The 57671-nt window shown below is 41.4% G+C and carries 56 protein-coding genes and 1 riboswitch (2 of these 57 cut by a window edge); of the genes, 21 read left to right on the top strand and 35 right to left on the bottom strand.

Annotated elements, in window-relative coordinates:
• Positions 1-472: the beginning of an exopolysaccharide biosynthesis polyprenyl glycosylphosphotransferase gene (locus E4S40_RS04765; protein ID WP_135071723.1), read on the bottom strand. The gene continues 899 nt to the left of window position 1, outside the view; 472 of the gene's 1371 nt are visible here — the first part of the coding sequence; the start codon lies at positions 470-472; its stop codon lies beyond the left edge, outside the window.
• Positions 473-587: 115 nt separating this feature from the next.
• Between E4S40_RS04765 and E4S40_RS04770 the strand changes: the two genes are divergently transcribed.
• Entirely contained in the window at positions 588-1298 is a 711-nt protein-coding gene (locus E4S40_RS04770) for a class I SAM-dependent methyltransferase (RefSeq protein ID WP_237563133.1), read from the top strand.
• Here E4S40_RS04770 and E4S40_RS04775 read toward each other — a convergent pair.
• The 4 genes from E4S40_RS04775 to E4S40_RS04790 all read right to left on the bottom strand — a co-directional run bounded on the left by E4S40_RS04775 (position 1295) and on the right by E4S40_RS04790 (position 5767).
• The gene (locus E4S40_RS04775) at positions 1295-2083 is read right to left on the bottom strand and encodes a DUF3050 domain-containing protein (protein WP_135071725.1); all 789 of its coding nucleotides are present in this window, start codon (positions 2081-2083) and stop codon (positions 1295-1297) included. The genes E4S40_RS04770 and E4S40_RS04775 overlap by 4 nt on opposite strands.
• A gap of 84 nt (positions 2084-2167) precedes the next feature.
• Positions 2168-3958, bottom strand: a complete 1791-nt coding sequence (locus tag E4S40_RS04780) for an ABC transporter ATP-binding protein (RefSeq protein ID WP_135071727.1) — start codon at positions 3956-3958, stop codon at positions 2168-2170.
• 81 nt (positions 3959-4039) lie between these two features.
• The gene (solA, locus tag E4S40_RS04785; protein WP_135071729.1) at positions 4040-5155 is read right to left on the bottom strand and encodes an N-methyl-L-tryptophan oxidase; all 1116 of its coding nucleotides are present in this window, start codon (positions 5153-5155) and stop codon (positions 4040-4042) included.
• Positions 5156-5170: 15 nt separating this feature from the next.
• Positions 5171-5767, bottom strand: coding sequence for a hypothetical protein (locus tag E4S40_RS04790; protein ID WP_135071731.1), 597 nt, complete (start codon positions 5765-5767; stop codon positions 5171-5173).
• A gap of 311 nt (positions 5768-6078) precedes the next feature.
• Between E4S40_RS04790 and E4S40_RS04795 the strand changes: the two genes are divergently transcribed.
• On the top strand, positions 6079-7290 hold the full coding sequence (locus E4S40_RS04795; RefSeq protein WP_135071733.1) for a tetratricopeptide repeat protein: 1212 nt from the start codon (positions 6079-6081) through the stop codon (positions 7288-7290).
• Here E4S40_RS04795 and E4S40_RS04800 read toward each other — a convergent pair.
• Together E4S40_RS04800 and rbfA are read right to left on the bottom strand one after the other, a co-directional pair.
• Positions 7287-8513, bottom strand: coding sequence for an FtsX-like permease family protein (locus E4S40_RS04800; protein ID WP_202615338.1), 1227 nt, complete (start codon positions 8511-8513; stop codon positions 7287-7289). The genes E4S40_RS04795 and E4S40_RS04800 overlap by 4 nt on opposite strands.
• A gap of 11 nt (positions 8514-8524) precedes the next feature.
• Positions 8525-8908: a 30S ribosome-binding factor RbfA gene (gene rbfA / locus E4S40_RS04805; protein ID WP_135071735.1), complete on the bottom strand. Its 384-nt coding sequence runs from the start codon at positions 8906-8908 to the stop codon at positions 8525-8527.
• A gap of 82 nt (positions 8909-8990) precedes the next feature.
• Here rbfA and E4S40_RS04810 point away from each other — a divergent pair, with 82 nt between their 5' ends.
• The 3 genes from E4S40_RS04810 (at position 8991) to E4S40_RS04820 (ending at position 12496) form a co-directional block, all read left to right on the top strand.
• Positions 8991-10379, top strand: coding sequence for a hypothetical protein (locus E4S40_RS04810; RefSeq protein WP_135071737.1), 1389 nt, complete (start codon positions 8991-8993; stop codon positions 10377-10379).
• A gap of 119 nt (positions 10380-10498) precedes the next feature.
• Positions 10499-12214 (top strand): type VI secretion system tip protein VgrG, encoded by a 1716-nt coding sequence (vgrG, locus tag E4S40_RS04815; protein ID WP_135071739.1) that lies wholly within the window; start codon positions 10499-10501, stop codon positions 12212-12214.
• Positions 12215-12217: 3 nt separating this feature from the next.
• Positions 12218-12496: a PAAR domain-containing protein gene (locus tag E4S40_RS04820; RefSeq protein ID WP_135071741.1), complete on the top strand. Its 279-nt coding sequence runs from the start codon at positions 12218-12220 to the stop codon at positions 12494-12496.
• Positions 12497-12572: 76 nt separating this feature from the next.
• Here E4S40_RS04820 and secDF read toward each other — a convergent pair whose 3' ends face one another.
• The 4 genes from secDF to E4S40_RS04840 form a co-directional block, all read right to left on the bottom strand.
• Positions 12573-15536: a protein translocase subunit SecDF gene (secDF, locus tag E4S40_RS04825; protein ID WP_135071743.1), complete on the bottom strand. Its 2964-nt coding sequence runs from the start codon at positions 15534-15536 to the stop codon at positions 12573-12575.
• Between the two features lie 94 nt (positions 15537-15630).
• On the bottom strand, positions 15631-15978 hold the full coding sequence (locus E4S40_RS04830) for a hypothetical protein (protein ID WP_135071745.1): 348 nt from the start codon (positions 15976-15978) through the stop codon (positions 15631-15633).
• A gap of 43 nt (positions 15979-16021) precedes the next feature.
• Complete coding sequence (gene udk, locus E4S40_RS04835; protein ID WP_135073065.1) at positions 16022-16648, bottom strand: uridine kinase; 627 nt, start codon at positions 16646-16648, stop codon at positions 16022-16024.
• 22 nt (positions 16649-16670) lie between these two features.
• Positions 16671-17252, bottom strand: coding sequence for a non-canonical purine NTP diphosphatase (locus tag E4S40_RS04840; protein WP_135073067.1), 582 nt, complete (start codon positions 17250-17252; stop codon positions 16671-16673).
• Positions 17253-17360: 108 nt separating this feature from the next.
• On the opposite strand from E4S40_RS04840, the gene E4S40_RS04845 reads away from it, so the two are divergent.
• From E4S40_RS04845 to E4S40_RS04870, 6 genes are all read left to right on the top strand, one after another.
• A complete protein-coding gene (locus E4S40_RS04845) occupies positions 17361-17924 on the top strand; it encodes an LOG family protein (protein WP_135071747.1) in 564 nt (187 codons plus the stop codon).
• Positions 17925-18026: 102 nt separating this feature from the next.
• The gene (locus tag E4S40_RS04850) at positions 18027-18530 is read left to right on the top strand and encodes a hypothetical protein (protein ID WP_135071749.1); all 504 of its coding nucleotides are present in this window, start codon (positions 18027-18029) and stop codon (positions 18528-18530) included.
• A gap of 83 nt (positions 18531-18613) precedes the next feature.
• Positions 18614-19738, top strand: a complete 1125-nt coding sequence (locus E4S40_RS04855) for a glycosyltransferase family 4 protein (protein ID WP_135071751.1) — start codon at positions 18614-18616, stop codon at positions 19736-19738.
• Between the two features lie 3 nt (positions 19739-19741).
• Positions 19742-20638: a class I SAM-dependent methyltransferase gene (locus tag E4S40_RS04860; RefSeq protein ID WP_135071753.1), complete on the top strand. Its 897-nt coding sequence runs from the start codon at positions 19742-19744 to the stop codon at positions 20636-20638.
• Positions 20631-21791, top strand: coding sequence for a glycosyltransferase family 4 protein (locus E4S40_RS04865; RefSeq protein ID WP_135071755.1), 1161 nt, complete (start codon positions 20631-20633; stop codon positions 21789-21791). Before E4S40_RS04860 ends, E4S40_RS04865 begins: the two co-directional genes overlap by 8 nt.
• The gene (locus E4S40_RS04870; RefSeq protein ID WP_135071757.1) at positions 21767-22891 is read left to right on the top strand and encodes a glycosyltransferase; all 1125 of its coding nucleotides are present in this window, start codon (positions 21767-21769) and stop codon (positions 22889-22891) included. Before E4S40_RS04865 ends, E4S40_RS04870 begins: the two co-directional genes overlap by 25 nt.
• Before the next feature lie 19 nt (positions 22892-22910).
• Here E4S40_RS04870 and E4S40_RS04875 read toward each other — a convergent pair whose 3' ends face one another.
• The 11 genes from E4S40_RS04875 to E4S40_RS04925 form a co-directional block, all read right to left on the bottom strand.
• Positions 22911-23462, bottom strand: coding sequence for a dihydrofolate reductase family protein (locus E4S40_RS04875; RefSeq protein WP_135071759.1), 552 nt, complete (start codon positions 23460-23462; stop codon positions 22911-22913).
• Positions 23463-23495: 33 nt separating this feature from the next.
• Entirely contained in the window at positions 23496-23864 is a 369-nt protein-coding gene (locus E4S40_RS04880) for a TfoX/Sxy family protein (protein WP_135071761.1), read from the bottom strand.
• Positions 23865-23954: 90 nt separating this feature from the next.
• A complete protein-coding gene (locus tag E4S40_RS04885; RefSeq protein ID WP_135071763.1) occupies positions 23955-24155 on the bottom strand; it encodes a hypothetical protein in 201 nt (66 codons plus the stop codon).
• A gap of 15 nt (positions 24156-24170) precedes the next feature.
• Positions 24171-24887 carry a hypothetical protein gene (locus E4S40_RS04890; RefSeq protein ID WP_135071765.1) on the bottom strand — a complete coding sequence of 239 codons (717 nt, stop codon included), beginning with the start codon at positions 24885-24887 and terminating at the stop codon, positions 24171-24173.
• Position 24888: 1 nt separating this feature from the next.
• Complete coding sequence (locus tag E4S40_RS04895) at positions 24889-25386, bottom strand: RNA polymerase sigma factor (RefSeq protein ID WP_135071767.1); 498 nt, start codon at positions 25384-25386, stop codon at positions 24889-24891.
• A gap of 27 nt (positions 25387-25413) precedes the next feature.
• The gene (locus E4S40_RS04900) at positions 25414-25692 is read right to left on the bottom strand and encodes a hypothetical protein (protein WP_135071769.1); all 279 of its coding nucleotides are present in this window, start codon (positions 25690-25692) and stop codon (positions 25414-25416) included.
• Between the two features lie 112 nt (positions 25693-25804).
• Complete coding sequence (locus E4S40_RS04905; RefSeq protein ID WP_135071771.1) at positions 25805-27568, bottom strand: APC family permease; 1764 nt, start codon at positions 27566-27568, stop codon at positions 25805-25807.
• 118 nt (positions 27569-27686) lie between these two features.
• Entirely contained in the window at positions 27687-28175 is a 489-nt protein-coding gene (locus tag E4S40_RS04910; protein WP_135071773.1) for a YybH family protein, read from the bottom strand.
• A 112-nt stretch (positions 28176-28287) separates the two neighbouring features.
• Entirely contained in the window at positions 28288-29658 is a 1371-nt protein-coding gene (radA, locus tag E4S40_RS04915; RefSeq protein ID WP_135071775.1) for a DNA repair protein RadA, read from the bottom strand.
• Between the two features lie 2 nt (positions 29659-29660).
• The gene (polA, locus tag E4S40_RS04920; RefSeq protein ID WP_135071777.1) at positions 29661-32474 is read right to left on the bottom strand and encodes a DNA polymerase I; all 2814 of its coding nucleotides are present in this window, start codon (positions 32472-32474) and stop codon (positions 29661-29663) included.
• Positions 32475-32587: 113 nt separating this feature from the next.
• Positions 32588-33025 (bottom strand): hypothetical protein, encoded by a 438-nt coding sequence (locus tag E4S40_RS04925; RefSeq protein WP_135071779.1) that lies wholly within the window; start codon positions 33023-33025, stop codon positions 32588-32590.
• Between the two features lie 75 nt (positions 33026-33100).
• Here E4S40_RS04925 and E4S40_RS04930 point away from each other — a divergent pair, with 75 nt between their 5' ends.
• Positions 33101-34777, top strand: a complete 1677-nt coding sequence (locus E4S40_RS04930; RefSeq protein WP_135071780.1) for an amidase family protein — start codon at positions 33101-33103, stop codon at positions 34775-34777.
• Between the two features lie 52 nt (positions 34778-34829).
• On the opposite strand, the gene E4S40_RS04935 is transcribed toward E4S40_RS04930, so the two are convergent.
• The gene (locus tag E4S40_RS04935) at positions 34830-35399 is read right to left on the bottom strand and encodes a hypothetical protein (RefSeq protein ID WP_135071782.1); all 570 of its coding nucleotides are present in this window, start codon (positions 35397-35399) and stop codon (positions 34830-34832) included.
• Entirely contained in the window at positions 35399-36922 is a 1524-nt protein-coding gene (gene gpmI / locus E4S40_RS04940; protein WP_135071784.1) for a 2,3-bisphosphoglycerate-independent phosphoglycerate mutase, read from the bottom strand. Before gpmI ends, E4S40_RS04935 begins: the two co-directional genes overlap by 1 nt.
• 137 nt (positions 36923-37059) lie before the next feature.
• Here gpmI and E4S40_RS04945 point away from each other — a divergent pair, with 137 nt between their 5' ends.
• Positions 37060-37455: a DUF4783 domain-containing protein gene (locus tag E4S40_RS04945; protein ID WP_135071786.1), complete on the top strand. Its 396-nt coding sequence runs from the start codon at positions 37060-37062 to the stop codon at positions 37453-37455.
• A 54-nt stretch (positions 37456-37509) separates the two neighbouring features.
• Complete coding sequence (gene nadC / locus E4S40_RS04950; RefSeq protein ID WP_135071788.1) at positions 37510-38367, top strand: carboxylating nicotinate-nucleotide diphosphorylase; 858 nt, start codon at positions 37510-37512, stop codon at positions 38365-38367.
• Here nadC and corA read toward each other — a convergent pair.
• Genes corA through E4S40_RS04965 form a run of 3 tightly spaced genes read right to left on the bottom strand, consistent with a single transcriptional unit; the run spans position 38364 to position 40662 of the window.
• A complete protein-coding gene (corA, locus tag E4S40_RS04955) occupies positions 38364-39470 on the bottom strand; it encodes a magnesium/cobalt transporter CorA (RefSeq protein ID WP_135071790.1) in 1107 nt (368 codons plus the stop codon). The genes nadC and corA overlap by 4 nt on opposite strands.
• Positions 39471-39474: 4 nt before the next feature.
• Positions 39475-40416, bottom strand: coding sequence for a tRNA epoxyqueuosine(34) reductase QueG (gene queG / locus E4S40_RS04960; RefSeq protein WP_135071792.1), 942 nt, complete (start codon positions 40414-40416; stop codon positions 39475-39477).
• Between the two features lie 18 nt (positions 40417-40434).
• On the bottom strand, positions 40435-40662 hold the full coding sequence (locus E4S40_RS04965; protein WP_135071794.1) for a hypothetical protein: 228 nt from the start codon (positions 40660-40662) through the stop codon (positions 40435-40437).
• 60 nt (positions 40663-40722) lie between these two features.
• On the opposite strand from E4S40_RS04965, the gene E4S40_RS04970 reads away from it, so the two are divergent.
• From E4S40_RS04970 to E4S40_RS05000, 7 genes are all read left to right on the top strand, one after another.
• Positions 40723-41823, top strand: a complete 1101-nt coding sequence (locus E4S40_RS04970; RefSeq protein ID WP_135071796.1) for a vWA domain-containing protein — start codon at positions 40723-40725, stop codon at positions 41821-41823.
• 6 nt (positions 41824-41829) lie between these two features.
• Positions 41830-43353 carry a P-loop NTPase family protein gene (locus E4S40_RS04975; protein ID WP_135071797.1) on the top strand — a complete coding sequence of 508 codons (1524 nt, stop codon included), beginning with the start codon at positions 41830-41832 and terminating at the stop codon, positions 43351-43353.
• 118 nt (positions 43354-43471) lie between these two features.
• Entirely contained in the window at positions 43472-43720 is a 249-nt protein-coding gene (locus E4S40_RS04980; protein WP_135071799.1) for a hypothetical protein, read from the top strand.
• The gene (locus E4S40_RS04985; RefSeq protein ID WP_135071804.1) at positions 43717-44022 is read left to right on the top strand and encodes a type II toxin-antitoxin system RelE/ParE family toxin; all 306 of its coding nucleotides are present in this window, start codon (positions 43717-43719) and stop codon (positions 44020-44022) included. The genes E4S40_RS04980 and E4S40_RS04985 overlap by 4 nt, the downstream gene beginning before the upstream one ends.
• A gap of 101 nt (positions 44023-44123) precedes the next feature.
• A riboswitch (TPP riboswitch) is annotated at positions 44124-44220 on the top strand.
• 134 nt (positions 44221-44354) lie between these two features.
• A complete protein-coding gene (locus E4S40_RS04990; RefSeq protein WP_135071806.1) occupies positions 44355-46742 on the top strand; it encodes a TonB-dependent receptor in 2388 nt (795 codons plus the stop codon).
• Positions 46743-46877: 135 nt separating this feature from the next.
• Complete coding sequence (locus tag E4S40_RS04995) at positions 46878-49859, top strand: PAS domain S-box protein (protein ID WP_161971773.1); 2982 nt, start codon at positions 46878-46880, stop codon at positions 49857-49859.
• 11 nt (positions 49860-49870) lie between these two features.
• Positions 49871-50593 carry a LytR/AlgR family response regulator transcription factor gene (locus E4S40_RS05000; protein WP_135071810.1) on the top strand — a complete coding sequence of 241 codons (723 nt, stop codon included), beginning with the start codon at positions 49871-49873 and terminating at the stop codon, positions 50591-50593.
• On the opposite strand, the gene E4S40_RS05005 is transcribed toward E4S40_RS05000, so the two are convergent.
• From E4S40_RS05005 to E4S40_RS05035, 8 genes are all read right to left on the bottom strand, one after another.
• The gene (locus tag E4S40_RS05005) at positions 50585-51769 is read right to left on the bottom strand and encodes a glycosyltransferase family 2 protein (RefSeq protein ID WP_135071812.1); all 1185 of its coding nucleotides are present in this window, start codon (positions 51767-51769) and stop codon (positions 50585-50587) included. The genes E4S40_RS05000 and E4S40_RS05005 overlap by 9 nt on opposite strands.
• Before the next feature lie 87 nt (positions 51770-51856).
• On the bottom strand, positions 51857-52744 hold the full coding sequence (locus tag E4S40_RS05010; RefSeq protein WP_161971774.1) for a glycosyltransferase family 2 protein: 888 nt from the start codon (positions 52742-52744) through the stop codon (positions 51857-51859).
• Positions 52744-53547, bottom strand: a complete 804-nt coding sequence (locus tag E4S40_RS05015) for a class I SAM-dependent methyltransferase (protein ID WP_135071816.1) — start codon at positions 53545-53547, stop codon at positions 52744-52746. The genes E4S40_RS05010 and E4S40_RS05015 overlap by 1 nt, the downstream gene beginning before the upstream one ends.
• Positions 53528-54844 carry an oligosaccharide flippase family protein gene (locus E4S40_RS05020; RefSeq protein ID WP_135071818.1) on the bottom strand — a complete coding sequence of 439 codons (1317 nt, stop codon included), beginning with the start codon at positions 54842-54844 and terminating at the stop codon, positions 53528-53530. The genes E4S40_RS05015 and E4S40_RS05020 overlap by 20 nt, the downstream gene beginning before the upstream one ends.
• A 1-nt stretch (position 54845) precedes the next feature.
• Positions 54846-55991, bottom strand: coding sequence for a glycosyltransferase family 4 protein (locus E4S40_RS05025; RefSeq protein ID WP_135071820.1), 1146 nt, complete (start codon positions 55989-55991; stop codon positions 54846-54848).
• Between the two features lie 88 nt (positions 55992-56079).
• Positions 56080-56220 carry a hypothetical protein gene (locus tag E4S40_RS17070; protein WP_161971775.1) on the bottom strand — a complete coding sequence of 47 codons (141 nt, stop codon included), beginning with the start codon at positions 56218-56220 and terminating at the stop codon, positions 56080-56082.
• Positions 56217-57389 carry a glycosyltransferase gene (locus E4S40_RS05030; RefSeq protein ID WP_135071822.1) on the bottom strand — a complete coding sequence of 391 codons (1173 nt, stop codon included), beginning with the start codon at positions 57387-57389 and terminating at the stop codon, positions 56217-56219. The genes E4S40_RS17070 and E4S40_RS05030 overlap by 4 nt, the downstream gene beginning before the upstream one ends.
• 2 nt (positions 57390-57391) lie before the next feature.
• Positions 57392-57671, bottom strand: the final stretch of a protein-coding gene (locus tag E4S40_RS05035) for an O-antigen ligase family protein (RefSeq protein ID WP_135071824.1). The gene runs 1163 nt beyond the window's last position; only the last 280 of its 1443 coding nucleotides appear in the window; its start codon lies beyond the right edge, outside the window — the gene reads right to left on this strand; its stop codon occupies positions 57392-57394.

Raw genomic sequence — 57671 nt, forward strand, 5'->3', positions numbered from 1 at the left:
GAAATACATCAGCAAGTTTTGGACTAGTCCCTCCCTTACCAACGATCACCGCATTTCGGTAATTGTTTCCTTTGGAACGGTAAGACCGAAGAAGCATATGCACGCCAACTCGATAGCTTCCCATCAAAACCAACATTCCCAAGCCCAAAGCCAAGACTGGAATTACCTGAAGATTGGGGGTATTGAAAGGGATCCACAAGACTGCAGTGGCTCCTACAAACCAAAAAACGGTCCCCAACAGATGTCTGAGGGTTTGGCTGTATTCGTCAGTACGGCCGATTTTGTAGTCTTTTCGAAGAAGCACTATGAATAGCCACAGGATGGAAAGCGGAAAAAACGCCTCCAATCCGACTCCGGCAAAAATTCCAAATTCTTGGAGTAGCAGGTTGCAAATCAACAAAGCAACCCATGAAGCAAGAATATCACTGACTGTAAAAAGCCAAGGAAAATATTTATCAAATCTGCGCTTCATAAAAATCGGATCAAACAATTCGTTCTGAACAAAAATCAGGCTAAGCTATTCATTCAAAGGCTTATCTCGATTTCAAATCCAAAATTAAGAAAAGAATCGTCAAGCATGCTTACTTTTGACACTAAATTCTGAATCACTGGTATTTTTGGCAATGACGAGTTTTCTCTCAAAGATTTTCGCTTCTTCCGATAACCCCGACTCTTTGGGCGCAAGTTTTCGTAAAAAAAGACTGGCCTATTTTGAGTCTCTATTTTTCAAGATTTTTGATCCCGAGCAAGCTATCCGGATTCTCGATGTGGGTGGTACCGCATATTTCTGGGAATCAAGCAAATTGATAGAATATCCTACCATTGAGATTACTTTGCTGAATCTTCACTTAGAAAAAAGCGAGCTACCAAACATAAAAGGAGAAAAAGGAGACGCTACTGCTATGCCCGAATTTGGTGAAGGTGAATTCGATCTGGTATTTTCCAATTCGGTGATAGAGCACCTTTATACTTGGGAAAATCAACAAAAAATGGCTCAGGAAATCCAGCGGGTAGGAAAAAAATATTATGTCCAAACTCCCAATCGCTATTTTCCGATTGAAGCGCATTATGCACTTCCCTTTGCGCAGTATTGGCCAAAAAACTTACTTTTTCAAACTTTGACCAAAACTCCTTTTAGCCGATTCCAAAAGTGGGATTCCCAAGATGCCCGTCAATACATCGAAGAAATCAGACTATTGGACGAAAAGGAAATGAAGCAGTTATTTCCAGGTGGGAAGGTCTATCGAGAAAAATTGGGAGGGATGACGAAATCCATCACCCTCCACAATCTGGATTAATTTGCAAAAGCTTCCTTTTGAGTTAAAATCTCCTGATTGATTCCGTCCCAAAGGATTTTTCTTGCCTCTAATGCTTCTCTTGCAGCTACGATTGCCTCCTCTAGATGAGTCTCGGATTCCAATAGCATTCCCACCATTCTCCAAGCCAAAGGACCATGCTCTTCCTCATCCAAATGAATATGACGGTCAAAATAATAAGCCAAGGTCTTGAGTTCCTCAGGTTGATCTTTTACCAATTCATCTACGAGCTTTCTGAATAAATCAGGGATCAAATCTTCTCTTCCCAAAGTAAAGGATGAGGCGATTTCATGAGGCTCACCGAAAAGCGCAGTCTGGTAATTTACCCGAAGAAATTTTCGTACAAAATCGGGGAGATTGCATTGATTCATAGACTCCTCCAAGCTGTACCCAGAGGAAAGCAATTTGGTCAATCGATTAATAGGCTCCAAAGAAGCACCTGCTTCTTGCATCGCTCGAAGGTATAATTCAAAATGACTGCAAAAGCCACCCAGACCATCTTCATCACTTTCTTCTGCTAAGACGATATCATTAATCAACCTGGCCACCATCGGGTCGGATGCCGGCAACCATGGTAAAGACATGCCTGTCAATCGATGCTGAAGAGCTTTTAGAAGACTCATAAAATCCCAAACAGCAAAAACGTGATATTCCATAAAAACCCGAAAATCCTCCAGGCTTTGAAGATTATGATAAAGCGGGTGATTCAATAATTCCTCTCTCTCCTTCTTTACAGAAGTGATTAAGCTATCTAATAAATGATCCATTTTTCAGTAATTTTTTACAGGAACAGGAGATTCAACCACTTTGTTGGAAATTATTTATTGAAAAAAAATAATGGTTGATTTTAATTAATGATCGGCAAATTGGAGGCGAACCAAATTTGAATAGAATCCATCTTCTTTTTCTGCCAGTTCATAATGGCTTCCCTCCTCCACAATTTTTCCTTCGCTGAGAACGTAAATCCGATCTACTTTGCGAATCGTAGCCAATCGGTGCGCAATAATAATGGTAGTTCTTCCCTTCATCAGCTCATCCAAAGCTTCTTGAACCAAAGCTTCTGATTCCGCATCCAGGGAGGAAGTGGCCTCATCAAGAACGAGTAAACTTGGATCTTTTAGAATCGCTCGAGCTATGGCTACACGCTGACGTTGTCCTCCGGAAAGCTTCACGCCACGCTCCCCAACCAAGGTGTCCAAGCCTTCCGGGAATTGGGAAATAAACTGCCAAGCATTCGCTTTTTGGGCAGCTAAAATGATTTCTTCCTCAGAAGCATTTGGCTTTGCATAGGCAATATTTTCACGGATACTTCCTCCAAATAACAAGACCTCTTGAGGAACTATGCCTATATGCTTTCGCAATTCCTCCAAATCCCAATCGGTGAGAGACAAACCATTTACAAGGATTTCACCCTTTTCAATATCATAGAATCGGAGAAGCAATTGAATAATCGTGGATTTTCCGGCACCCGAATGTCCCACTAGCGCCACTTTTTCCCCAGGTTTGATTTGTAAGGAAAGGGACTTAAGCACTTCCACTTCAGGTCGAGTTGGATAATGAAAACTCACCCCAGAGAAAACAATGGCTCCTAAACCGTCTGATACAGTACTACCACTAGATTTTTCCTCTTTTTCATCCAAAATCTCCAAAACTCGCTCAGAGCTTCCGATGGCTTTTTGAATTTGACTGTAAATATCCCCCAAACCTGCTATGGAGCCTCCGATAAACGTGGTATAAAGAACAAAGGAAACCAATTCTCCTACGCTCATCTCTCCCGATGATACTAAGCTGGCGCCATACCACATGACCGCTACGATTCCACCGAAAAGAGCGAAAATGATAAAGGAAATAAATGCTCCGCGGAATTTTGCTGTTCGAAGGGCTACCTTCACCACATTTCCCAATCCACTTGAATAGCGAGAGGATTCATATTTTTCTCCCACAAAAGACTTTACAGTAGTAATGGACTGCAACGTCTCTTCTACAATGACGTTGGCATGAGCTAATTCATCTTGAGTTTTCTTGCTCAGCTGACGAATAAAGCGACCAAAAACCATGGCTAACAGAACCAAGACCGGAAAAGTCCCCAGCATAAATAGGGTCAACTTCGGAGTCGTAAAAACCAAAAAGCCAATTCCAGCTAGAAGTGTGACCACCTGACGGAACAACTCCGCCAACGTTACTGAAAAAGCATCCTGCAACAAGCTCACATCCGAAGTAATTCTTGAAATAAGCTCACCAGTCCGACGCTTATCAAAAAACGCCATGGGCAAATGCAACATGCGGTCATAAAGAGCCATTCGGATGTCTCGCATGGATCGCTCAGAAACTTGAGCAAAAAGCCAAACCCGGAAAAATGAAAAAATACTTTGAACTGCCAGAATCCCAATTAAAATCAGAGCAATTCCATTAATGTCATTGACAATCCATTCCGAACCTTGAGCAGTATCGATTAATTTTCCAGCAACGTAAGGGAAAGTCAAAAGGGTAAGTGAGGAAAAAAGCAAAAAGACCAAACCCAAGAAGAAGTACCCCTTGTAGGGAAGCATAAAACGGAATATCCCGCTTAGCTTTTGGAAGTTCTTTTTATTCAACTTTCGTTTTTCGTGCTCTTCCAGTGCTCCTCCGCGTTTCTTTGCCATTCTTTAGGTTTAATCTAGCGGCAAAAATAGCCTTTTAAATTTAAAATTGGGATTACTCGGTACAAGAGGATTACTACAAAATCAACCTTCCTCTAACTTTGAGGCTAAATGCTCACCCAAAGCACTGGCATGTTTAAACCCATGTCCTGAACAGGCAGAAACCAACAATACCTGATTCATCTCCGGATGTGATTTCACTACAAATTTGGCATCCTCTGTTACTGTGTAAAAACAAACCTCGCTCCGTTCTATTTCCGGAAGCAAACCATGGAATTTTCCATTAATTTTTGCCGATAAAAATCGTTGTTGCTCCTCCTTACTAATCGTCCGATCGAGAAAACTCGGATGAGGAATTTCATCAAACTGCTCTGTAGCAACCTTGATTGTTTCTCCATCTAAGCTTGGAAAGCCATATAAAAAATCGGTAGGCTCCTGTCCATATCCCCACATAAATACCGACTTGATAGATTCCATCGGGCCTCCCTTTTCAAGTTTTACCCAATGCAGAACTTGACGGCATATTTTAAATTTTGGCTTTTCATTTTCATCTAAAAAATCCTTGACCCAGCCTCCTGCTGAAATCAGGACTTTTTTTGCTCGAATGCTTTCTTCTCGAAGTTGGATTTCTACCCAGCCTTCTCGCTGTCGAATAGCTTGTACAGGCTGATGAACCCGAATCTTAGCTCCATTTTTTGCAGCTAAATCCAATTGCGATCGGATAATTTTTTCTGGAAAAACATATCCTGCGCTAGGCTCGAAATAGGCTCTTGCTTTCGACCCGGTTTCAAAGGCTGGAAACCTTTTGGTTAGGTCTCCTTGGCGAAGTATTTCGTGGGGAATGGACTCTGAATCCGCATAAGTACAAGTCTTATCGAAAAAGCTCGAGCCCCCGTATTTGACCCAAGGCTGCTCACCTGATTCGATTAAAATTCCGCCGACTTGACGAAAAAGGTCTTCTTGGGTAAGCTGCTCTAATTCCCTCCAAATTTGCTGCGAACGTTTGGCAAATTGCACATATTCTTGCCCTTCTCCTACGGCCAAGCGAGTGATGCGAGTCTCACCATGAGAAGAACCCATGGAATGGGGCGGATCAAATCGATCTATTCCAAGGACATTCGATCCATTTTTTGACAAAAAATAAAGTGCTGCAGAACCTACAGCACCAAGTCCAATTACTGCATAATCTACTTCGATCATGACTTTATTTGATTCTTAAGACTTGCCCATTTGAGCATCGATCAACTCTCGCTTCAGCTTTCTCTCCCGCTCTAAAGTATTCTTTCGATGCTGCTCAAACTCTTCCTGCAAATCCATCAAGTCTTTTTCAGCTCGCTTGATTTTGGTGAAGCTTCGGAAATATTTGAAGGAGAAAAATGCAAGCGCTACAGCTAGAGCTGCCACCAAAATCCACATGAACGTGGAGTAAACAGCCTTATGAATTCCCATTCCTAAGAAGGAAAAATTGTCTTTGGCTTCTATTGCTTCTTGCTTTTCGGCCTCTGTCTGATTCAATAAAGCCTGAATGGATTGTATGGAGTCTTGACGTGCCTGGACCTCACCCTTCATTTCCAGAACCTCCCCTCGCATGGTTCGAATGGAGTCCATCACATTAGATTTGAGTTGATCCAAGTAGCTTCTGCGAACTACCTTGTATTCCTGATAATTATTCGAAATACTATATAGATAATCAAATTGGGAATCGATGGTACCAGACTGAAGCGATCCCTGCTGTTCGTTGGCAGACTGTGCGAAAAGGGTACCTGTCAACAATAAAAAGCAGACTAGCAGACTACCTTTAAGACTTCTCATTTTTAAGTTAGTTTTTGGGGTTGGACTGCAGCATTCAATAAATATGCCTAAGGGCAAATTTAACCCGATTTTTTAAGGATTTTATTCAAAGCTTTTTCCAATCTCCCTCGAAGGCCTGATTTGACAATACTGCCCGTTTCATTAATTCTTTGCATTCTTTGACCATAAATCTGAATCGAAACATTGCATAATCTGATAATAAATCCAGAACTGAACCTGAATATTTATTTTTTTAGTAGACCTTTTTGAAACTCGCATTCAAAAACTTTAACTTTCGTCATCATAAATTGATTACTCACAAGTATCCAACTATGAAAGTCACTCTTTCGACAATTTTAACAGCCTCATTTTTTATTTCTCTGCCCTTTTTAGGGATTTGTCAATCCCAAAATGACTATGATTTGGGGATAGAAGCCTTTGATCGGGAAGACTGGGAGACCGCATACCTACATTTCGAAAGTTGGACTCAACAAAACCCAGCAGATCCCATGGGCTATTGGTATTTAGGACAAGTATTTGAACAATTTGATGGAATAGAGAGTCCCCAATTAGCCTTGGAAAATTATCAAAAAGCTATTTCTCTAAATCCAGAAATGGCTCCTGTTTATTTCAGCAGAGGAAGGCTATTTCTCAGTTTGGGTCGATATGAGGCAGCAGAAAAAGACTTTTTAACATACCGCTATTTACCCAAAGGGGAAACTACCCAGGTTATTTACCGCCGATCTTCAACAGATCAAGGCTTTTCTTCGATCACAACAGCCCAAACGGAAAATCCATCAGACGTTTTATACTATTTAGGATTGGTTAAGCTAAGCCAAAAAGACCCAGAAACGGCTCTTTCCTATTTGGACTCCGCCATCACTTTCAATTCCAATGAAGCAGATTTTTTTTCTGAAAAGGGAAATGCACTGATGGATTTGGGAAGAAATGAAGAGGCTAAACTTTCCCTTAAAAAGGCACTCGAACTGAAGCCTAATCACTATTTGGCAAAGCAAAGACTTCTTATTTTGGAAAATGGAGGAGATCGGGCCCAATTAGAAAACTTAACTCAGGCAATTTCTCAAGATCCCGAAAATCCTCAAGCTTGGAAGCTTAGGGGGTTTTATAAGTTTTCACAAGAAGATTGGCAAGGAGCTTTAGATGATTTTTCAGCAGCAATTGAAATTCATCCTGAGGATAGCGAAAACTGGTTTTACCGAGCTAAGACCCACGCCAAACTCAAAAACTGGGAACAGGCAGAGCGGGATTTTTCAGAGGTTCTATTCATTCTTGAAAACGATTATGAGACGCTTTTAGGGCGAGGCCAGTCAAGATACTACCAAAATAAGGTAGAGGCCGCACTTGCCGATTTCATTCAATTGATCGCCCTGGACCCTGAAGACCCAAGTGCCTACTACCATCGGGGAATTACGCTGCATAGACTGGAGCGATCTGTTGAGGCCTGTAACGATATTCAAAAAGCGCAGGAATTGGGAATGATGGGAATTGAATCAGTAGCTGAAAAAATTTGCGGTTCAGACTAAAGTTCGCGAGTCGTCTCCACCCGAGAAGCTATCCAAGCCGGACGCCAAGAAGCGACTAAAGTAATGAGGATGACTGCTACATTTATCCAGGCAAAATCTGTCCAAATCATTCGAACAGGATAAGATTCTACCACTGCAGAAGCAATCCCTAGGGAAACCAAACCATAACTTTCCTGAAGCCAAACCACCAAAAAGCCTAAGATCAAACCAACCAAGGCCCCACTAACGGCAATCATTCCGCCTTGTTTTAAAAATATGGCTCGAATCAAAGCATCCTTTGCTCCCATCGCTTTCAAAATGGCAATGTCCTTTTTCTTTTCGATTGCCAGCATGCTAAGTGAAAAGAAAATATTGAAGGAGGCAATGGCCAAGATAAAGCTCAGCGTCAGAAAAACGAAAAGCTTTTCCAACTTGACAGTTCGAAGCAAATCTGCATGTTGCTCATCGGTATTCTTGACTGAAAAATCAGGTCCTAAGTGATCTTTTAGATTTCTTTGAACTTCCTGAACGCTATATCCATCTGCAACTTTGATTTCCAAGGAAGTTCTTCTAGACCCATAATTCAATAAATCCTTGGTGAAGTTTAAAGGAGCAATGACATATTCATCATCAAATTGTCGCTCTACAGAGAAGAAAGCCACAGGCTCAAGCGAAGCCGAAGAATACAACTGATTAGGGTTTAGAGTCGCTGCACTTCGAGGAGCTCTAGGATAGTAAACTTTGAGGGGCACATTGATATCCTTAAGGTTAACCGAAAGGAAAAATCCAACCCCTCGACCCATAATGGCTCCGGGCCTCAAGTCAGTCCCCAAGGTGGTATCTCCCCAAAAATATCCTTGGGAAAACCGCTCCTGCTCCAAAAAATTATCAGAAACGCCTTTGATCGTAGCTACAAGCTGATTGCCATTGTAATCAAACAAGGCATGGTCTTCAATGACTTCGGTCAATACCGCTACTCCCTCTACTTCACGAATATCATTTAGCCAATCCGGTGAAGCTTCAAAGCTTTTCCCAAGCACAGCCTCCACTTTCAATTCAGCATCGAAGCTGGCAAATAATCCCCGGATCAAATCCTCCAAACCATTAAATACCGACATGACAATGACCAAAGCCATCGTCCCGACTGCCACTCCAATCATGGAAATAGTTGACAGTACAGTAATGAAATTTCGCTTCTTCTTACTGCGAAAATACCGGGCTGCTATGAAATAGCTTAAGTTCAACAGTGGAGGTTTTAATAATCTTCTTCTTCATCCTCTTCTTCCGGAGCCGGAGGAATGTCCAAATCCGAAATTATTTGATCCATATGCTGGGCATAAGCCGCAGATTCATCGGGGAAAAATGCCAATTCGGGAATAATCCTTACAGACTTGCCGATTCGTCTAGCCAAATGATGCCTAATTTCTTTTTTATGCTCTTGAATTAATTCGTAGATCGAATTAGTATCTGCCAGCAAAAAACTCAGGTAAACCTTTGCTACACTCAGGTCGGGGCTTACAAAAACCCTTGTAACCGTAACCATAGCTTTTCCAACGAGGGGTTTTGCTTCCTTTTGGAAAATTTCTCCAAGCTCCTTCTGCAGGAGTTTTGCATGTTTTTGTTGTCTTTTACTTTCCATTTGAAGTATTTATGGTACAAATTTAGCGAAATACTTGGGCAAGCTTTAATTTCGGCCTCAAGCCTAAACTGATCCACTCAACTTGTTTCAATTTTTCAAAGTAAACGATCCTTTTCGAATCATTGGTGTAGCCTTTTTCCTACTCCTTTGGACCGTATTGTATTTGTTCTTTTCGAATGACATCCTGACCAAAACCCAATTGAGTTGGATGGTCTTGGGAGAACGGCTTTCCGATGGTTTTTTGCTTTACCAAGAAATCCTCGATGATACTGCTCCCCTTTCTGCAGGGATTTTCATGTGGATAAACAGATTTTTTGGACGGAATCTACTTGTATATGAAATACTGGGTAGACTTCTCATCATCTTTCAGGTAATCCTTTGGAACCGTACGATGATTCGGTATCGAGTGTTTGCAGAAAACACCTATTTACCCGCTATTATCTTGCTTTCACTATTTCATATGAGCTTTGATATGCTCAGCCTTAGCCCAGCTTTGTTAGGTAGTACCTTTTTGATATTGGCACTTTCCCAGCTTTTTTCACAAACGGTTTTACAGAAAGAAAGCAGCGAATCAACCTTACTAATCGGGATTTATGGTGGTTTGGCCACCGGTTTTCATACAATCTATATATTGTTTCTACCCTTTTTGATTGTGGTTGGAATCGCTATCAGTGGCTTTTCTTTCCGACAATTGATGCTATCTCTTACCGGATACTTCCTACCTATCTTACTGATCTCGGTCTATTATTTCTGGATGGATGGCCTGGAAAGTTACATCGAAATTTGGCCTTTATTTTTAAAATCAAAACCATACCTATACCAACCTCTAGAATGGATTGGGCTCCTTTTAGCTTTCCCTCTTCTTTTGGCCTTCTTGGGTTACTTTATAGGTTCGTTGGCCTCATCAGCCACCATCAACCAACAAAAACAGCGGCAAATCATGATCTTCTGGTTGCTTTTTGCAGGAAGCTCGCTGTTCTTTTCAAAACGCCAAGCAAGCTATCAATTAGTCATTTTACTTCCTGTTTTGAGCTATCTGATCACCAGATTCTTTTTGGTGATCCAGAAAAAAATCATCATTCAGATAAGCTTTTTTGCACTGGTTGTTTTACTCCCTGTTATCACCTGGCAGTTTTTTGGAAATAATGATAGCGTACAGGAAAATTACAGAGTCAAAGCTTATAAAGCCTCCCTTCCGGCAGACAAATCCATCCTGATTTTGGGAGATGAAATCGGGGCTTATTTGAACCATCGTCTTGGTGGTCCATTTTTGAATTATCACCTAAGCAAGGTTTATCTAGATCAAGATAAAGACCTGACTCAGCGCGCTCATTTATTTGAATTGATCCATTCTCAACAGCCTCAACTTGTCTTAGATCCGAATGGAGACTTTGGCAAATTACTCGAGCAATACCCTGAGCTAAAGCGAAATTATCGGCGAATTTCTACTGGAGTTTTTGAGTGGGAATAAGGATTAGACTTTTATTTTTTTATATTTAAGATATTTGTTTTCAACCTGTTAACTACTTTCAGCAGGTAGTAAAGACACTTCCTTCAAGAAGAATATCATTTTCAACTAGCTCTACTCCCATGGCAAAAAGAAGAACCCTTCCTGTCAAAAACGTCACATTTAGTATCATTTCTGAGGGGACTCAGCTATCCTCAACCATAAAAGTCGTACAACTTTCCATCGATCAGGGTATAGATAAGTTGCCATCAGCTCATATTACACTTTTAGAAGACTATAGTTCCGGGAAGCTTGAGTTGAGCAACGGGGAATTGTTGATTCCTGGGAAGATACTTGAAATTCTGATCGGATATAATTCGGAGGAAACCAAAATCTTCGAGGGCTTTATTACCAAGCACGGCATAGAAATGCAAAAAGACCGCGTTCAACTTAGTTTAGAATTAAAAGATCCTGCAATTCAAATGGCAGTCAAACGAGAGAACAGGACATTTTTAGATTTTTCTGATGCAGAAATTGCCGAATCTTTAATTCAAAAATATCCCAAACTTAGCTTTGATATTGATCCTTCCGGCCCAACACAAGAACAAATGGTGCAGTACTATTGCAGTGATTGGGATTTTATCATTTCCCGCTCAAAAGCAAATGGAAAGTTCGTTTTTGTTGAAAATGGGCATGTCAACATTTTTAATTCTGAATTCGACCAAACTCCCATTTTGGAATTATCTGTCGGTAAAAACATCATACGATTTGAGGCTGAAATAAATGCCGAAACTCAATTTGAGGGAAGCTCTTCAACCTCTTGGGATTTTTCAAAGCAAAGTCTTCTTGAGAAAAATGCTCAAGATCCCGGAATTGATTTCCCCGGAAATATCAGTTCCTCCGAGCTTGCTTCAAGTTTGGGAATGATTCAACACCAATTGCATCATGGAGGTAAAAGAAAGGAAGAAGAGATCCAAAAATGGGCAGATAGTGATCTTATGCGAAATCGACTTTCTAAAATAATTGGTACTGTAAAAATCCAAGGGACAGAAAAAGTCAAGCCCGGAGACCTTGTTTCTCTTAAAGGTTTTGGTGATCGCTTCGGTGGATTATCCTTTGTTTCTTCTGTCCGACATGAAGTCACCGAAAATAAATGGTTTACCATTTTGGGATTAGGATTACCCTTAGCCCCAGAACCCATTGAATCATCAAATGCATTGATTCCTGGTATAAGAGGCTTGCATTTTGGAAAAGTCTCCACCATTGAAAATGATCCGGAAGGAGAATATAGAGTAAAAGTATTAATTCCAATTATTGAAAATGAGTCTGATGGAATATGGGCTAGAATGGCAATGCCTGATGCCGGTCCATCAAGAGGTTTTTATTTTTATCCAGAAATTGGAGATGAAGTCATTGTAGGATTTGTCAATGAAGATCCTCGTGATGCGGTTGTATTGGGTAAACTATATAGTAGCGCACGACCTGCACCCTTGGAATCCTCCGATGATAATCACCAAAAGGGAATTTTCACCCGCTCGGGTATGAAGATGATCTTTCATGATGAGCAAGTTTCGCTCAAAATCGAAACTCCAAGAGGAAATATTCTTCAAATCAGCGAAGAAGAATCAGGGATTTTTCTACGAGATGAAAATGGAAATCAATTCCAAATGTCCGAAAATGGGGTGGAAATTTATTCACCAACTAAATTGACGTTAAAGTCCGAAGGCGATATTGAAATAGAAGGAACAAATATCGAGATCAAAGCTTCTGCCTCAATCAATGCAGAAGGAAGCGCTTCAGCAGCCTTACGATCTTCGGGCGTCACAGAAGTAAAAGGATCCATAGTCCAAATCAATTGACTTATGCCAGCAGCAGCAAGAATTTCTGATCAGACAAATCATGGTGGAACAATTGTAGGACCTGGAAATCCTACTGTATTAATCGGGGGATTTCCTGCAGCTACTCTTGGCGATACCCATCATTGTGCCCTTCCAGAATCCGAAAATCATCCGTCTATCAGTGCTTGTTATTCAGGTAGTAATACCGTTTTTATCGGTGGAAAACCAGCTCTACGGTCTGGAGACCCAATTGAATGCGGGGCTATCATTACCGGGGGTTTGCCTACAGTATTGATTGGTTGATATTTAGAATAGTTGGAAATAAAAAACCCGCCTCGAATAATCTCGCGGCGGGTTTTTGTTTATTTATTTTCGAAGCTTATGCTACTTTCTTCGCATCTTTTTCCTTATCCATTTCACGCTTCATCAAATCCACTACGATAGGAGTAGCGATGTAGATGGATGAATAGGTACCTACAAGGATACCGATGAACAAAGCAAAAGAGAATCCTCTCAACACTTCTCCACCGAATACAAGAAGTACAATGACCACGATCAAAGTGGTAAAAGATGTAATCAAAGTTCTTCCTAAGGTCAAATTGATTGCCTCATTGAAGATGCTTACCAATTTTCCAGTTCCTCGAAGCTCAATATTCTCTCTGATTCGGTCAAATACAATCACAGTATCGTTAATTGAGTAACCAATTACGGTCAAGACCGCAGCGATGAATACCTGATCGATTTCAAAAGTAGCTCCAAAAGCTGAAGCGATGGCAAATGCTGCAATCACGAACAAGGTATCGTGAATCAAGGCAATAATAGACGCCAAGGAGAACTGCCACTTGCGGAAACGTACCAAGATGTACAAGAAGATAGCAATCAAGGCTACAATCATGGCCTCAGCAGAAGAAGTCTTGATATCATCCGCCACTGTTGCACCTACTTTAGAAGAACCTGTAATTGCAAATTCTCCAGCCTGAAGATTCTCAGCATCTTCGGTAAAGGTAAATCCGGTAACGGTTGCGATCCCTTCTTTTACTTTCTGCTCAACTTCCAAGTTGGAAGCATCATCATCTTCATTGATCAAATAAGAGGTAGTGACTTTCAGTACATTGTTGGAACCGTAAGTTTTCACCTCAACTGATCCTTCAAATTCCCCATCCAATCCAACTTTCAATTCGGAAGGAACAACAGCCTCGTCGAAAGCAACGATGTAGGAACGACCACCTGTAAAGTCTACACCAAACTTCAATCCATTTACAGCAGCAATTCCCAAACCGATGATAATGATTCCAGAAGAAATCAAGTAAGCGGTCTTTCTCTTGCTCAAGAAATCAAAGCTGATATTGGAAAGTGCATTTTTAGCAAATGGTGAAGCAAAACTGATAGAGCTATTGTCGCCTTTCTTACTCATCCAAGACACGATTACTCGAGTGATAAATACTGCAGAGAAGAAAGAAGAAGCGATACCGATCATCAATACGATGGCAAAACCTTTTACAGGACCTTGGCCCAAAGCATACAAAATTGCTCCTGTCAAGAAGGTTGTCACGTTGGAGTCCAAAATGGCAGAGAAAGCCTTATTGTAACCAGCATTGATAGAAGCGATCAACCCAACTCCATTTCGAAGTTCTTCTTTGATTCGCTCAAAAATCAATACGTTGGCGTCAATGGACATACCAATAGTCAATACGATACCGGCGATACCAGGTAAGGTCAATGCTGTACCCAACTGAGCCAAAATTCCCAAGATGAAGAAGATGTTGAACACCAAGGCTGCGATTGCAACCAATCCACCCTTAGCATAGTAGGCCACCATGAAGAGCACTACCAATACCAAACCGGCAACCATGGAAATAATACCCTGACTTTGAGCTTCCTTACCCAAAGTAGGACCAATGATGCTTTCCTCTACGATTTGAGTAGGTGCTGGAAGTGAACCTGACTTCAAAATATTCGCCAAGTCTTGTGCTTCCTGAAGAGTGAATGTTCCAGAAATTTCAGACTGACCGGTTGGGATTTCTCCATTCACAACTGGTGCAGTGTATACATAATCATCAAGAACTACTGCAATGCGTCGACCCACATTAGCAGCTGTGATGCTTCTCCATTTTCTAGCACCTTCAGCATTCATTTGCATGGAAACTGCCGGTCTGGAAGTTTGATCCAATACTTGTCTAGCATCGGTCACCACATCTCCTTCCAAAGGAGCCTGATCAGAACCTCGAGGAGTTTTGATCGCATACAATTCTAGAATTTCAAGATCGGTTCCTTCTGGAGTTACTGGCTTAACTCCCCACAATAATTTGATGTCTCTTGGAAGAAGTGACTTATAATTCGGGTTATTCAAAATTCGGTTGATTACCACAGTATCCCGAACTTGGTAAGCAAGACCATAATTTGCTTGGATTAAGCTGTAAAGCGGAGAGATATCATTGGACTGATTCAATGGATCGATTTGCTCCAATTGCTTCTCAAGAGCCATGCGCAAGGAATCTTCCTCGGACATGTTTTCCATTGATACAGAATCCTGCTCGCTTTCAGTGTTACCTTGATTGTCTGCTACCCAAGCTGCATTAATCGCATCGATAGCACCACCGATTTCATTTACTTCAGCTACTTCCCAGAATTGAAGCTTAGCTACACCTTGCAAGAGTTTTCTTACACGCTCTTGGTTATCCACGCCTGGAAGTTCCACCTGAATTCTTCCTGTTCCCTGGATACGCTGAATATTAGGCTGAGACGTTCCAAAGCGGTCAATACGAGTTCGAAGGATGTTGAAAGATCGCTCGATCGCATTTTCTACCTCGGTATCTATAATATCCAAGATTTCGGCATCAGAGGATTCCAAAGAAATTCTACCTCTGTTGGCTGCAGTAGCGAAAATGCTGCTCAGGTTTCTACCTGGGTTATTTTGCTGCCAAGCTGCATAGAATAAGTTGACATATTTATCTGTAGAAGTTTTTGCTGCAAGACGAGCATCTTCTACGGATTTGTTGAAAGCCTCATCCTTTGGATTTCCTGCCAAACCTTTGACAATTTCCACTGGAGAAACTTCCAAGGTAACGTGCATACCACCCTGAAGGTCAAGACCAAGACCTAGTTCGGTTTCTTTGATTTCCTGATAGGTGAAATCTGCCCCCAAGAAGTTGTAAACAGGCTCTCTCCAAATTGAATCGAGATACGCTCTTCTTTTTACAAAATCTACGTTACCTGAGGCATCTGTGGCATATTCAGTAGCTGTCTGCTGAATGCCGTTTGAAACAAATGTGAATGACAGATAATACAGACACAAGGCTGTAATCACCACTGTCAAAAACACAATGACTCCTTTGTTTTGCATTGAATTATTGAATTTGAAATTGATTTTTAGAAATAAGAGATTGTAGCAGGACAAATTTTTGCCTGCGATAGATTGGTATTAGAAAAATGTAGGACTAGGGCCCTTGGGTTGAAATAATCCGCTCGAAAAGTATCTGAACCAGTTGATTATCCTGGGGAACGGAAACAGTGGAAACCACAAAAGTACGTGGCTCGAAACTGATAATGTCATAAATAAAGTAAAGCGCTGTTTGGGTAATCTGTACGGCAAATGGTACTACAGCATCTACCGCCATACTAAGAACCGTAAAATCGCCAGAATCAGAACTTTGATGATTCTCAACTTTTACGGGTTCTTGCTCAGCTACATACTCCACAGAGGCCACAAAAAAGCACAACAACATGGCCAAGACTAGGGTAAGTCTTCGCTGCCAAAGTTTGTTTGTATTGCTTTTTTGTCTCATGGAGGGCAAATATAGAAATAATTTCTATGCAAAAACCAACTAATCAAGGCCTTTGAGAGGATTTGGCTCGAAGGTAAGTTCGGATGACTTCTAAGCCCATATCAAAATTATCATTATTCGGAATGATCAAATCCGCATCATTCTTAAAAGGCTTGATGTATTTTTCATAGGTAGGCATTACATGCATCTCGTAGCGATACAAGACATCATCGAGGTCATAGCCGCGCTCTACTTTGTCCCGAATGATTCGTCTCTTCAGTTTGATATGATCCTTGGCATCGATGAAAACCTTCAAATCCAAAAGATCAGACAATTCGGGATAGTACAACACAAAAATCCCTTCAACCACAATAACCGGCGCAGGTTCAAAGGCTAACATTTTGGGCTTTTTCGCAGCATTGTTGAAGGTATATTCTTCTCGATAAACCGTTTCTCCCTTTTGAATTTTGCGGATATCTTCAGCATAAGCCTCGAAATCTATACTTTGAGGAGTATCGAAATTGTGGACGCCTTGAGCATCGATGGGCTGAAGATGCCGAGGTTTGTAGTAATTGTCTTGGGAGATCAAGCAAACCTCACCAGGCTCAAAACTTCCAAGAAGTCTTTCCAAGAAAAGTGTTTTGCCAGATGCTGATCCTCCGGTGATCCCAACGATGAATGGCCTTCCCATGAGTTTGAATTTGCTCACAAGTTTAGGAATTTTTCTGCTTTAAAAAGTCTACTAACTGAGCTACAGCCTTTCCACGATGGGAAATCTTGTTTTTTTCCTCTAAACTCAATTCAGCAAATGTTTCACTTTTTCCTTCTGGTACAAAAACGGGATCATATCCAAAGCCTTGCGATCCTCTCCGCTGTTCAATTATTTCCCCTTTTGCCACCCCCTCAAAGGAATATTCTTCCCCTTCTAAAATAAGGGCAATCACTGTTCGAAACTGAGCTTTTCGATTGGGCTTACCCTCCATATTCTTCAAAAGCAAATCTACATTTCGCTCATCGGATCTCGGTTCACCCGCATACCGACCCGAATAAACTCCTGGAGCACCTTGAAGCGCGTCCACTTCCAGTCCAGTATCATCTGCGAAGCAATCCACCCCATAATGATCTTTCACATACCTGGCTTTTTGAAAAGCATTGTGATCGAGCGTATCTCCGGTTTCGGGTAATTCTTCCTGACAGCCAATTTCACGAAGCGAAACAATTTCAACCTTTCCTTCTAAGGCCGCCTTCACCTCTTCGATTTTCTTGGGATTATTGGTAGCGAAGCAAATTTTCATCCCCAAAATTAGAAAAATCCAAGGGAAAAAATCTGCCCATATTTCAAGTTGGGCATTGCCAATCCTGATCAATCGGCTATCTTGAGAATTCATTTTTTATACCGAATCATGAAAAAGATTACCATTTATTGCGGATCAAGAAAAGGAAACTCACCAGCTTTTGAAGTAGGGGCAAAGGCATTGGCTCAGGAAATGATTCGAAGAGACTTATCCTTGGTTTATGGAGCAGGAAGAGTCGGACTGATGGGGGTGATCGCCGATGAGATGTTAGCTGCCGGGCAGGAAGTTTTGGGTGTCATCCCTCAAAAGCTCGTGGATCGGGAAGTGGCGCATAACGGATGCACGGAATTAATCATTGTGGAGACAATGCGGGACCGAAAATGGCTCATGGCAGAACGCGGAGATGGATTTATTGCTATGCCGGGAGGAATTGGGACTTTGGAGGAACTCTTTGAAATTATGACCTTAAACCAGCTGCACTATATCCAAAAGCCTTTGGGCCTGTATAATGTGAATGGATATTTCGATAAGCTGATCGACTTTCTCAAACATGCAAAGGATCAAGGCTTCTTATATCCAGAGCAGGAAGAATTGGTAATTATTTCTGATGACCCCGCCGAACTTTTGGATAAAATGGCAGCCTATCAAGCCAGAAGACCAGCAGATTGGTGATTGGCAAAATCTTAAAATAATATTTGGCAAAACCACTGCAAGTGGCCCAGAGATTTCACTGATAAGTGGATTTTTTCTATTTTTGCTTCAATTCTTTTTATCATGATCCAAAAGCTTTTCCCTTTAGACAAAAACTACATCCTCCGTCAGGCACAATTCGCCATGGAGGAAGAGCTTTTGGAACAGATGGTTTATGAGCTCAAGCGCTCCTATACCTATTTGTACAATCCACTGCAATTGATGGATTCCACTTATGCAGCTATTTTGGATAATTTCGAATTTCCTATGGATAGGATTCGTCTGATTTACCGTCAACTATGTGGAATTTACCGCTATTTGAACGGGGATAATCAGTTGGAATTGCTTTTTGACGGGAAGTCCCACTTTGATAAATTCAAAGAAGACTGGGAAAGAACTTTCATCCAATACATTCGGGAATTGGGCCAATTTGAGCCTTATGTCAAAACCATGCTCAGGATGACCATTCTTTACGATACTGAATCTCGTGCAGAATGGGCTGAAAATCATTGCAAAGCTTTTATCAATCAGCATTTCGGAATTCGGGTGATTAAGCGCCACGGAGAATTGAAGCTAAAGGCAAGCTAATCCAATTATAAGATCGAAGCCTCCACTATTTTTAAATGCATGAGGTTTTCTCCCTTTGAAAAAATTACTGAACTTGAGCGGGCATGAAAGTCCTGCTTGACCTCCAATATTTAAACGTCGCCACTTCAGGGATCAAAACCTACATGATGGAACTGGCAAAAGCTGCTCGAAGGTATAACCATCCCGACGTCCATTGGATATTTACGCATGAGCCCGAAAAACAAGCAGCAGACAACAACTATAAATTTCCTCAATCCAAAATTCAGCGACTGAATTACCATTTGGATTATCTACGGTGGAAAGAATTCCAACTTCCCGATTTGGTAAAAAAACATAAACCCGACGTACTCATCTGTCCGGATTTTGTTTCTCCTGCGGCTTCGCTGAATTGTCGGCGGCTCACTGTTTTCCATGATGCCTTTTTTTGGCAAATGCCCCAAAATTACCCAAGGTGGTGGCGAAAGTACTTTCTTAACCTCATTGCTAAAGGACTTAAAGAGAACACAGAAATCATCACCACTACTTACTATTCCAAAAAATCACTGATTCAATATTTGGGAAATGATTGGCCGATTGCTGTCATCTATCAAGCGCCTAAAATGCTGCATGACCCGAGTGAGCCGGCTATTCTTAAAAATCACCAATTGGAGAAAGATGGCTATTTTCTTCATATTGGAACTTTTGATCGTCGAAAAAATCTTCCCTTGCTCGTCAAAGCCTTTGCAGGATTTTTAACCCAAACTGGATCTGATAAAAAGTTGGTTTTGGCCGGAGGTCCCGGCCAAAGCAAGCAAATGGATGATTTTCCTATTGTAAAAAAATTGGTGGAAGAACTTCAATTGGAAAATCAGGTAATTCTTCCTGGATATGTCAGCGATGGGGCTGTAAAAGCCTTATATTCTCAGGCATTTGCTTATGTGTTTTCTTCGGAAAATGAGGGTTTTGGAATTCCAATTGTTGAATCCATGGGTTTTGGTGTACCGGTGATTCACTCCGACCAAGAAGCCCTGCTGGAGGTGGCCGATGGAGCAGGAATGCCTTTCCAAACCGGGAGTTTGGAAGACTTGACTAAAAAAATGATACTTTTGAGTCAAGAAAATGGTCTCCGAACTCAATTAATTGAAAAAGGTAAAAAGAGAGCTGAGGACTTTTCGGCAAAAAAATTCATCGAAGCTTTTCATCAGGTCATTCTGAATCCCGGTAAGTAAACCATGCGGCAAATCTCCTGTCCGGTCTGTCAATCTGCTCCCCAATCAACTCCAAAATCCTTTTCAATAATTCCTTGCTCCAATTGTGGAGTTGGATGGACTTGGATTCCAGATGAAATCGATGAAGCATCACTCTACCGGGATGAGGTCTACCAAATCGTTGACAACAGACAATCCATTTTTGAAAAGATCATTTTCCGTGAGGCTAGAAAAATCCTAATCGGTGCAAGAAAAATGAATCCTGCCGCAAAGCGATTATTGGATTTTGGTTCAGGAAAAGGCCAGTTTCTATCTGTGGCCAAAAAACTAGATTGGGATGGTATTGGGATAGAAACGGAAAAAGCCAGAGCGGATTTTGCCCTGGAAAAATACGGCGTAAAAGTCCTGAATCAATTCTATGAAAGAGGGCTTATTGGCGAGAATAAATATGACCTGATTACCCTGAATCATGTACTTGAGCACTTGCCAAAACCAATAAACATGCTGAATGAATTGCTTCAAGAAAATTTGGCTGAAAAGGGAATTTTATACCTTGAAGTGCCACGGTCAGATTCTTGGCAGGCACGCATAGCTGGCAAAAACTGGATGCATTGGGATATTCCCAAGCACCTGACGCATTGGACTGAAGAGGGACTGAAAAAGGAACTAGCAAAACTGGGATTTGTAGCTGTAGGTTCAAGAAGTTTTTCCATCCATTTGGGGGTTTTGGGCATGCTTCAAGCCTTGCTTTCCCGTTTAGGTTTTAGGGAAAATCTCATTCTTCGACTCAAGCGAAAGAAATCACTTGGTTTATTGTTTATGCTAGCTTTGGCTCTGCCTTTGGCTTGGGTGATTGAGTTTATTTCCACTTTTTTTGGAAAATCAGGAATTTTAGGCCTCTATTTTAAACGGCATGTCTGATTCCCGAAATATCCTTTTTCTTCAAAGTTCATCCGAACTATATGGCTCAGGAAAGATTTTTCTGCAAGTCTTGCGGGTGTATCAGGAGGAAGGGTTTCAGCCGGTCGTTGTACTCACAAATGCAGGTCCCATTCAACGTCTTTTAGAAAAAGAAGGAATCCCCGTTTACGTTCAAAATCTTGGCATTCTAAGAAGAAAATATCTCAGTCCTTGGGGACTTTTCAATAGGGCTCAAAAAAATCTTCAGGCTTTTAATTTTCTTACAAAACTTCATCAAACCTATCAATTCGAATTTGTCTACTCCAATACGCTTGCTGTGGTGATTGGAGCATATTGGGCAAATAAGAAGAAAATTCCCCATACCTGGCATATCCATGAAATTCTATTGGGCCCCAAACCCCTTGTTTGGTGGCTGTCCAAAATGCTAGACTCCACTACGCCACATCCCATTGCAGTTTCAAAATCAGTAGGAAATCACTGGCAATCCAAACTAAAAAAAGCCAAGTTGAATGTCATTTATAACGGGATTCCCTATGCTCCCTTTTTAAATGCAAAGCCTGCTCTCCGAGAGGAATTAGGATTATCTCCCGATCAAATTTTGATTGGGATGGTAGGACGGATCAATCCTGGAAAAGGTCAAGGATTTTTCTTAGAAATGGCTCAAGAGTTGATTTCCAAGTATCCGCAACTTCATTTTGTCTTAGTAGGAGACCCTTTTCCAGGCTATGAACCTATCCTTGACGAACTCCTTCAAAAAATTCAAAATGAAGGAATAGGCCAGCAAGTTTCATACTTGGGATTTCGGGATGACATTCCTGAAATCATGGCCTCATTGGATATTTTTGTTCTTCCTTCAACTTTGCCTGACTCTTTCCCAACCGTTATTTTGGAGGCTATGGCTGCCGGAAAACCAATAGTGGCCACACAAAGCGGTGGAGCGATTGAAATGGTTGAGGAAGGAAAAACAGGATTCCTCATTCCTATTGGAGATGTGAATCAGGGAGTAGTGGTTCTTAGCCAATTGATTGAAGGGAAAGATTTACGTGAAAAATTGGGTAAAGAAGGGCAGAACAGGGTATTGAAAGAATTTAGTTTGGAAGCTTTCAAAAAAAATATCAAAAACCACCTATGGCAACAACTGAAAAGAAATTGAAAGTTGCCATCATGGGAGCCAAAGGCTATCCCTATGTCTATGGTGGCTATGATACGATGATCAAGGAATTGGGAGAGCGCCTTGTTGTTAAAGGAGTACATGTTCGGGTTTACAATCACCGGGCTTTATTTCCAAAAAAACCTCGTTGGGTGAATGGAATTGAATGCATTTATACACCTGCCATAGAGTCCAAGAGCCTAACGCAACTGACGCATACTTTCTTTTCCATGATCCACGCTTGCTTCTCTGATGTGGATGTAATTTTTGTGGTCAATTCAGGGAATGGACCATTCGGGCTATTAGCTCGTCTTTTTGGCAAACCCACTGCCATAAACGTGGATGGATTGGAATGGCTTCGACCAAAATGGAAAGGACTTGGGTCCAAGTATTTTTACTGGGCATCCAAATTGGCAACCAAGTTTTACGATCAAATCATCAACGACTCGGATGAGATGCGGCGCGTTTATTTGGAGCTTTTTAAAAAGGATTCTGTTGTCATCGCATACGGCGCCAATCCAAAAGAATCTGTTTCCTCAGAACCCATTGCCAAATGGCAACTTGAAAGCCGGAGTTATTATTTGATTGTGGGTAGGCTAGTGCCTGATAACAATGCGGATCTGATCATCGAAGGATTTTTGAAATCCGATTCCAATCGGAAATTGGTTGTTGTTGGAGATGTACCCTATCAAGATGTCTGGGCCAATCGATTAAAAGAAATTCAGGATCCAAGATTGCTATTCACAGGCTATGTAACCGATCCTTTGGAACTGGCTGCTTTGTATTCACATTGTTACGCTTACTTTCATGGACATGAGTATGGCGGCACTAATCCGGCTATGCTCAAAGCCTTGGGTTATGGCTGTGCGATTTTGGCACTCAACACTCCATTCAACAAGGAGATGCTTCAAAATGGAAAGCATGGCTGGTTTTTTGAAAAAAATGAAGATTCTGTGAAGGAATTGGTGGAAAGAGCCGAGAAGAATCCTCAGGAACTGGAAAATTTACGAAAGACCGCACGATCCGGACTTACTCAAAAATACAATTGGGATTCTGTCACTGAGCAGTATTTGGAAGTTTTCAAACGTCTAGGCAGAAAATAGATTTCTTGAAAATCAGATTCTAAAATCCGGAATGTCTTTTTCTTACGTAATGACTTTGAACAATTTTCCCCAAAAAAATCTGGGAGGATACACATTCAAAAAGTAATGGCTTGGGCAATTCCCCAAATAAGGAAATGCCAGATCCTAAAAGAATTGGAATGGTGGTAATGGTCATTTCATCAATCAAATCTTCTCGCAGAAAACTCTGAATCGTCTTTCCGCCATCAATGTATAATCGGTGATAGCCCTGCTCATGAATCTCGTCAAGCACTTTTTGTAGAGGACCACTGACCAAGATGGCTTTGTCATGAAAAGGTTCCGGAATTTGTTTCAAGGTATTGCTCAAAACGAAGACAGGTTTTTCATAAGGCCAATCAATATCAAATCCGCAGACTGTCTCGAAGGTATTTCTACCCATCAGCAAGGCATCCACTTGAGCCATAAATGCTCTGTACCCCATATCAATTTGATCTGTATTTGGAATGGAATCCAACCAATCAATCCCTCCTTCTTTATCTGCGATAAAACCGTCCAAACTTGCTCCTATGTAGACTTTGTTTCTGTTTTCCATGAATTTTATAGGTGAAGCTTTCTTGCCAAGAGCTCAGGATTTCTTTCGTTTTTGACTTGATTTTGCCAAAGGATTAAACTCCAAAGCAAGCTGTATCCAATTTTCTAGACCTTCATCTAAATCAAAGCCCATAGGTGTTATAAATAAATAGCCTTTCATGGGACGACCGGTAAAATCCATGGGAAGGCATTCTTCTTTATGAATGTGTTTCTCGTAGGCAGTTTCACCTACTCTTGTCATCAGGAGACTATTTTTAGATTTTTTGTCCACATGAATTCCGCAAAGCATTTTGCCATCGACTGAAAACATTAATCCTCCCATCATCGGCTTATCTTGAAAAGCAACTTTTTTCTCATTCAAAACTCTTCGAATTCTATCTGCTAAATATTGATCGTAGGCCATCTTGAATTAATTAAATGAAAGGAGAAAGTCTCATAAAAGATAAGAAGATTCATTTTGGAATCCATCCACAAGAGAAAAAGCCTCTATTGCCTAACTTCTTTTTGCAGAATTGACTTTTGAACGAATAAGAAAAAAGGCATCTATCAAGCCCAACACCAATAAAACATAGCCTAGGTAATTTTTGAAACTTCCCACATCCTCTGCTTTGATAAAAACTGTGTTCATCAACCCGATCACAATAAACAGAATAGTCCGAATGACATTCCAACCGATTTTTTGTTTTGATTCCATGATAGCCTTAAAGGTTTATTTGAAAATTAAATACAGAAAGAAGGCCAGCCCAAGTATTAAAACTATCCCAAAAATCAGAAGATACATTTTCCGGTCTGTCTGGTAATTTCGAATGTATGATTCATTCACTGCTAGTTCCCCTGCATCATTCAAGCATTCTTCCAATTGATTGATTTTGAATTGATTGAACTTCTTCTGTGAAAAAAAACTGATCCCAAAACTCAAAAGAACCCCAACCCCAAAAACCAGATAATCATCCCAATCGAAAGCTGGAACTTCGCCATACTTATTTATCAAATAGAAATAGGAGCCAACTAAGAACACCATGGTGCTAGTAGATGCGCTCACATACATAGTTTTCAAATATTCCCGGTGATAAAATTCAATCACTGTCTTCAAGCTCTCGACAATCTGAAACCCTGATTCTACCATGGAAAGCTTCTTCAGAGCTCGAAACTGAATGAACATTCCTCCGATCAGAATGACTTGAAACAAAAGAAGGGTCATAGGAATCCCCGATTTTATTTGTGTAAGGAGAAGGAAAAAAACGGCCAAGACTAGCAGTGATTTTAAGATGATATCAAGAATCAAAGCCGACCTAAATTGCGTCTTTATATTTTTGGAAGAAGACCTGACAAATTGGGTAATTTCTTGCTCAGACAGCTTCTTCTCCTGTAAATAAGAATCCTTTTTCCAGGCTTCTCTATACTTTTCTAAATCTATGGGTTCCATTTTATTGAAGCTTTTGAATCAAGTCAGCCAGTTTGGTTTTGATACGAACTAGCTTTACACTCACATTTTTCACACTGATACCGATAGTCTCTGCAATTTCTTCATAGGATTTTTCATCCAGCCAAAGCAGGATAATAGCCTTCTCAATTTTGTTTAGTTGAGAAATAGCGCGATAGAGAATTTTGACATCCTCAGAAGCATCCATTGTGGCCTCCACATCATCCAAAAGAGAAGGGATTTCGGTATTTACCGTGAGTAGTTTTGGCCTTTTCGTTTGAGTAATGGCTGTATTTAATGCTACTCGGTACATCCAAGTAGAGAAGGCAGCATTTCCACGGAAATTGGGATAGGACTTCCATAATTGAAGAACCATTTCTTGATATAAGTCCTTTCGATCTGCCGCATCCTTCGCATAGACAAAGCATACTTTATGAAGTATGCCTTGATGCTTTTCGATTTTTGCAATGAATTCCTTTTCTATGTCTTTTGCTGACTGCATGAGGGATTCGGCTAGTTGCCGTCTGACTTACAGGAATAAGATTGCAAAAAACACGATGATACCCAAAAGCAGGAGTCCGGTGAACAGCTTGGTTCTCTGTAAACTCAGATGGTTTTCCTCCTTTTGAAATTTTTGCTCTATCAAAATCCCGAAGGTAGTACCGATGGGAAGTGATGAGGAAATCGCAATCACAAAGTTCTCGGTGAAAATGAATAAGCTTATTCCCAAGACAAAGGTGATCAAGGCCCCGATGAGGTAACCTGCCCCTTTGAATAATTGAGTCTGATGATTTTCTGTAGTTTTCATGGGATTTTCTTTTAGGTGAATCTTTACTCCGTTAGTCTAGAGAAGCACCAAAAAACTACAGTCGGGGAGAAAAATTTTTTTACCAACTCAAAAATCGAGGCTTAAAAACCCATTAGATAATTAATCGAACCCCTCCTAATTCTTCGATCTTGTATGGAAACTTATCCCCAGGAGAACCAATGAACATAAAGTTGATCGGGATATTCCATTTTTCGGAAAAACTATTGATCAATTCAGGAGAGAAATTCCCCTCTTCAACCAAAAATTCGATTTTAATTTCAGGGTATTCCTTATCCAAAAACTCAATTTCTTCCTTCAATTTTTCCGGAACTTTCACTTGGTCATTTTTTACAATCACAATTTTGAGCTTCCTCGTATGCTCATTTTTCTTGATGTAAAGCATGACCTTATTCAACGTTGCGATATCATCGCCTTTAGTGAAAAAGACAAACTCTTGGGAATTGATTTTATTGATATTTCGGAGAATTCTTCGATCCAAACGCTTGAAATAGCGCTGAACAGGGTTAAAAATCGCATCGATGACTTTGAGCAGGACTTTCAACAATACTGTCCTATTCAGCATCACAATGATGAATAAGATGGAGGGGATAAAGTAGTACAGAAATACGGATAAGTTACTTGGTAGGCCTTCTTTCGGAGGCATGATGATATTTCCAATAAGCGCAATGATGACCGCACTTATTGCAATCAATACTGCAAACCAAGATGCTCGCTCCGGTCTGGGAAGTTTATTTCTCCTGATTTTGAGCAGGATATTTCCTATCCCAAAAAGAGCCATCACGGACAGAAAGGAAATGGTATAAACCCCTGCCAGAAGCTTCACATTTCCTTCCGTGATCAATAAGACCGAAGCACTGAGCAAGAAAAACATGATGATTATTCGGAATGAACTTCCTCTTTTGTTTTTCTTCAGGAAAAACGGAGGCATAATCCTATCCAAAGTCATCCGCTCTATCAAGCCTGTCACTCCCACAAAACTGGTCAATACCGCACCACTGAGCACTAGAAAAGCATCTAAAGCAACCATGATCGCAAGACCTTCTCCTCCTACCTGCTTACCCATTTCTATCAAAAGGGTATTTTGATATTCATCACTTTGCAAGACCGGAATGGTAAACAAAGCCAAAGCAAATACGGCCATCAGGGGATTAATGACACTGACAATGGCCCACATATTCCGAAGGGTTTTGGGAAAGACTCCTTTCTCTTGCTCCTCGACAAAATTTGCCGAGCTTTCAAAACCAGATACCCCCAACATAGAAGCGGCAAAACCTAAAAAGATGGCTGTGTAAATAGATCCACCGGAAAGCGGCATCTGCCAATTGTCAAATAAAGTCCCAAATCCATTCTGGAAAAGAAAATACAGAATAAACCCACTCAAAATCGTCAAAGAACCTAAATGAAAAATGAAAATCCCTATTGCTACTTTGGCTGATTCTGAAATCCCTCCTATTGTCAACAAGGCGAAAATGCCCAACAGGACCAAGGTCATTGGAATGATAGGCATTGCAGGAATCAAATGATGTAAATAGTGAATGGCTTCATTGGCAGAAATTACCGCCGTTGCCATGTAGGACAAAATTGTCAGAGTTGCAGCGAAGGAAGCCGTGGACTTGCTCGTGGTATTGAGAAGGGCATTATAAGCTCCACCATTCAAGGGCAAGGCGCCCACAACTTCTCCGTAGATTTTTCTAAAAAGAAATAATACCACAGAAACAATCAGGAGCGTAACCCAAGCATATTGTCCCGCAAATGCAATTGCAAGCGCAGAAACATACAATACAGAGGAGCTGATATCGTTTCCGCAAATTGCTGTCGCGGATAACTGATTGAGTTTATGCTGGACTTTATTCATTTGCAGAAACGGGCCCGCCATTGTATAAGCGTGAACCGTCTTTACCAAAGTTAAACTAATTGAGCACTTAGTTCTTATAAATCCTCAAAAACTGCTCTTTTGGAAAGCTAAGGTTTAATTACTCAATAATCGAAGAGGCAACTTCTCGATGAATTTTCCAAGCCCCACTCTTTTTATCTTTTTTGAGAATTACCAAAAAAGTATCGAATAACTCCACAGATTCTCCTTTAGAATTGGTGTAGTAAACCGAGCTAGTTCCATAATCATAAGCCACTGAATCGCTGACTATCACGGTCTCTTCGGGACGCATTCGAATACTATCATAGCTGAACATGCCTAATTTCTGTTCCCGTTCTTTCTTATACTCCAACCACTCTACACTACCCGGGGAAACTCCTATGAAATCATCGGTTGAATACTGAGCAAGATCTCCATACCTTTTCTCCTTGATGGCTAATTGAAAAGCAGCTCTAGTTTCCTCTATTGCACCCAATTCAGCTTGAACATCAATCATAGGAACTGGAGAAGTTTCGATTTCTGAATGCTCAGTTTTCTGAGCACAGGAAAAAGAAAAGAGGATCAAAACGAAATATGCAAAGTGTTTCATGGCACACTGGTTATAGTTTAAACAGATTTCAGATTAAGTAAAATAAAAAATTTGCAGGAGTTTTGGAAGGTAAAACTCTGATTTTCTTGCAATTAAAATTGAAAAACGCTAATCAAAAAATCAACTGGTACATTTCTTCCAGTTTACTTACCTGTAAAACCTGAATCTTATATTTTTTCAAATCCAGGCCTTTGACAGCATATTTGGATACCACGATTTTAGCAAAACCTAACTTTTCGGCTTCGGAAATTCTGTTTTCAATTCGGGAAACCGCACGAACTTCACCTCCCAAACCTACTTCCCCAGCAAAACATATCTTTTCTGAAACAGGAGTATCTTCATAACTGGAAATCAAACTGGCGCAAACAGCCAAGTCAAGCCCCGGATCATCTACTCGCATTCCTCCAGCCACATTCAAAAACACATCCTGATTTCCCAAGCGCATGCCTCCACGCTTTTCCAAAACTGCCAGCAACATATTCAGGCGCTTTGCATCATGTCCCGTACTGCTTCGCTGAGGAGTACCATAAGTGGCCGGACTGACAAGCGATTGTATCTCGATTAATAAAGGACGATTTCCTTCCATCATGGCTCCAATCGCCACTCCATTCAATACTTCCTCCCGTTGGGTAAGAAGAATTTCAGAAGGATTTGCTACCATTCTGAGCCCATCTACCCGCATTTCATAAATTCCCAATTCATGAGTGGATCCAAAACGGTTTTTGGAAGTTCGTAAAATCCGATAGGTCAAATGTCGATCTCCTTCAAATTGCAAAACAGTATCCACCATGTGCTCCAATACCTTCGGACCGGCAATTGTCCCGTCCTTGGTGACATGCCCAATCAAAAAAACAGGCGTTCCCGTTTCCTTGGCGAATTTCATCAGTTCTGCCGTACATTCTCTTACCTGAGAAACAGACCCTGCGGCCGATTCCACATACTGACTATTAAGCGTCTGAATCGAATCAATTACCAAAAAATCGGGCTTAAGTAATTCTACCTGCTGAAATATTTGTTGGGTATTGGTTTCGGAGAGAACAAAACAATCGGGATTTTGAGCGGCCATTCGATCCGCACGCATTTTTATTTGGGCTTCCGATTCCTCTCCCGATACATAAAGAACTGTTTTCCCTTTCAGAGTCAGTGCTATCTGAAGCATTAGGGTAGACTTCCCTATTCCCGGTTCACCACCAATGAGCACCAATGAACCAGGTACAATCCCTCCACCTAGAACTCGATCCAGTTCAGCATCGCCGGTAACCCAACGTGGCTGTTCTTCATAATTGACCTCTGTGATTTTTTGAGGAGTAGCGGCTTTTTTATTTCCGGTACTTTGCTTCCAGGTTCCTTTTCCTCCTTCCTCTTTTTGAATTACCTCTTCCACATAGGTATTCCACTGCCCACAAGCGGGACATTTCCCTTGCCATTTAGGACTTTGGGCTCCACAATTCTGGCAGAAAAAAGCGGTTTTAATTTTTGCCATTCTTAATGCGCTTCTAACCAATCATTTCCAACACCCACTTCGACTTCGATTGGCACATCCAATTTAATGGCTGATGCCATCAGCTCAGGGATATGTTTGCGAAGAATATCCACTTCATGCTTATGGGCATCAAACACCAGTTCATCATGGACTTGAAGGATCATCTTAGACTTCAGTTTTTCCTTTTTCATCCAATCATGCACATGAATCATAGCAACTTTAATCAAATCAGCTGCTGAGCCTTGGATTGGGGCATTGATTGCATTTCGCTCCGCAAATCCACGCATCGTTTGGTTTCTACTATTAATATCCCGTAGATATCGACGGCGCCCAAGAATAGTCTCCACATACTCGTCTTTCCGAGCTTTTTCGATGACTCCATCCATGTAAGCTTTGACAGCCGGAAACTCCTTGAAATAAGCATCGATTATATCTTTGGCTTCCCCTCTTGGAATGGAAAGTCGCTGTGAAAGTCCAAAAGCAGAAATCCCATAGATAATCCCAAAATTGGCTGTCTTAGCCTTTCTTCGCATATCTGCAGTCACCTTATCTAGGGGAACTTGGAAGATTTTGGCTGCCGTAGTGGAGTGAATATCCCGTCCATTTTTGAAGGCTTCTATCATGGATTCATCCTTGGAAAAAGCCGCCATAATCCGCAATTCTATCTGAGAATAATCCGCTGCAAAGAGGACATGCTTTTCATCCCGAGGGACAAAAGCTTTACGAATTTCCTTTCCTCGATCCGTACGAATAGGGATGTTCTGCAAGTTGGGATTGATGGAAGACAATCGACCTGTAGCAGCCACAAACTGATTGTAGGTAGTATGGATCCGTCCTGTCTTCGGGTTAATCATGGTCGGTAGTGCATCTACATAGGTAGACTTCAACTTAACCATCTGCCGATAATCCAAAATAGCCTGAGCAATTTCATGCTCATTGGCCAGTTTGCTCAAGATCTCTTCTCCTGTTGCATATTGACCGGTTTTAGTCTTTTTCGCCTTAGGATCTAATTTGAGCTTTTCAAAAAGCACATCTCCCAACTGCTTTGGAGAGGCCAAATTGAATCGAACTCCAGCCAATTCATAAACCCGCTTCTCGATCTCTTTGCTTTCTTCATCTAAAGATTTGGATAGTTCGGCCAAACTATGAGTATCTATTCGCACCCCTTCAAACTCCATATCAGTGAGGACAGGAATAAGTGGGTTTTCTACCTCATAGAATAGTTTTTCAAGCTCATTCTGCTTGAGGATTGGATCGAATTTTTCCTTCAGCCTCAAGGTAATATCTGCATCTTCAGAGGCATATGCGGTCACGGTATCCTCGTCCACATCCCGCATATTTCTCTGACCCTTGCCCTTTTTGCCGATCAATTCCGTGATGGAAACCGGCTTATAATTCAGGTATTGCTCCGCCAAATAATCCATGGAATGCTTTCCTTCCGGCTCAATCAAATAATGGGCAAGCATGGTGTCATAGAGTTTCCCCCGAACTTCAATTCCATAATTTCGAAGGACCAACAAATCGTATTTGATATTCTGGCCAATCTTGAGGATTTTCTCATTTTCAAAAAATGGCTTTAGGATATCGAGGATTTTATGGGTTTCCTTCTGATCCGCAGGACAGGGAATGTAATATGCTTCTCCGCTCAAATAGGAAAAAGATAGCCCAACCAATTCCGCCTCCATGGCATTCAAAGAAGTTGTCTCAGTATCAAAGCATACTGATTTTTGAAGCATCAGATATTCGACCAAGTTTTCGATCGCATCCTTTCCCTTCACTTTGTGATAATGGTGAAAACGACTATCGATAGTTTCCAAAACTACCGGGGAAGAAGGATTGACACTTTCCTCCTCAAATTCCAGCTCAGGCGCTGCTTTGCTATCTCCAAAAAGTCCCAATTGCTCGTTTTGTTGGATGACGGCTTTTTTGCCCTCTTCCTTAAATACCCGGTTGGCTAGGGTTCGGAACTCCAACTCATTGAAAATGGCTCGCAATTTTTCCTCATCAAATCCATCATAACGAAGTTCCTCTTCCACAAAATCCACGGGAACATCGGTTTTGATAGTAGCCAATTCCTTGGAAAGTAGCCCTTGCTCAGCGAAGTTTTCTACATTTTCCTTCTGCTTTCCTTTGAGCTGATCTGTGTTTTTTACTAGCTCCTCTACACTTCCAAATTCCTTCAGCAATTTGGTCGCTGTTTTGGCTCCGATCCCTGGGATTCCCGGAATATTATCTACTGTATCCCCCATCAATCCGAGAATATCCCGGACCTGATCCACATGCTCTATGTCCCATTTTGCACAAACTTCCTTGGGCCCCATCACTTCCACACCATTGCCCATAAATGCTGGCTTATACAAGAAAATATGGTCATCTACCAACTGCCCATAATCCTTATCCGGAGTCATCATATAGACGGTAAAGGATTCTTTTTCAGCTTTTTTTGCGATCGTCCCAATGATATCATCAGCCTCGAAACCATCCATTTCCAGTAATGGAATATTGAATGCTTTCACAATTTCTTTAACCCATGGCGTACCCACTGTGATATCCTCGGGTTGCTCCTGTCGGTTGGCTTTGTAGGGCTCATATTGTTCATGCCGAAATGTAGGAGCCGAGGTATCAAAAGCTACTGCAATATGGGATGGCTTTTCCTTGTTCAAAACTTCCAACAGCGTGTTAGTAAATCCCAACATTACGCCGGTATTCAATCCTTTGGAATTGATGCGTGGATTTTTGCTAAATGCAAAATGCGCCCGATAAATCAAGGCCATGGCATCGAGCAGGAAAAGTTTATGAGGTTGTTTTTGAGTCATGGTTTTTTTGCATCAAAATGAGTCGATGAAGTTACAAAAAATCCCCTGCCCATCGGCCAAATAAGACAGTGATTAGCAGATTTCGATCAAAAACAAAGGAATAAGGATTCCTATTATTCTTCCTGTTTTCTCAGGTATTCCTTGACTTGCAAGCCTCGAAGAAAAATCAAAATCAATGGAATCAACCAAAGTAATTCATTGACTATCAAATGAAACCCTGTCCGCTTGTTCCAGCCGATTTCAGGAAGAAAACCCAACGAAAACCAAATCGCCAAGATGACTTTTCCAGTTATCCCTGCTAAAATCATATAAACCCAACTTACAGGATAAAAAGCTGATACAAAAAGCACCAAGCCAACGACTATCCCTAAATTTCCATACCACTCTGCAGGAACATCGAAAGATTGACCTGGGCTAATGGCTAACCAAGCGACCAATTCCGGCCCAAACCATTTGAAAAAAGCTGACCATGCCACGGTATACATTCCCGCTAACAAAAGAAGCCCCCGAAAATGCATGGGGAAAATTGGAAATTGGGCTTTTTGATCCATGAACGGTTTGAATTTTTACAGCTAAATAAACACCTTCGAACGATGCTTGTTTGTGCAGTATAGTAAAACTATCCTATGGAACGAAAAAATAAAAGACATTCTGCCTTGTTTGTGGCTTTGGGGATGATTTCTACCCTGACCTTGGGCTTTACCTTTGGAAAACTAGCTGGGGAAATCAACCCTCAGACTATTGACAGCGCTGCTGGAATTATCGGACTGAGCTTTTCTCCTGCAGAAAAAGACAGTATGATTTCCCGCCTTGAAACTCAGTTGTCAAACCTTGAATCTTCTCGAGAGTACAAGTTGGACAATTCCATTGCTCCGGCTTTGGTATTCAATCCGCTCCCGATCGGTTACCAGCCTGAAACCCGTCAAATGCCAGTGGACTTTGGATTGGCTGAATCAGTTACCCTTCCGACTAGCGATGTGGATATTGCTTACACCCCTGTTCATGAATTGGCAGTCCTGATCCGAAATGGTCAATTGAGCAGTGAGCGGCTGACCCAGATTTATTTGGATCGAATCAAAACCTATTCCGACACCCTGCAATGTTTGATCACCTTGATGGAAGAAGATGCGCTTGCAAAAGCTCGACTCATGGATGCCGAGTTGGCTTCAGGACGCTATCGAGGGCCTTTGCATGGAATTCCCTATGGGATCAAGGACCTGTTGGCGGTAAAAGGAACAAAAACGACCTGGGGAGCTGCTCCCTACAAGGATCAAGAAATTGATGAAACAGCTCAGATTGTAGAAAAATTGGATGAAGCAGGAGCTGTTTTGGTTGGCAAATTTACCCTCGGAGCTTTAGCTATGGGTGACGTATGGTACGGAGGAGTAACCAAAAATCCTTGGAATTTGGAGCAGGGATCGAGTGGATCATCGGCTGGGTCTGCCTCTGCAGTCAGTGCAGGTTTGGTACCTTTTGCAATAGGAACTGAAACCTTGGGTTCTATCGTCTCTCCAAGTACCCGAAACGGCGTAACGGGACTTCGACCTACTTATGGTCGTGTCAGCAAACATGGCGCGATGGCTTTGAGCTGGTCTATGGACAAAATCGGTCCTATCTCCCGTTCTGCTTTGGATAATGCTATTGTGCTATCCATCTTAAATGGAAAGGATGAAAAAGATCCAAGTACAATCGAAGCTGCTTTCAATTATTCCGCAGAAAAGGATCCCAAAAGTCTTAAAATCGGCTATTTCAAGTCCTTTTTTGAAGGAAATAGAAGCTCAGAAAATGATCGAAAAGTTTTGGAATTCTTAGAAAATGAAGGATTTGAATTGCACCCCGTAGAGCTTCAAACTTCCGTTTCTGCTGGTCCCATGACTATGATGCTGATGGTAGAGGGTGCCGCAGCGTTTGACGAACTTACCCGCTTAGGATGGGATGATGAATTGGTCGCTCAAAATCGAAATGCCTGGCCAAATCTTTTCCGTGCTGCACGCTTTATCCCTGCCGTAGAATATGTGAATTTAGCTCGTCAGCGAAGTGTTTTGATCCAGGAAATGCATGACTTAATGAAGGATTACGATGTCATCGTGACCCCGAGCTATGGTGGACAGCAATTACAAATCACCAACCTCACCGGACATCCTGCTCTTTGCCTACCAAATGGATTTAATGGAGGCGGAAGCCCAACTTCCATCACCTTACTTGGAAATCTCTTTGAGGAAGATAAATTGGTTATGTTAGGAGACTATATCCAGAAAAATACAGATTGGCAGGCCAAGCGACCTCCGCTTTTCAACAAATAAAAAAACGCCGGTCAGATTTTGACCGGCGTTTTTCTTTATTTCAGAAAACTAATCAAGGTGAAACCGCCCCTTTGATCCGCATATTATTAGCACTCAAAAACCAGATCTTCTGTGTGGTTTCAATGGAATAATGATCGATTTTTTGAGATCGCTGATTCAAATAAACTTCTCCCAGAACATAGGAAGTATAAAACATACTTTCCTTCGCGATCTTGAAGGTCAACCAGATAGGTCTGTCATCTATGATCCTTACGCGGATTTCCTGCACCGAATTTTTTGAGCCAGGTTTCAGGCGATGAATCAAAATATCGCCTTGCAGCTCGGTGGTATAGGAGCTCACCAAAGAAGGCTTATTGATATCTGCCCGAAAAAAAGCATCTAATTCCTCTCGCCATTCTTCTTGGGAGAGTGTGACTTCCACACTTTCTTCCTTCCCATTGATGCGGGTGGATTTGATGACCTTTTCCCCATTCATTTTGCCAATCTCTGAATCGATAAACCCGCTGACATCATAATAGGGCAAAGGATCTAATTTCCCGGGCTTGGCAATACCGGGTGCATTTTCGCAGGAAGAAAATAGAAACAAAAAGGCTCCGAAAAGAAGTAATAGGTTGATTTTCATCAGCTTATCAGAATATTTCCGGTCATTTCTTTAGGAATCTCCACACCCATCAATTTCAGAATTGTAGGTGCCAAATCCCCTAGTTTTCCATTTTTTAGTGTGAATCGGTCGTGCTTGTCAACCATGATAAAGGGTACCAAATTCGTCGTGTGAGCCGTATTTGGTGTGCCGTCCTCGTTGATCATGACATCTGAATTACCATGATCTGCAATGACGATTATAGTGTAGTCATTATCAAGTGCAGTCTCAATGACACTTTTTGCACATTCATCCACTGCCTCACAGGCCTTCACCGCTGCTTCAAAGTCTCCGGTATGGCCTACCATGTCCGCGTTAGCAAAATTGAGGCAAATGAAATTCGCTGACTTTTTCTTGAGTTCGGGATTGATTTTGGAAGCGATCTCATAGGCACTCATTTCAGGCTTGAGATCGTAGGTAGCTACCTTGGGGGAAGGACAAAGAATTCGGCTTTCACCTTCAAATTCCTTTTCGCGACCTCCGGAAAAGAAAAAGGTCACGTGTGGATATTTTTCAGTTTCGGCAATTCGGATTTGTTTTTTGTGGGCTTTCGCTAAAACTTCTCCAAGTGTATTACTCAAGTTGTCTTTTTCAAACAAGACTTTCACCCCTTTGAAGGTGTCATCATAATTGGTGAAAGTAATGTAATCCAAATCCAACTTCTTCATATTGAAATCCTCAAAATCTCGCTGGGTGAGAACCTGTGTGATTTCCCGACCTCGGTCTGTTCGGAAGTTGAAGCAAACCACCATGTCTCCATTTTCAATGGTAGCCAAAGGTTTATTGTCGGCACCCACGTGAATAATCGGTCGGATAAACTCGTCCGTCACATTGTTTTCGTACGACTTCTTAATCGCTGCCTGAATATTTTTGGACTTTTCGCCCTCTCCATGCACCAAGGCATCATAGGCCAACTTTACCCGCTCCCAACGATTGTCGCGGTCCATCGCATAATAGCGACCTACCACAGAGGCAATTTGACCAGTTGATTTAGCCATGTGCTCTTCCAACTCTGCCAAAAATCCGGCTCCACTTTTGGGATCAGTATCACGTCCATCAGTAAATGCATGCACAAAAACATTCTCTACTCCATGGAAATGAGCCGCATCACAAAGGCCCTTTAAATGATTGATATGAGCATGAACACCTCCATCGGAAACCAAGCCGATAAAGTGTGCTTTTTTCTTGTTTGATTTTACTTTTTCAAATGCTTCAGCAAGAATAGGATGCTGATTTAGTTCTCCATTTTCAACTGCCTGATTGATTTTTACGAGGTCTTGATAGACTACTCTACCCGCCCCAATATTCATGTGACCAACCTCTGAATTTCCCATTTGGCCTTCCGGCAGACCCACTGCGAGACCCGAAGCCTCCAAAGTAGCATGTGGGTATTTTTCGTAGAGGCTATCTACAAAAGGTGTTTTGGCTTTGTCAATGGCAGACACGGCCGGATTGGTTGCAATTCCCCAGCCATCCAAAATCATTAAAAGTACATTCTTTTCCATGTCGCAAATATATTACTTTTCTAACCATTGACGGGGACAAGCCACTTCTTTACTTGAGATTCACTTTTTTTCATAGAGGACAAAAATTCAGGGTTGTACAGCTTTTTTTGGCTTAGTATTTGTCTATTCGAGGGCCGATGACTGGATTTAAACTATTTCTTTTCTTTCTCACTTTTTTGGTTTCTCCTGTAGAAGCAACCAAGAACGTTGATTCTATCGATCCGGTAATCCTGGCAATCGATTCGGGATCGAGCAGTGAATTGGCTCGCTATTTCGGAAATAGCATTTCCCTCAACATCAATGGACAGCAAGGAGATTTCTCAAAAAACCAGGCCGAATTAGTGTTGCGAGACTTTTTCAAAAAGAACCCTCCGGTTAGTTTTCAGGTCGTTTTTAGAAGTGAAAACAATCCTAGTTTGAGCTCATACATAGGAGAATATCAGAGCGGTCAGACCAGTTACAAGGTTTTTATCAAAATCAATCAGCAAAACTCACAAATTGAGGTTTACAGCTTAGGCTTTGTCAAGGCCTAAGGGATTTTTGAAAAAAAGGAACCGTAAACCTTCCAAGATGCCTATTTTTGTGGCATGAAACCATCCTATTTGACTGATTCAGCCCTTGATGCCTTTATCCAAGCAGCCTTTGCTGAGGACATCGGCCCGGGAGATTATTCTTCCCTATCGGCATTCTCACCGGATACGCAAGGGCAGGCTCGACTTTTAATCAAAGGTGATGGAATTCTAGCCGGGGTGGAATTGGCGGAGCGAATTTTTAAAAGCTTCGATCCTCGTTTGGAAGTCACTTTGTTCAAAAAGGATGGGGATTCGGTAAAATTCGGAGACATTGGATTAGAGGTAAAAGGACCTGCAGCTTCCATTCTTTCCTCAGAACGTTTAGTCTTGAACTGCATGCAGCGTATGAGTGGAATTGCCACTAAAACTCACCGACTAACCCAAAAAATCCTTCACACCAAGGCTCGCTTGATGGATACCCGGAAGACTACTCCTAATTTCCGATTGATGGAAAAATGGGCCGTACTTATCGGAGGGGGTGTCAACCATCGATTTGCACTTTATGACATGATCATGCTGAAGGATAACCACGTAGATTTTGCAGGAGGCATCAAAAATGCCATCCGAAATACCCAACGATACCTTCAGGAAAACCAGCTTGATTTAAAAATTGAAGTGGAAACCCGAAACCTAGATGAGGTCGCAGAAGTATTGGAAGTAGGAGGTGTTGATTATATCATGCTCGACAACATGGACTATGAGACCATGCGAAAAGCTGTCGAACTGATCGATGGAAAAATGAGCATTGAAGCATCAGGAGGAATTACAGAAGACACCCTAGCAGCCGTGGCCGAATGCGGAGTAGATTATATCTCCATGGGAGCTTTAACCCATTCTGTAAGCAGTATGGATATTAGCTTAAAGGCATTCTAAAGCCATTTTTTCCTCAAAAAATAAATAATCATAGCAAGGGCCATTAAACCCATCAACCCAAGGGTCCCGAAATATCCGTATTCCCAATTGAGCTCTGGCATGTGCCGAAAATTCATTCCGTAAACACCTGCCACAAAGGTCATGGGAATGAAAATGGTGGAAATTACAGTCAATACTTTCATCACATTATTCATGCGATTGGAAAGGCTATTCATGTAGAGGTCCAAAACCCCGGAAGACATGTCCCGAAATACTTCCATGGTTTCGATTACTTGAATGGTATTTTCATACAAGTCACGGATAAATGGCCGGACCTCAGGGGAAATTTTATGCTCCGCATATTTATCAAAGGATCCAATCACCTCCCGAAGCGGGTATACCGACCTTCGCAAATCCATCATTTCTCTTCGCTGAAGATAAAGGGAATTTAGGGTCTCACTATCGGGCTCAAGCATGGCCTGAGATTCCAAATTCTCGATACGCTCCCCTATATTTTCCATCACCACAAAGTAATTATCCACTACCGCATCAAATAAGGCATACAGCAAGTAATCGGTCCCTCGCTTTCGAATCGCTCTTTGAGGATCCATCAAGCGATCCCTAACAAACTGAAAAACATCCCCACTCTTTTCCTGAAAGGTGATTAGTACATTATTTTTCAAAATAAAACTCACCTGTTCATCCACCACAGGAGACTCGGGGCTAGCGCATTGAATCATTTTTAAAGTGGTAAAAATATACTCCTCAAAGACCTCCATTTTAGGCCGCTGATTCACATTGAGGATATCCTCCAGTGTCAACTTATGGATTCCAAACAAATGTCCAATCTGTTCCAATAATTCGACATCATGCAGGCCGATGACATCAATCCAAACCCCCTTCTTTTGAAGCTTTAAATGCTCCTCTATCTGCGAGAGTTTTACCTTTTCCTCATAAAAATCCACCTCGTCATAAGTGATCAGATTGATATACACCTCTTCTTGCTTTTGGTCTCCCGTGAAAACCAATGCTGCAGGAGGTAAACCCACTTTGTGAGCAGGTTTCTTTTTCTTCTTTGATTTAAAAATCTTTTGAAACTGCTTCAGACTCGAATTACGGGGCATGAGCTTAGGATTTGTTTGACTTAATAAATTCGATATTTCTTTTCAGTCCGGCAAATTTGGTACGCTTGACGGCTGATTTTTTAAATACTTTGCGGAAGGTTTCCTCTGTCATCTCAATCCAGTCCTGATTGGTAAACCCTTCTAGGTCTGGATGAGGCAAAAAAGCAGGTTCATGATGGGGTTTTGAAAAACGATTCCATGGGCAAACATCCTGACAGATATCGCAGCCAAAAGCCCAGTTTTCTAGTTGACCCTTGAATTCATTTGGAATAGCTTCCTTCAATTCGATGGTCAAATAGGAAATGCATCGAGATCCATCTACCACTCCAGGCTGCACAATGGCATCCGTCGGACATGCATCGATGCAGGCGGTACAAGTGCCACAGTAGTCTTTCGCCAAAGGGGTGTCAGGAGTCGCTTCCAGATCGATAATCAACTCCGCCAAAAAGAAAAAACTTCCCATCTTTCGGTTGAGCAAGAGGCTGTTTTTCCCAATCCAACCCAAACCGGCCTTTTGGGCCCATTGCCGCTCCATAACGGGTGCAGAATCCACAAAAACCCGCCCGTCGATTTCACCTATCTGCTCTCGGAGCATTTCCAAAAATGTCTTCAGCTTTTCCTTGATCACCAAATGGTAATCCTCTCCATAGGCATATTTGGCAAGTTTGATGGATTCGGAATTTTCCGGGAGTTTTTTTTCAGGATAATAATTGTAAATCAGGGAAACCACTGTTTTAGCCCCAGGAACGAGTTTAGTTGGATCCAGTCGCTTATCAAAGTGATTAGCCAAATAGGACATCTGTCCCTGATAGTTTCGATTCAGCCACTCTTCTAATCGGGGAGCCTCTTCTTCTAAAAATTCTGCTTTGGCAATCCCACAAAAATCAAAGCCCAGCTGGCGGGCAATTTTTTTAAGTATAGCATTATGCTGATCGGCTGAACTCATCAAGCCGAAATTAAGATTTTATTCAGTTCTCCGCATATCCGGCCTGTCTTGATACCACTGTTCTTCGAAAGTTTCCTCAATTTTAATTGGAGCAATCAAGACTGTCCACACCATCCAAAGTACCAAGAAAGGCCCGGCAATAAACAACAACCAAATCAAGGGCAAAGCCACATTCAGCTGAATCAAAGTCACAAAGATGATCAAAGCACCTGTGACAAAGCCGACTGCAAATTCATAGTTTCTCATTTTTAGAATAAATTGTCCTTTCAGATAAACTCATCAAGGCTCCCACTTGTTAAACCCAATATGAAAGGATTTCGGTTCACTCATTACGTACCTCCTCAGGATCCGGAGAAAAACACCTTCGAGAATTTGCTGAATATTTTCCTGCAACTCGTGACCATGACGGGTGGGGATGTGGCAGAGGCTTTGAATTGGTTGAGCAATCTTGATAAGCGCTATAATCTCACCAACCCAAATTATGGAATTGGGGACTTCATCGAAGACCTCAAATCCAAAGGTTATCTAACTGAAGAAAATCAAAAAGGTGAGTTCAAAATCACCGGAAAAGCGGAGCAAACCATTCGAAAATCTGCTTTGGAAGAAATCTTTGGCAAGCTCAAGCGGGGAAAATCAGGGCAGCACAAAACAACCCATTCAGGTCCTGGCGATGAAAGAGGAAGTGATCGCAGGGCTTATGAATTCGGTGACAATTTAGATCAAATTGCTCTGACTGATTCCCTGAGAAATGCCCAAGCTAATCACGGTCTTTCGGGAGACTATTTATTTACCGAAAATGATCTGGAGGTAGTCGAGCAAGAATATCGCTCCCAAACTTCCACGGTGTTGATGATCGATATTTCCCACTCCATGATTTTATATGGAGAGGATCGTATCACCCCTGCCAAAAAAGTAGCCATGGCTTTGGCTGAATTGATCAAAACCCGCTATCCAAAAGACACGCTTGATGTGATTGTTTTTGGAAATGATGCCTGGCAGATCGAAATCAAAGATTTACCCTATCTCCAAGTAGGCCCCTATCACACCAATACTGTGGCAGGATTGGAATTGGCTATGGATTTATTGAGACGAAGAAAAAACCCCAACAAGCAGATCTTTATGATCACGGATGGGAAACCCACCTGCTTGAAAGTGGGAATCAAATATTACAAAAACGCATTTGGCATTGACAGCAAAATTTTGAATGAAACACTCAAACTGGCCGCCCAATGTCGAAAGCTGAAAATCCCTGTGACCACATTCATGATTGCTTCGGACCCTTATTTGAAAGAGTTCGTGAAGGAATTTACCAAAGTGAATAGTGGAAATGCCTACTATAGCAGCTTGAAAGGTTTGGGAGATTTGATTTTTGAAGATTACAGACGAAATAGAACTAAACGCTTTTAATACCTTATGGACTACCAAAACCTAAGCGGAAAAGAACTTACCCAAATCAAAACACTTGGTCAGCTGAAAGCGGCCGGCTATCAACCCAAATCTATCAAAGAGGAGCTCCGGGATAATTTGATTCAAAAAATCAGACAAAAGGAAAATGTCTTTGCTGGAATCTGGGGTTATGAAGATACCGTCATCCCGGATATTGAGCGAGCTATTTTATCACGCCACAATATCAATTTGCTCGGACTTCGCGGACAAGCCAAAACCCGAATTGCCCGAATGATGACCCAATTGCTGGATGAATATGTGCCGGTGGTTTATGGATCTGAATTGAATGATGACCCGCTAAACCCATTGTCCACTTTCGCCAAAAACCTGATTGAAGAAAAAGGGGATCATACCCCTATTATTTGGTGGCATAGAAATGATCGCTATACAGAAAAACTGGCTACTCCCGACGTATCCGTAGCTGACCTAATCGGAGACGTGGACCCAATCAAAGCGGCTACATTAAAACTTAGCTACAATGACGAGCGTGTTATTCATTATGGTTTGGTACCTCGCTCTCACCGATCCATCTTCGTGATAAACGAATTGCCAGATTTACAGGCTAGAATTCAGGTAGCTCTATTCAATATTTTGCAGGAAGGGGACATTCAGATTCGAGGTTTCAAGCTGCGGTTGCCTTTGGATATTCAATTTGTCTTTACCGCCAACCCGGAAGATTACACCAACCGGGGTAGCATCGTGACTCCTCTGAAAGACAGAATCGAAAGTCAGATCATCACGCACTATCCAAAAAGCATTGAAATCGGGAAAAAAATCACTGCACAGGAAGCCAATTTGGAAGGTAAGCCTGTAGATAAAATTCATGTACCGGAATTGATGCGGGATTTGATCGAGCAAATCGCCATCGAAGCTCGTGGTTCCGAATATGTAGATGAAAAAAGTGGGGTTTCTGCCCGATTGACTATTTCGGCTTATGAAAATCTGATTTCTGCAGCAGAACGCAGGCTCTACCTCAATGGGGAGGAAAATACCGTTGTTCGAATTGCTGATTTAATTGGGGTGATTCCTGCTATCACAGGAAAAGTGGAGCTCGTCTACGAGGGTGAGCAAGAAGGAGCTGGATTAGTCGCGTATAACTTGATTGGAAAAGCAATCCGAAGTCAATTTGTCAATTATTTCCCTTCCCCAGAACAAAAGAAGAAATCCAAGGAAGGGAATCCATATGTGATTCCATTGGCTTGGTTTGGAGAAGGAAATGAACTGGATATTCTAGCCTCCCAATCTGACAAAGAATACAAAAAAGCCCTTCATGAAGTCCCTGGATTGGAAGCAGTGGTCACTGGTATGGTCAAAAATCTTCCAGAAAAAGAGAAGGAATTCTTTATGGAATTTGCCTTACATGGCCTTGCAGAATACTCCCAACTCAGCAAGAAACTCCTCGACACAGGCTTGCAGTTTAGAGATCTGTTCAGCTCTATGTTCAATATGGGAATGAGTGAAGAGGAAGATTTTGACGAGGACGATTTATAGTAGAAAGGATCAAAAACTTCCATTATTGCCAAATTGAGTGTCTTCAAACACAATTTCCTATTGACAAGAAAAGAGGCCTTCGCCTCTTTTTTTGTATTTTGATAAAAAATTCGAGTAAATGAATACTACTGAAAAAAAACTTGATTTGATTGCTTGGCTGGCCTTAATAGAAGATCAAGAAGTATTAAATAAAATCGATCAAATCCGAATTGAAACCCAAGCACTAGAAAAAGAGAAATACCTCAAGCCTATTTCCGAAGAAGAATTGATCAATTCACTAAAAGAAGCAGAGTCTGATTATCAAAAAGGGAAGATAATTTCTCAAGAAGAGCTTGTAAAAAAGATTAAACAAGGCAAAATTTTATGAGAATTTTTTGGTCGGATAGATCATTAAAAGACTTAGAAGAGATTTTTCAATTTTATGCTGAATTTGCAGGAATTGAGATAGGCCAAAGAATTGTCATTAGGATAGTAAACAAAGTTGGTATTTTATCCTCAAATCCTGAATTGGGCCAGATTCAGCATTTTGAATCCAGTCTAAATTTTCCATATAGGTATTTAATCGAAGGAAATCACAAAATAATTTACAGATTGGATCTTGAAAAAAATCAAATTTTGATCGCAAGGGTTTTTGATACAAGAAGAGATCGTAGCATGTTAAATCTATGATATTACCTAAGTACTTGAATCCTTTTCTTACGGTCAATTTCAATACGATTTGAGCCTTCGCCTCTTTTTTGCTTTCAAACTTTTCCTCTATACCTTTGTTCCTAGATCATAAGGGGTGCCCTAATATCACGGGCTGAGATCATACCCATATTACCTGATCCGGGTAGTGCCGGCGAAGGGAAATGAGCAAGCAGAGTAAACATTCGAAAAATCAGAATTGGTACCGACTGGCTTTTTTGATGGTTGCTTTTGCAAAACGGGTAAACAAGTACGGATGACTTCCCCTAAGTCTTCCCATGTTTAACTCAATCTCCCGAAAGGGTTTATTACACATGAAAAATTTATGGCTATGTCTGGCTTTTTGCCTGACTACACTTGTTGCACACGCACAACTACAAGTGAGGGGAAAGGTATTGGATCAATCAACCAATTCCCCATTAATCGGTGCATCTATCTGGGCGGAGGGAACCGGAAGAGGAACTGTCACCGACATGGATGGAAAATTTGTCCTTTCTAAACTTCCAGAAGGAACCTGGACTATTCGGGTCTCCTATTTGGGTTATGAATCCATCACTCAAGAAATAACAATTCCAACCTCAGAAGAATTGATTTTCAGGCTCCAAAGCAAGGAATTCGTTTCGGAGGAGTTTATCGTTTCGGCTACTCGTGCCTCGGAAACGACACCCACTACCTTCAAAACAATTGACAAGGCAGAATTGGCGAAACGAAATCTCGGACAGGATATTCCTATCCTCTTGAATTTCACTCCCTCCGTAGTTTCTCATTCTGATGCTGGAGCTGGAATTGGTTATACGGGAATCAGAATCCGAGGAACAGACCAAACTCGAATCAACGTCACTATCAATGGAATTCCCCTGAATGATGCAGAATCCCACGGAGTTTTCTGGGTGAATATGCCGGATTTTGCTAGCTCAGTGGACAATGTCCAAATCCAGCGAGGCGTCGGCACTTCCACCAATGGTGCCGCTACATTTGGAGCAAGCTTGAATTTCCAAACGGATACCCGACAAGAGGAAGCCTATGCCCAAGTCGATAATGGTTTTGGAAGCTTCAATACCTGGAGGCATACCGTCAAAGCAGGAACAGGACTATTGAATGGACGATTTGCGGTAGATGCACGCCTTTCTAAAATCACCACCGACGGCTATGTAGATCGGGCATTTTCGGATTTGGGCTCCTATTTCCTTTCTGGTGGATATTATGGAGAAAATCACATGGTGAAAGTGAATGTCTTCTCGGGAAAAGAGCAGACCTACCAATCTTGGTGGGGATTGCCAGAGTCTTTGCTTGAAACAGACCGAACCAACAATTACTACACTTACGAAAACGAGACAGACAATTACCAGCAGGATCATTACCAATTGATCTATACTGGAAAAATTGGCACTAATTGGAAAACCAATTTGGCGCTTCATTACACCTATGGTAGAGGCTACTATGAGCAATATCGAGAGGATGATGATTTTGCAGATTACAATTTGCCTGAGGTAGAAATCGGTGGAGAAGTAATCAGCAGTACCGATATCATTCGAAGAAGATGGCTGGATAATGATTTCTTTGGTTTTGTGGGCTCAGTAAATTACATCTCTGATAATGGACAATGGGATGTTATCCTAGGAGGTGGAGCCAATCGCTACGACGGAGATCACTTCGGTGAAATCATCTGGGCTCGAATTGCCGGCAACACCGATATCCGCGATCGCTACTATGATAACAATGCCATCAAAGACGATCGGAATATCTACGCCAAAGCCACCTACGAACTGAAGCCCGGACTGAATCTTTTTGGGGATCTACAACTTCGCGGAATCAATTACACTTTCTTCGGAGTGAATGATGACCTTCGAATCGTAGACGGAGAGGAAAATTATACCTTCTTCAATCCAAAATTCGGATTCTCTTATGAAAAAGGTAACCGAACCTGGTATGCTAGCTATGCCATTGCCAATCGGGAACCTGTTCGTTCAGATTTTACGGATAATCCGATCACCGAAGTTCCAAGACCAGAACGCCTCAACAACATCGAAGCGGGAGTGAGATCACGTGCTGGAAACTTCACCTACAATGCAAACTTCTACTACATGGACTATAAGGATCAGCTAATTCTAACTGGTCAAATCAATGATGTAGGGGCATATATCCGGGAAAATGTAGCCTCATCCTATCGTGCAGGAATCGAATTGGATGGAGCTTATCAAGTATCTTCGGCTTGGACTTTTGGTGGAAATATCGCATTCAGCCGAAATAAAATCGCCGAGTTTACCGAGTACATAGATGATTACAGTGTGGAAGAATTCCGCCAAGAATCCATCACCTATTCCGACACGGACATTGCCTTTTCTCCCAATGTGGTTGGTTCGGCTATCATCGAATTTAAACCCACCAAAAACCTATCTCTAAACTGGTTGAGTAAATATGTGGGGAGACAATTCTTAGACAATACTTCCAATGAAAACCGTGCTTTGGATGCCTTTTTCACCAATGACCTTCGCATCAGCTACTCAGCACAGCCAAAATTCTTCAAAAGCTTGGAGGTCAATTTGCTGATCAACAACATCTTCAATGAACTCTATGAGCCCAATGGCTATACTTTCAGCTATTTCATTCCGGGAGACACAGGAAGGGAATTGATTACAGAAAATTACTATTATCCTCAAGCAGGGACCAATTTCCTCTTGGGAGTTAGTATGAGGTTTTAAAAATATTACTCCCGAGTCAGGTAAATTGACTCGGGAGTTTTTATTATCTACTTTCTTCTTCTCAGTCTTTTTCGTCTTCTCCATCTTGTTTTTATATTGATGGAGTTATTCCGTTTTACCCTAGCTTACCTTTTTGTGAAAAAGTCCTCCGAAGAAAATTTCCCGAGTTTCTCCATAGAGCGATACCGAATAATGGTAGAGGAAGCTCTGGATATTATTTATGAAACTGATATACAAGGTAATTTTAAGTTTGTAAATGGAGTCGCCTCTGAAATTTTGGGATATTCTCGTAGTGAATTGCTGAATATGCATTACCTGCAATTGATTCCTGATGAAAATAAACAAGCCGTCCAGCAATTTTATCGAAATCAGGTTGACAGCAAAGAGAGTAATACTTACCTAGAATTTCCCATCATTACCAAAGAAGGTAAAAAAGAATGGGTAGGTCAGAGAACCCGAATGTTTTTTAATAATGGTGAGTTAACGGGAACTATGTCCATCACCAGAATCAAAACTGAGCGCTATAACTATATTAAAGCACTAAAGCAATCTGAAGAAAAATATCGAGGAATTCTGGAAAGGCTACAGTTTGGTTTGCTAGAAGTGGATTTGGATGAGCGTATCCAATATGTCAATGATGCCATGTGCCAAATGACCGGCTTTTCAAAAGAAGAAATGCTTGGCAATGTTGCCTCGGATTTATTGGCCTCAAAGGAAACCAAAGCTGTATTGGATAAACATCATCAACTTCGGGAGAAAAATCAAGGAAGTGCCTACGATGCGAGAATCAATCGAAAAAACGGTGAGCCTTTTTATGCAATCATTTCAGGGGCCCCCTTATATAACCTTCAGGGGAAACGAACAGGATCGGTTGGAGTTCATGTAGATGTCACGCAAAGAAGGAAAGACGAATTAGAACTCCGGCGAATTCAAGCTGAGCTCGATAAGTATACCTACGCACTGGAAGAGCTCAACCGAATCACCTCCGATTTTTCACTTGGACCTAAAGAGCAGCTAAATCAAAGCTTTCAATTTATTTCTGAATACTTTGGACTTCCATTTGGATTCATTGCTGAATTCAAAGAAGATAATTCGACTACATTTATTGAGGTTCTAAGTTCAGAGATTTTAAATCAGCTGAATAAAACCTTTCCTTTAGAACAGACTATTTCTGGTTCAGCTTTTTTACAGGAAAAACTAATTGCCATAAATGACACATCTGGCACTGCCTATGAAAAGCTTCCTTCCGTACAAATGCTTGGCCTAAAAGCATGTATCGCCATGCCTGTTTATATGGATGGTGTAAAATTTGGATCTATTTTTTTAGGCTCCTCCGATCAAACAAAAGATTTTACACAATATGACCTTGAATTATTCCGACTTTTTACCCGATATATCAGCTATGTACTGACGGCTCAAAAAAACCAAGATATACTCAAAAACCAAACCGAGTCCCTTGTACAAACCAATGAGCAACTGCAAGAAAGACAACGATTTCTTTCTGCTATCAACCGGTTTGTTACCAAAATCCTTGATGAGGAAGATTTATTTTCCCTTGCATGGGAAATTGTAGAAAATGTAATCAGCGAATTCGATTTTATTGATTGTGTCATTTACGTAGTTGATGAAGAAAAGCAGTGTCTTGTTCAGCTTGCAGCAAAAGGCCCTAAGGACAAAGGAAATCGCAAGATTAAAAACCCTATTGAAATTCCCTTTGGCAAAGGAATAGTTGGAGCAGTTGCCCAAAACGGCAAGGCAGAGATAATAAAGGATACCACCCTTGACTCAAGATATTTCCAGGATGTGGGCGGATTTCGCTCAGAGATCACTGTTCCAATTTTTTTCGAAAACAAAGTCATTGGAATCATAGATTCAGAGCATACAGATCCAAACTTCTTCACCCAAACGCATCTCGAAACGCTCACGATAATAGCCAACCTTACTGCATCTAAGCTAAAAAACGCACAATTAAGGCTTCAAAAAGAAAAGTCTGAACGAGAGCTAAAAGACCGGGAAGCCTTATTGAGAACCGTCATTCAAAATGCTTTGGATGCGGTGGTTACTGTAAACAAGGAAGGGCTTGTGACTGGATGGAACCCACAGGCAGAATCCATTTTTGGATGGAAGGCTAAAGAGGTGATGGGTAGACTAATGACTGAAAATATCATACCAATCAATTATCGGGAAGCGCATACCAATGGAATGAAAAACTACCTCAAAACGGGTCATGGCCCTGTTTTAAATCAGCGCTTTGAAATCACTGCCATGCATAAATCCGGAAGAGAATTCCCCATTGAGATAGCGATCATTCCGTTGAAAGTAAGTAGAGAAGAAACATTTACAGCATTTATCAGAGACATTACCCTTCAAAAGAGTGCACGGGAGGATTTAGAGAAAAATCTCCAAAAAGAACGAGACTTAAGTGAACTCAAATCCCGGTTTGTCTCCATGACTTCCCATGAATTCCGCACTCCACTTACCACTATTAAGCAAAATGTTGATCTGATCGAATTCACAATAGAAAAGAAAAGTCCGGAAATCAGGCCGGAATTCGATAAGTATTTTGAACGAATTACGAGTGAAATCGGGAGAGTATCTTCTTTGATGAATGATATGTTGCTCTTGGGAAAAATCGAAGCTGGAAAAGTGAATGTTACTATTCGATCAGTAAACCTCTTGACTCTAGCCAAGGATATTATTTCAAAACTTTCAGTAGGAAGAGAGGACCAACGTACCATTCAGCTTGAAATCAAGGGACTCGAACGGGAAATCTATGCAGACCTTAGCTTAATGGATCATATTTTAACCAATCTGCTTACCAATTCTTTAAAATATTCAGAAGGAAAGCCGAATCCAGTTTTAACCTTGAATTTTGAGAATTTATCAGAGCTGAAGATAAGTGTTCGGGATTTTGGAATCGGGATACCTGAAAAGGATCAAAAAAGTTTGTTTTCCTCCTTTTATAGAGCAACTAATGTAAAGAATATTCAAGGTTCCGGTCTAGGCTTATCCATTGTAAAGGAATTTGTCACCATGCACCAAGGAACCATCGAACTAGAAAGTGAAGTCAATAAAGGTTCGGAGTTTATCATCAAAATTCCCACCTTAAAGCCATAATTTGAATTTTTATGAAAATCTTAATTGTAGAAGACGATCCGATGATCGCACAGAGTGTTGAGGATATTATCAAAATGCTGGATCATGAGGTAGTAGGAGTAGCTGAAAGCGGAGATGCAGCCATTGCTATTTGCAATGAAAAAGATCCCGAACTGGCGCTACTTGACATTCAAATTGCTGGAGATATCGACGGGGTAGCACTGGCTGAGATTATCCGGGATCAATTTGATATTCCCTTTATTTTTACCACCGCATTTGCCGATAAATCCACCATCGAAAGAGCAAAAGAAATGGGTCCCTTCGGATATCTAGTCAAGCCCTATGGAATCAAAGAAGTCAATGCGGCTATTGAAATCGCCAAATCAGCTTTCGATCGACTGAAGAAAGCAGAGAAAGCCAATCAGAACATTTCAAAAATCATCGACAACAGTCTCTTTTTGAAAGTGGACAATAAACTGATCAAGGTAAAGATCGAAGACATTCTATACGTTGAAGCGAAAGGAGATTACGCCCTCTTTAAAACCAAGGCGAAGGGGTATATCGTCCATGCCACTATCAAGAAAATCGAAGAGAAACTAAGCGACTATAACTTCCAAAAGGTCCATCGCTCCTTCATCGTTAACTTAGCCAAGATCATCGATATCGAAGAATCCAACCTTTTGATCGAAGACAAGGTGATCCCTATTTCACGAGCAAACAAGGAAGCACTAATCAATAGGCTAAACTTACTTTAATTGGGGGGTAAGGCCAGTAGCTCGCTTGGCTTTTTCCCAAGTGACGGACTGCTTTCCTTTAGCAAATCGAAACCAGCCTTTGATCACACAGACATGCATGAAAACAAAGTAAAAGGGCAAATGCAACCATTTGTTCTTCGTTTTATGCTCTTGCATGATATACCCGATCCAAGCTAAACTATAAAACACTAGCTGAGCGATCAGTGAAAATGCGTAAAATCCACCCTGATTCCACAAAAACAAATTACTGAAGAGAGCCAAAATTAAAGCTGTAGGCATTAAAGTCCAGCGTATCACGCGATGGGAAAAATACTGAAAACTCAATCCGGGATGATTCCAAACTTTCCAAAGTTCAGGCAATCGTTGGATAGCTTGAATTCCACCTGCAGAAATTCTCACTTTCCGTTTTTCCTCCTCTGAGATGGACTCAGACCCATATTCCATTGCTTTGGCATCGGACTGGTAATCTACTCGGTATCCATGTGATGCCAAGCGTAGCGTCATTACAAAATCCTCGATAATGGTATCCTCTTCCATCTTTTGGTAAAGGTGCGTCCGCAATGCGACCAATTCCCCAGCCGACCCCACCAAACTATTCCATTTGGCATCCATTTTTTTCAGGTAGGATTCGTATCTCCAATAGGCTCCTTCACCGGAAGAACTAGCTCCATCTGCTGCTTTGGATTGGACTATCTTCTCTCCGGAAACTGCTGCCACGAGATTGGACTGAAACGGCTCTACTAATAACCGAATTGCTTCTGCATTGAGCATCACATTCGCATCCGAGAAAACTGTAATCTGGGAATCGATAAAAGGCATAATTCGGTTGATAGCAGCGATTTTACCTTTTCGTGCAGGAGAATGTGAATAATTGACTTGGGGGTGATACTGTTCCAAAAGCGCTACGGAATCATCCGAACTTCCATCTGTGACGAATAGAATATTCAACTTGTCTTTCGGATAGTCCAAATTCAAGCAATTTTCCACTTTTTGGCTTAAAATATCCTCTTCATTGTAGGCAGCAACCACAAGCGTCACAGTTGGCAAATCCTCGGTAGAAAGCTTTGCATATTTGGTCCCTCTGCCTTTCAGTTTGGCAAGCAAAGAAATGATAACTCCATAGCCGATAAAGGTATAGAAGACGATTCCTATTGATATCCAGAAAAGTAGTTCCATGTTTTTTTATTTTGAAATTACGTCATTCGGATCTGTTGAAATCATTCATTCGATTACTAGCTGCATAGCTTCGATCAATGACAGAAATCAACGAGGAATGGAAAAGGAAACAGGATCAGTATAGCCTGTTTTTTGATAAAAGAGCGCATCTAAAACTCCCTTGCGAAATGCTTTGGCGTGGGCTCTGGAAAGAGAAAATATGTTTTTAGGAAAGCTGACCAAGAGAAAGAAAAGAAGGAATGCAGGATAAAACCCGGCATTTCTCCGCATAAAATAAATCCGGTTTCGAGTTTGATAGTATACCTTCAAGGGGCTGTTTTTCCCAGTGCTGATAGACTCCTTATGAAGAATGGAAACTTGCTGAGAAACCAGAATTTTCAATCCCAAATCCCTCAATCGCTGCGACCAATCCAATTCCTCATAGTAGAGAAAATAGTCTTCAGGCATGTCTCCCATCTGAGCAATGGTGTCCCTTGAAATCATCACAGCTGCCCCATGAAAATAGTGGCTTTGCTTCCAGGATTGATTTGTTAGGAATTGATCCAGTTTATTTCTGCCCGTCAAAGGATGGATAGGTGTAAATCCTGCAAATTGAATTTTCTCGGGATTTTCTGCATAGCGGATAATAGGACAGACTGCCCCTGTGCCAGGAAAACTGAATCCTTCAAGCAAGGTTTCAATGACTCCTTCTCCCAATTCTGTATCGTTATTAAGGAAAAAGAAGAATTCACCTGAGGCATATTTCATCCCAAGGTTATTTGCTCCGGCAAATCCTAAGTTTTGAGAAGAATTGATTACTTGGACATTAGGGAGAAATTCCCTGTAGAATAAAGAATTATCCCCAGATTGCTCATTGTCCACTATTATAACCTCTAGGTTGGAGTAGCCACAGGCCTGAATACTTCGAAGAAGATCCGCAGTTACTTCTTTTTGGTGATAATTGACCGTGATGATACTTACTTTTGGAGCTTCCATCATTCAGGCTTTTTACCAATGACTTGAATGGCATTCCCCCAGGTATTTTGATGGAAAACCCTATCTAATTTGACCAAACCTTTGGCGAAAGGAAGGCTAAGTAATTGCCCTAAAAATCCTGCCTTTTTTCCTAGGTATGCCAACTCCCATCCCATCCTAGACAGCCATCCGTCAGAATAGGAAGCATGAACCACTTCAAATCCTTCTTTTTCAAATCGGTTTTTTAACCCCTGAAGTTCATAGACTTGTCCTATATGCTCTTCTTCCAACCAATCTTGATGCTCCTCAAACCAAGACTCTGGAAATATGGTTTTTTGATCCCTATTGGGGATTTTCACCAAAAAATACCCTCCAGGCTTCAGTCTATCATAGACTTCTTGAAAAGGCATCTGATCTTCTCCAATATGCTCAAATACATCAATAGAGAAAGCAAAGTCCAATTCAGGTAAATACACATTTTTAAGGTGATCTGCATAGGTCCTAATATTGGAAGTTAGGCTTTTTCGAATCGCCTGACGTAGAATGTAGATTCGCTCCGGATCAATATCCAAAGCATGAATCTGACCGGAAGGCAGGGCTTTGGAAAGTGAAAAGGCATATTCCCCGTATCCCGTTCCCAAATCAAGGATTTGAGCATTTTTAGGCATTGGAACTTGATCTACCAGTTTTTTGAATACCGTAAAGCGGGCATAGTTGCCGAGATTCGTATACCCAAAGATTTTGAAAAAAGCCTTGGAGAGTTTAGGAAACTTCACCATTCGCTCCGAGGTATAAATTTGTGCTTCACCGAAAGTTAAATTCATGACTTTTCTTGTTTAAGTGATTAATAATTGACTGGGATAGCAATTTGACCCGCTGCCCAAATCCCAAGATTGGGAGGTAATTTTTTAATCGAATTTGACCGATCGCAATGGTCAGTACTACACTACTCCCAGTGGCAACAACCGCCCCCAACAATCCCCAAAGCGGGATTAATGTGGCATTCAAAACCACATTGATTACAAGGCTTAAGGCAAGCATTTGAAAGTTGACATCTGGCTTTCCAGCTGCATCCAAAGACATCCCAAACACCCTACCCCAAGGTTTGGCAAAGGAGGAGATCACCAGAATCGTTACTAACGAAACTGCTTCACTATAGCTGGCCGAACTGATCCAAGTGATGCAAGTTTCAGTAAACAGTAACACCATTAAACCTCCTGGAAGTAACAGTACAAATAAGAGCAGAATCGAGCGGGAATATTCCAAATTCAGATGAATGGATTGATTGCTTCGACTAGCTGTAGCGATTCGAGGATAAATCCAAGGGCTTATCGCAGTAAGTGGCAATTCTACATACTGCAATACTTTACCAGCTACCAGAAAAAGTGCAACTTCTTCTGATCCCAGAAAATAGGCAATCATCAGCAAATCAGCCTTTTGGAAAAGCAAGGATAAGGCATTGGTTCCTGCTACATGCTTTCCAAATTGAAGCAAACTACCCACCCAGAACCTGTTAGGAAGCTGAATACGAATCCAATTTTTCTCCCAAAAACTCCAGGCCAAAACCAAAACAGCTGCTCCACTTTGGAGAAGAATTAAAGAAACCAAATTGACATTATTAGACAACATCAGCCCCCCCATGCCTAAGGAGGAAACGAGTAAATAAGTCGCCGTGACACTGAAATAAGTTTTGCTTTTATTTTTTGCGAAAAGCAGGTTAAAAAAGGTCTGCAAAGAACCTAGGCCCAATAAACTAAGAATAGAATAAGGCATCAGGATTTCTAGGGTGGGCATTTCAAAAAATGTAGCCAAAGGTCCGGAAAGCAATAAAAGAAAGGGATAAATCAGTACTATAAAGGCAAAATGAATAAGTATCCCAGAACCTACTATCGTTCCCTCCTCTTTGGGCTCTTGAAGCAAAAACCTAGTCAGCCCATTGTGGATAAAACCCTGACGAATACCATCGATCAGCGCAATCAGCATTTGATACATTCCCCAAGCAGCAAAGGATTCAGCGTTGAGGTTCTTTGCGGCAAGCATAAAAAAAAGCATGTTGCTCAGAAGGAAAAACACCTGTCCTCCCATTGCACCTGCTAATTGTTTGATAAGGGAAGCCCTCATGTTATCCTGCTATTTTATAGTAACAGTCCTCCGTTTGGGAAGCTATTTTTTCCCAAGTGTAATTTTCAAGGACATTTTCCCGACCAAATTCACCCATCTTTCTGGCTAGAAGGGGGTTGTTTTTTAGAAAAGCCATGGCAGAAACAAAGCTCTCGGGACTCTTTGGGTCGCAGAGGAATCCATTTTTGCCTTGAGAAATACTCTCTCGAATAGCAGATAAATCCGATGCGACTACCGGAATTCCAGCCAAATTAGCCTCCAACAAAACGATGCCTTGGGATTCATAAACGGAGGGAAGTAACAAACCTCGATAATAAGGCAACAAGTACTTGATCACGTCATTGTCACGCTCTCCAAACATTCGGACTTGGGCTTGTAGCTCAAGGCTCTGGATTTTGGATTGAATTTCCTTTTCCTGAGGACCGGACCCGATGATATCCAAATAAATTTTTTCCTCACTCTTTGCGATTTCCTCAAGAATAGGCATCAAGCCTTTCACAGGGTGCAATCTTCCTACAAATACAAAACGATCGACCGTTTGATCTGAGGAAGTCAAAACTGTTTCTAGACCATTTATCCCATTTGGAATTACTTCAATAAGGGGATTCCCAGAAACACCTGAAATTTTATTTTTCAAATCTTCACTTACAGCGATGGACAAAGCGGCAGTATTTACCATCTTTCGCTCCCAGTGCTGCACCACATTGGCATGGGTCCAAGCATTGAAGTTTTTGCCGGATTGGGCTTCCAAAGAAGTAAGTCCATGAAGGGTCTGGACAAGTTTATTTTTTATCTCCTCAATCTGATAAAGCAGGTAACCACTTCTCCCTTGTGCATGGATGATTTCGTACCTGGAATGGTTTTTCTTCACCCAGTTTTTTGCGGCAAAATTGAAGGCCCATTCTTCTGCTAAGTAAGATATCAGTGGAAGATACCTCCCTGGAAAAAATGGGATTTCCCTAATTTCGATTTCGTCTTTGATTTCCTTTTGGGAAGACTTCAGAAATGCACCACCCGTCAAAATCGTTACATGGTGACCTTTTTCATGAAGGGCCCTTGCCAAGTCCCAAGTATGAGTTTGGATCCCTCCTTTGAACTTCCAAGGAAGCGACTTTATGATGAGTAAGATGGATAGCGACTTTTTCATAGCTCTATTTTTATCAAATGTAGACCCCTTGAATGAGGAAAATTTGAGCTTTCGATGAATGTGTTGATCTCTTCGATCAATGAGAAGTCTATTTCGATGACTTTTGCTTCTTCTTTTTCTTCTTGGGGCTAATAGACTGAAGCTCACGCTTTCCTTGTTGAATTCCCCAAATCAAAAAGAGCATAGCTACCGGTAATACCAGCGGCCAAGGCATTCCTTGAACGATCATGATTCAGTAGATTGGTGAGCGGTGTGAAGAAACTGCGTCTTGGATTTTTTCATCCAAGTTAGGGCCTTGAAAGCCGCTAAGAACAATCCGGGTAGTGAAAGTAGGATGGTTTTCCAATGCCGAGTCCAAAGAGAACTTGGGAGAACCAGCAAGTACGAAACAGTCAAGGCTAGGAAAGCAAAAAGAAATATTCCGGTAAGGAATTGACTCCCTATTAAACCAGAAAGCATTATTCCTACAGCAATTCCTACTGGTGCCAAGGCTCTAGGCGGCAAGGCAAGTTGGATGCTCTTATGGAAATAATCGACATTTCCTGAAAAAAGCCCCAATACTGCTGGTCGAATAGACTTTTTGAAGAATGTGTATTGACTTTCAAGCCATCTTCCTCTTTGCTTGGCAAAAGCGGAATGAGTTCTTACTTTTTCATCCCAAACCTGAATCTCTGGAGCATAGTGGATATACTCGCCTCGCGAAGTTAGCCATAGCTCCATCTCCTTGTCAAAACCCCCTACAGCTTGGAGTTGAGGCATCACTTCCTGTGCTAATTCAAAATCAAGAACCATGGCTGAACCAGTCAATTTGCTCGATAGGCCCAATTTGTTGGCTCCTTTGCAAAGCAGCTCCTGATTGGCTTTTTCAGACAATGCATCCAATAGCTCGATCGGCCTGCCTGTGTTAGTCGCTAATCGTTCTCCCTGAATCACTCGAAAGCCCCGCGAAGCATTCTTTTCAGCTTCAAGGACGAAATTTGAGTCCATGATATTATCTGCATCCAAAATAACCAGCAAATCAAACCCTCGATTCGATAGGGAGGAAGCTAGAGCTGCATTCAGCGCTTTTACTTTGGTGCTTTTTTCAAAAGCTACCGGAATAACCTCAGCACCCATTTCTTCAAGTTGGACAATTGTTTCTTTCTTTAACTGATCTGCGATGACCGCCAAAGTCCAGTGTGGATGGTCTTGGAGTACCTTGAGATTTTGTGAAACAGAATAAAGAATTACAGCATCTTCTCGATAGGCAGGAACTAGAACCCATGATTTTTTTTGATCAACTACCGCTTGCAGATGGTTTCGATAAGTCTTCGACGCCAATGCCAAGATCAGTTGATAGAGGGAAGCCATACCAAAATAGATGGCAGGAATTAGAAGGATGAGTATTAACCAGTTCATAATTATTTTTTTTCTTCAGGCCAATGTGGAATAAGAAATAGGAAAGGAATTGCCAGATTCATGATCATGCCTGTAGGCATCTGGCCAAAAACCTGATTGCCGTAGCTGGAGAAAATCACCCCAACAATCGAGGCATATAAGGCCATGGCGTAGGACTTCTTTTTGGGAGAGGTCAGTCCCATACAGACTGCTCCACCCTTGCCTATGACATATCCCAGGAAACTTATATGGATAAGCAGACCGAAAAATCCTGTTTCAGCCCATATTTTGACAAACCAGGAA

This window comes from Algoriphagus kandeliae, from assembly GCF_004571135.1.
GTDB lineage: Bacteria > Bacteroidota > Bacteroidia > Cytophagales > Cyclobacteriaceae > Algoriphagus > Algoriphagus kandeliae.

What these genes read in the sequence shown, in the direction of transcription:
- corA (WP_135071790.1), bottom strand. Translation starts at nt 39,470, where the DNA reads ATGCCCCGTAATTCGAGTCTGAAGCAGTTTCAAAAGATTTTTAAATCA.
- E4S40_RS04890 (WP_135071765.1), bottom strand. Translation starts at nt 24,887, where the DNA reads ATGGAACCCATAGATTTAGAAAAGTATAGAGAAGCCTGGAAAAAGGAT.
- E4S40_RS04775 (WP_135071725.1), bottom strand. Translation starts at nt 2,083, where the DNA reads ATGGATCATTTATTAGATAGCTTAATCACTTCTGTAAAGAAGGAGAGA.
- E4S40_RS17070 (WP_161971775.1), bottom strand. Translation starts at nt 56,220, where the DNA reads ATGATCGTTCAAGGAATGCCTTGGCCGCTGGTATTACCGGTAGCTATG.
- udk (WP_135073065.1), bottom strand. Translation starts at nt 16,648, where the DNA reads ATGGGAAGGCCATTCATCGTTGGGATCACCGGAGGATCAGCATCTGGC.
- solA (WP_135071729.1), bottom strand. Translation starts at nt 5,155, where the DNA reads ATGATCGAAGTAGATTATGCAGTAATTGGACTTGGTGCTGTAGGTTCT.
- E4S40_RS04980 (WP_135071799.1), top strand. Translation starts at nt 43,472, where the DNA reads ATGAATACTACTGAAAAAAAACTTGATTTGATTGCTTGGCTGGCCTTA.
- E4S40_RS04880 (WP_135071761.1), bottom strand. Translation starts at nt 23,864, where the DNA reads ATGGCCTACGATCAATATTTAGCAGATAGAATTCGAAGAGTTTTGAAT.
- E4S40_RS04900 (WP_135071769.1), bottom strand. Translation starts at nt 25,692, where the DNA reads ATGAAAACTACAGAAAATCATCAGACTCAATTATTCAAAGGGGCAGGT.
- E4S40_RS04970 (WP_135071796.1), top strand. Translation starts at nt 40,723, where the DNA reads ATGAAAGGATTTCGGTTCACTCATTACGTACCTCCTCAGGATCCGGAG.
- E4S40_RS04855 (WP_135071751.1), top strand. Translation starts at nt 18,614, where the DNA reads ATGAAAGTCCTGCTTGACCTCCAATATTTAAACGTCGCCACTTCAGGG.
- secDF (WP_135071743.1), bottom strand. Translation starts at nt 15,536, where the DNA reads ATGCAAAACAAAGGAGTCATTGTGTTTTTGACAGTGGTGATTACAGCC.
- E4S40_RS04865 (WP_135071755.1), top strand. Translation starts at nt 20,631, where the DNA reads ATGTCTGATTCCCGAAATATCCTTTTTCTTCAAAGTTCATCCGAACTA.
- E4S40_RS04840 (WP_135073067.1), bottom strand. Translation starts at nt 17,252, where the DNA reads ATGAAAATTTGCTTCGCTACCAATAATCCCAAGAAAATCGAAGAGGTG.
- radA (WP_135071775.1), bottom strand. Translation starts at nt 29,658, where the DNA reads ATGGCAAAAATTAAAACCGCTTTTTTCTGCCAGAATTGTGGAGCCCAA.
- E4S40_RS04910 (WP_135071773.1), bottom strand. Translation starts at nt 28,175, where the DNA reads ATGAAACACTTTGCATATTTCGTTTTGATCCTCTTTTCTTTTTCCTGT.
- queG (WP_135071792.1), bottom strand. Translation starts at nt 40,416, where the DNA reads ATGAGTTCAGCCGATCAGCATAATGCTATACTTAAAAAAATTGCCCGC.
- E4S40_RS04930 (WP_135071780.1), top strand. Translation starts at nt 33,101, where the DNA reads ATGGAACGAAAAAATAAAAGACATTCTGCCTTGTTTGTGGCTTTGGGG.
- polA (WP_135071777.1), bottom strand. Translation starts at nt 32,474, where the DNA reads ATGACTCAAAAACAACCTCATAAACTTTTCCTGCTCGATGCCATGGCC.
- E4S40_RS04905 (WP_135071771.1), bottom strand. Translation starts at nt 27,568, where the DNA reads ATGAATAAAGTCCAGCATAAACTCAATCAGTTATCCGCGACAGCAATT.
- vgrG (WP_135071739.1), top strand. Translation starts at nt 10,499, where the DNA reads ATGGCAAAAAGAAGAACCCTTCCTGTCAAAAACGTCACATTTAGTATC.
- gpmI (WP_135071784.1), bottom strand. Translation starts at nt 36,922, where the DNA reads ATGGAAAAGAATGTACTTTTAATGATTTTGGATGGCTGGGGAATTGCA.
- E4S40_RS04935 (WP_135071782.1), bottom strand. Translation starts at nt 35,399, where the DNA reads ATGAAAATCAACCTATTACTTCTTTTCGGAGCCTTTTTGTTTCTATTT.
- E4S40_RS05030 (WP_135071822.1), bottom strand. Translation starts at nt 57,389, where the DNA reads ATGAACTGGTTAATACTCATCCTTCTAATTCCTGCCATCTATTTTGGT.
- E4S40_RS05020 (WP_135071818.1), bottom strand. Translation starts at nt 54,844, where the DNA reads ATGAGGGCTTCCCTTATCAAACAATTAGCAGGTGCAATGGGAGGACAG.
- E4S40_RS04780 (WP_135071727.1), bottom strand. Translation starts at nt 3,958, where the DNA reads ATGGCAAAGAAACGCGGAGGAGCACTGGAAGAGCACGAAAAACGAAAG.
- E4S40_RS04965 (WP_135071794.1), bottom strand. Translation starts at nt 40,662, where the DNA reads ATGAGAAACTATGAATTTGCAGTCGGCTTTGTCACAGGTGCTTTGATC.
- E4S40_RS05025 (WP_135071820.1), bottom strand. Translation starts at nt 55,991, where the DNA reads ATGAAAAAGTCGCTATCCATCTTACTCATCATAAAGTCGCTTCCTTGG.
- E4S40_RS04860 (WP_135071753.1), top strand. Translation starts at nt 19,742, where the DNA reads ATGCGGCAAATCTCCTGTCCGGTCTGTCAATCTGCTCCCCAATCAACT.
- E4S40_RS05005 (WP_135071812.1), bottom strand. Translation starts at nt 51,769, where the DNA reads ATGGAACTACTTTTCTGGATATCAATAGGAATCGTCTTCTATACCTTT.
- E4S40_RS04830 (WP_135071745.1), bottom strand. Translation starts at nt 15,978, where the DNA reads ATGAGACAAAAAAGCAATACAAACAAACTTTGGCAGCGAAGACTTACC.
- rbfA (WP_135071735.1), bottom strand. Translation starts at nt 8,908, where the DNA reads ATGGAAAGTAAAAGACAACAAAAACATGCAAAACTCCTGCAGAAGGAG.
- E4S40_RS05000 (WP_135071810.1), top strand. Translation starts at nt 49,871, where the DNA reads ATGAAAATCTTAATTGTAGAAGACGATCCGATGATCGCACAGAGTGTT.
- E4S40_RS04925 (WP_135071779.1), bottom strand. Translation starts at nt 33,025, where the DNA reads ATGGATCAAAAAGCCCAATTTCCAATTTTCCCCATGCATTTTCGGGGG.
- E4S40_RS04990 (WP_135071806.1), top strand. Translation starts at nt 44,355, where the DNA reads ATGAAAAATTTATGGCTATGTCTGGCTTTTTGCCTGACTACACTTGTT.
- nadC (WP_135071788.1), top strand. Translation starts at nt 37,510, where the DNA reads ATGAAACCATCCTATTTGACTGATTCAGCCCTTGATGCCTTTATCCAA.
- E4S40_RS04895 (WP_135071767.1), bottom strand. Translation starts at nt 25,386, where the DNA reads ATGCAGTCAGCAAAAGACATAGAAAAGGAATTCATTGCAAAAATCGAA.
- E4S40_RS04975 (WP_135071797.1), top strand. Translation starts at nt 41,830, where the DNA reads ATGGACTACCAAAACCTAAGCGGAAAAGAACTTACCCAAATCAAAACA.
- E4S40_RS04820 (WP_135071741.1), top strand. Translation starts at nt 12,218, where the DNA reads ATGCCAGCAGCAGCAAGAATTTCTGATCAGACAAATCATGGTGGAACA.
- E4S40_RS04985 (WP_135071804.1), top strand. Translation starts at nt 43,717, where the DNA reads ATGAGAATTTTTTGGTCGGATAGATCATTAAAAGACTTAGAAGAGATT.
- E4S40_RS04845 (WP_135071747.1), top strand. Translation starts at nt 17,361, where the DNA reads ATGAAAAAGATTACCATTTATTGCGGATCAAGAAAAGGAAACTCACCA.
- E4S40_RS04885 (WP_135071763.1), bottom strand. Translation starts at nt 24,155, where the DNA reads ATGGAATCAAAACAAAAAATCGGTTGGAATGTCATTCGGACTATTCTG.
- E4S40_RS04790 (WP_135071731.1), bottom strand. Translation starts at nt 5,767, where the DNA reads ATGAGAAGTCTTAAAGGTAGTCTGCTAGTCTGCTTTTTATTGTTGACA.
- E4S40_RS04850 (WP_135071749.1), top strand. Translation starts at nt 18,027, where the DNA reads ATGATCCAAAAGCTTTTCCCTTTAGACAAAAACTACATCCTCCGTCAG.
- E4S40_RS04945 (WP_135071786.1), top strand. Translation starts at nt 37,060, where the DNA reads ATGACTGGATTTAAACTATTTCTTTTCTTTCTCACTTTTTTGGTTTCT.
- E4S40_RS05010 (WP_161971774.1), bottom strand. Translation starts at nt 52,744, where the DNA reads ATGGAAGCTCCAAAAGTAAGTATCATCACGGTCAATTATCACCAAAAA.
- E4S40_RS04795 (WP_135071733.1), top strand. Translation starts at nt 6,079, where the DNA reads ATGAAAGTCACTCTTTCGACAATTTTAACAGCCTCATTTTTTATTTCT.
- E4S40_RS04875 (WP_135071759.1), bottom strand. Translation starts at nt 23,462, where the DNA reads ATGGAAAACAGAAACAAAGTCTACATAGGAGCAAGTTTGGACGGTTTT.
- E4S40_RS05015 (WP_135071816.1), bottom strand. Translation starts at nt 53,547, where the DNA reads ATGAATTTAACTTTCGGTGAAGCACAAATTTATACCTCGGAGCGAATG.
- E4S40_RS04870 (WP_135071757.1), top strand. Translation starts at nt 21,767, where the DNA reads ATGGCAACAACTGAAAAGAAATTGAAAGTTGCCATCATGGGAGCCAAA.